Origin of the sequence: Bradyrhizobium sp. McL0615 (assembly GCF_049993905.1) — a bacterium.
Lineage (GTDB): Bacteria > Pseudomonadota > Alphaproteobacteria > Rhizobiales > Xanthobacteraceae > Bradyrhizobium.
In genome coordinates, this window is sequence record NZ_CP188254.1 from 6,465,527 (window position 1) to 6,517,709 (window position 52,183).

Consider the following 52,183-nt stretch of genomic DNA (forward strand, 5'->3'; position numbering starts at 1 on the left):
GTCTCCTCGGGGCTCATCAGAGGCTCAAAAATAATGCCGCAAAGTAAGCCGAATGGGCCGCCACACAAGACCGCTCACCGCATGTCTCGCATCACATAACCTCCGCGGTTATTGTGGCGGCGGCCAGGGCTGCCTAGAAATCCCGCATCGATCCAACCGCGGAGCCCCGCAATGACCGCCATTTTCAGGCCGGAAGGCCCCCTGTTTCGCGCCACCGAGCATGCCGGCGGGCCCTGGTCGCCGGAGATGCTGCAGGGCAGCGCGACCACGGCGCTGATGACCCGCGAGGTCGAGCGGCTGGCTGATGCGTCCGGTTTTGCGGTGCGCCGGCTCACCTTCGATCTGTGGCGGCCGGCCGGCTTGCGCGCTTTCGGCCTCGTAACCGACATGCTGCGCGACGGCCGCAAGGCCAAGACCCTGCAGGTGCGGCTGGTGGACGGCGACGTCGAGATCGGCCGCTGCACGGCGCTCTTGACCGCGCAAGGCGGGGAGTCCCCCGCCGATCCCTTTTCAAGGCAAGCAGGCGATGACGCACCTCCGGAGACGGGCTCGCCACCGCCGGCCTTCGCACAAAAGTGGAGCCGCTATTTCCAGAACGTGTCGGTGCGGCTGATCGAAGGCGCACTGGAGAAGCCGGGTCCCGCGGCTGCGTGGATGCGGCTCGACGTGCCCATGGTCGAGGGCGAGACCAACACGCCGCTGTTGCAGGCCGTGCAGGCGGCGGATTTTGCGAGCGGCGTCGGACAGATCGTCGACATGCGCGAATGGACCTTCATCAATCCCGAGATCAGCCTCTATTTCTTCCGCCCACCTGAGGACGAATGGATCCTGATCCGCTCGCGCACCCGCGCCGGCGCCAATGGCGCGGGACTGACCATGGCAAGCCTGAGCGATCGCAAGGGCGCGTTTGCCGAGGTGCTGCAGGCGATGACCTTCGAACGGCGCACGGCGCAGGCTCAGGCGTCCTGAGCCACCGAACCCGCAAATACGGAGCCGTCGACCGGCGTCCGCTTGGGTGCATTCCGGAATCAAGTCGGCCTCGCTACCGGCAGGTTTTGGTAAACGCGCTCCGAACACCTGACTACCGCTGACTCGTGTGCGCCGGCGTATGTTGCGATCGCGGAAGCTCCTTGGCGGTTCCAGAATTAACCTGCATCGCGGACATAAAGCTTAACTAACAAGCTTACCGAGGAGATCCTGTTGCTCGATTTCCCAGAGCAACTAACCGTTTCGGCTGCATTGTAAAAGTTTTTATCATCTGCTCACAAGGAGCATTGCCATGGTGCAGTCGCAGTCAACAAAACCGCCGATTTTCGATGTGATCGATATCGAGCGCGAGATCGAGGAAGAATTTCGAAAACAGCCGTCGGGTCGCGAACCCCCGCCGGCCGATTTCGCGCCGCCTTCCGTAAGCGCGCCGGAATTGTCGATGCCTGACTATGTCGAGCATCGCGCCGGAGCCACCGAGATCGGCAAGCTGTCGGCGGAAGCGGTTGTCCGCGAATATGAAGCCGCGGCGAAGGATATCGAGGACCTGGGTGTTGAGCTGGTCGGGCACGTCAAGCAATGCGAAGCCATGAGCCGCGAGGCGCTCAATGTGATCGAGGAGCTGAAGGAAACCGCAGCGCGATACCGCGAGGAGGCCAAGCGCGTCTTCCTTCATATTGAGAACTGCTCGTTGGTGACTGCGCAAGTACGCAGAACGTGCGCCGAGATGCGAGAAAAGATCGCAGTTACGGCCAGACTTGAAACCAAAGCCAAAGAGAAGTGAACTCGCGCATATCCAGGCCCGTCCGGTTGGCGGGTAACCTCGGAAGCGGGTACCGCGCGCAACACGCCGTGCGCCACTCGGTCAGCGTGCTAGTTCTGCAAGCAGTGCTTCCGATCCTTCGTCGGCCGGCATGAACATCTCCACGCGCAATTCCTGCAACGTAACGTCCTGCGGCGTGCCGAGCGTCAGCACCGCGCCGATCAGTCCGATGCTGATGTCGCCCTTTCTCAGGCGCACCTCGCATAACGGGCCCGGCGGGTCGGTTTCGTTGAGCTGGGGCGTCGGGATATCGGGCAGTTTCAATAGTTCGCGCCATGTCGATTGCAGCGCCAGGTCGAGCGGCGCGGCCATTGCCTCGTGACGGGCGCGCGCCAGCAGCGCGGCGGCGACATCCGGCCAATCCACCACATAGGGCCGTAGTTCGTCGGGCGCGAGGAACATCCGCATGTGATTGAGCGGCCGGGTCATCCGCTCCTCGCCCAGCAGCATTGTCATCAGCCGGGTTGCCGCGCTGTTTGCCTGCATCACATTCCAGCGGCGGTCGGTGACGATGGCCGGAAACGGCTCGTGCCGCCTCAGCAGCAGGTCGATGGCGCGCCTGGCATCGGCGACTTCGGGCGCGGAGAGATCGCGCTCGCCATATTGCCGGGCGAACCCGCCCGCCTCCAGCAGCGCGTTGCGGTCGCGCAAGGAAAGACCGAGCGCCGACGCCAGTTGCAGCAGAATGTCGCGGCTGCCCACGGCTTTGCCGGTTTCGACATAACTCAGATGCTTGATCGAGATGCCGGCCTCGAACGCCAGGTCGGCCTGGCTCATGGCGCGGCGGATGCGCCAGCCGCGCAGGAGATCGCCGACGGGATTGGCGGGGAGCGACGCATGTTGGCGAGAGTCCATGCGCCGATTATGCGGAGGGCGCGGGCCGGTGTAAACTGCAAGGACAGTAGGATGAGTGGAGCGCAGCGAAACCCATCAGCGTCATCATTCGGTATTGATGGGTTTCGCTGCGCTCTACCCATCCTACGGACTACGTGAGAGCTGCCGCTATCTGTCGCATCCGCTCGGCGGTCAGATCATCGGCCGGGAAAAAGGTCTCCAGCGCCAGTTCCTGCAGCGTGATGTCGACCGGCGTGCCGAATACCATGGTGGTCGAGATGAAGCTCAGCACTTCGTCATTGCGGCGCAGCTTGAAGGGGATCGCGACATTGTCGGCTGAGACCGGGCCCGAACGCGCCGGCATCCGATAGGCTTTCAGCTCCTGATACAGCTTGAGCAGTTCGGGATCGGCCGTCGCCTCGCACTGCCGGTGCAGCCGCTCCAACAGATGCGCGCTCCATTCGGCAAGATTGACCGTGCGCGGCGCCAGTCCCTCGGGATGAAAGGCCACGCGCAGGATGTTGAAGGGCTGCCCGAGCAGATGCGGCGGCAAGCCTTCGAGCAGTGGCGCCACCATGCGGTTGGCTGTCACCAGATTCCAGTGACGGTCATAGGCCAGCGCCGGGTTCGGTTCGTGGGCCTTCAAAACGAGGTCGATCGCAGCCCGCGCCGATTTCAGCGCGGGATCGTCGAGCGAGCGTTGCGGAAACGCCGGGGCAAAGCCCGCGGCGACCAGGAGCATGTTGCGTTCACGCAAGGGAACCTCCAACCGTTCGGCGAGCTTGAGCACCATTTCGCGCGACGGCGCGGCGCGGCCCGTCTCCACAAAACTGAGATGGCGCGCTGATATTTCGGCATCTCCCGCCAGGTCGAGCTGGCTTAGATGGCGGCGCTGCCGCCATTCGCGCAGGTGATCGCCGATATGGACGGGCTGGGTTCGTTCGGCTCGCGCCGTGGCAGCATGTGCGTTCATGGTGGAAAACCTACCATGCGAATTTCACCCATTCCATTACGTCCGAGGTAATCGAAACGGGTCACGGGCTGGATCATCTTAGGCACCACAGGAGATGACCGATGCTGATGCTTACCCTCTTCCGCCTCGTCGCCGCCGTGATCCCGTGGACGGTCAATCTGACCACCTGGTTGCTGGCACGCTCGCTGAACATGCCGCAGCCGTTGGTGCACGACACCGGCGTCTTCGTGTTCGTACAGGTGCAGACGATCGAACACAGGGTTTTTGCGGCGCTCTGCCCGACGTGGCTGATGCGTCGGCTCCGGTCGCTGCTGCAGCGCTGATCCATCCCCGCCGAATCTACCCCAAGCAAAGGAGAATCGTCATGATCTATCCGTCCTCGTTTCTGAGCCGCGCCCTGCTTGCCGACGCCATCTTCAGCGGCGTATCTGCCGTCGGGCTTACTCTGGGCGCCAGCATGCTCGCGCCATTCCTCAATCTGTCGGAAGCATTGCTGCGTGAGACCGGGTTGTTCCTGATCGCCTATACCGCGTTGGTCGGCTGGCTGGCCACGCGGTCAACGGTGGCAAAGGCACTGGTGCTGCTCGTAATCGTGGGGAATGCCGCCTGGACGCTCGGCAGCATTGCACTGCTGTTCTCCGGCGCGGTGTCGCCGAACCTGCTGGGTCAAATCGTCGTCGTGGCCCAGGCGATTGCGACAGGCGTGTTTGCCGAGCTGCAATATATCGGCCTGCGCAAGAGCGGTGAGACGGTGGCGGCATAGGCCTCAGCCGTCATTGCCTGCGACAAACGCGAAGCGTTTGCGCAAGGGAGCAAGGCGACGAAGCAATCCATGCCTCAACAAGCGGAGACGTGGATTGCTTCGCGGAGCCTGTCATCGGGCGCGCATTCGCGCGACCCGGTGGCTCGCAATAACGGCGAATTCGGCTAGCTCAACAGCACGGCCGCGATCATCCCGGCAAAAGTCAGCATCAGGCCGATGACGAGCATCGGCACCAGGCTGCTGCCGGAATACGGATCGGCCTGCTCCTTGTTCGTCACGACATGTGCACGATAGGCCATTACTTTGCTCCTGCCTGGTTGTGTCGAAATCGTTCCCCGCTGCCGAGCATGACGCCGTGAGCGCCGGCAATGCTGAGTTCGAGACTTGCCGCGATGCGGCGCGCCCGTTCCACGAAATGCGCCTCCGCCTCGGGTGGACAGATCTCGCGGGCGGTCTGCTCGAACAGGTCGAGCCAGCGGTCGAAATGCCCGGCATCGACCGGCAGCGGCAGATGCTTGGCCATCGGCGTGCCGTGATAGCGACCGGTCATCAGCGCGACCGATGACCAGAACGCGCACATCTGCGCCAGATGCGGCTCCCAATCCTTGATCCTGACATCGAAGATCGGACCCAGCACCGCGTCGGCGCGCACCTTGGCGTAGAAGCCGTGCACCAGCCGCTCGATCATCGCCTCGTCGATACCCGTCCGCTGCATGATTTCGGCGGTCAACCGCTCCCGCCGCTCCGGTCCTGCCACAATCGCTTCCATTTTCTTCGGTTGCCTTACCGTTTGACCCTAAATAGGTATTTCAAATACCTATTTAGACGGCTATAGATGTTTTGCAAGCAGATATTTGAAAGAGCTCCCATGCGCCTGACATCGTTTACGGATTTTGCCTTGCGCGCCCTGATGCGGCTGGCCGGCGAGCCCGGCCGTTCGTTCGCGACCAACGAGATCGCGGCCGAGTTCGGCATTTCCCGCAATCATCTGGCCAAGGTGGTGCGCGACCTCGCCGATAGCGGTTTCATCTCGACCCAGCGCGGCGTCGGCGGTGGCTTCACGCTGGCCCGCCCTGCCCAGTCGATCACGATCGGCGAAGTGGTGCGCGCGCTGGAAGGACCGCCGCTGGTCGAATGTTTTCGCGAGGATGGCGGCAATTGCGTGCTACAGCCGCGCTGCCGGCTGAAGGCAAAACTCGCCGCCGCCCGCGAAGCCTTCATGCGTGAGCTCGACACCACGACGCTGGCCGAGTGTGCCTATCCCGCGCCGGCCAGACGAATCCCGGCGCCCGCATGACCGCCGCAACCAGGCATCAGGTGCAGTTCATGACACCGATCGAATTCGAGAATGGCGTTGTGCAGATCGACGCGGCCATCGTCGCCGAAGGCCTCGGCCTGGCGCCGTCTTTGCTGCAGGAAGAGATGCGCGCGGGCCGGATTACAAGCCTTGCCGAGCGCGGGGTCGATGCGGATAGCGGCAGGCACCGCCTCACCTTCTTCTCCGAACACCGGCGGTTTCGTATCGTGATCGACGAAACCGGCGCGATCCTTCAACGCTCGGCGGTCGACTTTGGCGATTCAGCGCTGCCGAAATCGGCGCACAAGGCCGGCGGATGAGACTTCAGGCAGCGGTGGGCTGAGCCTCAAGCGAGATAGCGGGCTGAGCATCTAGGATCGGCGCAGGCGCAGAAACTGGCGGCTTCCTGACGTTCGATTTTTTGCCGGCGACCCTGACACGACTGTTGCCGTTCAGATGCTTGCCGTTAAGGGACCGGTCGGTGGAATGGCCGTTCAGCTTGAGCTTCTTCTTCGACTTCCGCTCAGCCTTTTCTTTCAGCTTCGCTTTAGCCTCTGCCTTGGCCTTCGCGAGCTTTTCCGCCTTCTTCAGCGCCTTCCGCTCGGCCTTGGCCTTCAGGCGGGCCTTTTCCGCCCGCGCCTCGGCGCGCTGCTTCTTGCGCTTTTTCTCGCAAGCCACGCATTTGCAGCCGATCGGCTTCAGATAGGCTTTGAAATAATCGGTGCCGTAGTCGTAGTTAATCTCCTCGCCCGGCTCGATGTTCTTGATGGCGCGAATGAAGACCTTGCGCTTGCGCGGTTTGACGTCGGATTCCGCGTTCGGCTTGCAGGCGTGGTTGATGTAACGGGCTACGTTCTTGCGCACCGAACCGTCGATGGTCCAGCGGTCGTTCAGTTCGAACAGGTATTTGTTCTCGATCGCGTCGTCTTTTTTCTTCTTTGAATCCAGCAGCGGCCCAAAATAGCGGATGATTTTGGTGCCCTTCTTGATCGGCTTGGTGGCGAAGAGGCCAAGTCCGGTGCGGGAACGACCGACGCGATAGGGCTTATTCGAGGGAATCGAGGGCATGACGATTGGATGGCTACACGCTCGGGAAACGGAAGGAATTGCGAAGCCGCTCTTCTAGGACGATTCCGAGACAATGTCAGGTGTTTCGCACCTTTGCCATGAACCTTCCCCAGATTGCACACGTCTGACGTTGGGTTCCATGCAAGAGGTGCAAATGAAACGCGTTCCCCACCGGCAGCCCATCGTGCTGGCCGCCGTCGCGGCCCTGTTCGCGGCTGCATTTGGCCTGATTTCACCGGCCAGCGCCCAAACATTCAGCAGCAGCTACACATCATCGGCTGAGAAGGACTGCCGCACCATCGGCAAGCCCAAGGACGTCAGCACGAAGCAGGTTTGCCCCGGCAAATCGGGGCTGGTGGTGCTGATCAGCGAGGACGATCTGCGCCAAACCGTCTCGGTCGGGCCCAACCCTGCCGCCGCCGCCAAGGAGCCAGCCGCGGAAACCGGGTTTGCGCCGTTCAATTCAACCGGCCAGACCATCGAATGGCGGGCGGTGGACGGCAAACCGTTCGCGATCATTCAGCGCTGGCTGATCGCCGACAATGACGACCTGGACAAGGCCGGAAGCCCGACCTCGAAACCGGTGCTTGCGGTGACGAGGCTGCCGCCAGGGCCGGTCTGCCATGTCGCCTATATCGACGGCCAGGCCAACCGCAATCCCAACGAACTTGCCCGCCAGGCGGCGGACGAATTTGCGCGTGATTTCAAGTGCGGGAAGGACGAAGTGAAAGTGGTCGGCGAAAAGGGCGCGGCCGTGGGCCTTGCGAAGCGCTGATCTAGCCGCTATCCGGCGTGTTTTCGCCGTATTAACGTCAAAGCTACAGCCTTCAATGTTTGATATTCTCACGTCATGGTTTTAACGGCAGCCTCCCCGGAGCAACGATGCTAACGAGATTGATGGTTCTGCTCGTCGCCGGCACGGCCCTCGCCGGCTGCTGCGCCTCCGGCACCGGCTGCTCGACGACGCCAATGGCAGGCGCGCCGATCGCCTGGGATGGGTTGGGAGAACCGCCGACGGCAAATGACGTGCCGGGCGAAGAAAAACGGCCGGCAAAGCGAAAAACGGCCCGCAATCGCGAGATCATTCTCGGCCCGCTGAATGGCGCCCCGGCCCAATCGGACGCCAAGGCACAGTATGACGATTGGACGCGGCGGCCCAACGAAGACGCGGAAGCCGATGCAAGGCTCGCGCGGCAAACCAAGATTTGCAAGGGTTGCTGAAGTCAGCGTTTTGATTTGCGTTTGGGGCCGTCAGTTCTTTTGCTTGATCCGCCGATAGCGCTGCAACAGCCGTTCACCTTTGGCGGCGATGCGCCGCGCCGCTGCGACCGTTCGGGGAACTGGCTCACCCCAGGCGTGGGCTGACAGTGACAGCGCGTGCCGCGTCGGTCTTCCTCGACCATCCACCAGCGGAGGAAGCTTCTTGCGGCCATAGAATCTTACCGCCCAGCTGCCTTTGCGGCGCATGTCCTGCAGCGTCATGTCTGACAGCGCTTTTGTCACGCCCGGCTTGAGATGCGAGCCATCCCTGCGTGCAAATGCTGAGCGACCGGCAGCCGTCAGGCCGCCCTTCGGATCTTTCTCGCGGGCCTTGGCCGGCCGCTCGCGAGCGGCCTTTTTGGAAGCTTTCATTTTGGAAACTTTTTTTGTGGTGCGTTTGGCAGCGCGCTTGCGTCCGGTCTTGGTTGCCGGGCTCTTCTTTGCGGTTTTCTTTTTTGATGCTTTCGATGCCATGCGCATGTTGTCCACGAGATTGGGATACGGACGCCCGGCCCGACGCGCACGCGCCTTCGCAGTCGATTTCTGCGCGGACGTCAAATGTCTGGATTTCTTCCCCGCCCGTTTGCGCGGATTTGGACGTTTCCAGGGAGCGCGCGATGCTCTCGCCATGCAAGGTCAACGCCTGAGCCCGACGAGAGTTTCCCTTGGCTCGTTCAGCTCACGTCGGCGGTCGCTGCACCGTTGAACGCAGCATCGCATCCAGAAGCTGGTCGACGCCGGTGCCTTCGGGCAACCGGTGCAGGATGTCCCTCAGCCGCCCATCGAGCAGCAGCGTGGTGAAGCCGTGCACCAGCGACCACGCCCGGGCAATCGCCGCAGCCTGGTCGAGCGACAGCGCCTCCAGCGCCTCGCCGGTGAGTTTCTCGTTGCGGCCGGCGCCAACCGCGCTTGCCAATCCTGCGAAAGAGGCGGTCGCCGCCTCGTGCAGCGACGGCCGCGACATGTCGATCCGCTCGGTACGAAACATCAACCCGTACATTCCGGGACTCGCCTGCGCGTAGGCGACATAGGCCTTGGCGTTGGCCATCCCCTTCATCAGCGGATGCGTTTCGCTATTGCGAGCCACGATCATGGCCTCGTTGAAGCGGCGGAAGCCGATCGCCGCGAGCTCGCTGAGCAGCCCGGTGAGATCGCCGAAATGATGGGTCGGCGCGGCATGCGATACGCCGGCCTCGCGGGCCACCGCCCGCAGCGTCAGCCCGGCCAACCCGTCGCGTTCCAGCACCCGCTCGCCTGCGGCGAGCAAGGCGTCGTGCAGGTCGCCGTGATGATAGGGCGTCTCGCCTGCCGGACGGCGCCGACGGGGGGCCGGCCTTTCCGCTGCCGGTTTTGCTGGCCTACGCCTGGCGGCGGGACGAATCGTTCTGGTTTCTCGCGACGTTCTTGCCATGCGACTCCTTATAGCCGCAATTTTTACACTGTAAAGATTTTGCTTGACGGCCGGCTGCAACATCCCTACTGATATCTTTACGATGTAAAGATAGAACCGGAGGGAATTTAAGATGCTTGACCAGGTGAAGACCGAGGTGGCCCGGACCAATCTGGCGCCGATCCCGATGGAATGCGACGCGCCGCATCTCAAGGTGACCGGCGAATTGCCGCGCGAACTCAACGGTACGCTCTATCGCAACGGCCCCAACCCGCAATTCGATGCCCCCGGCGCGCACTGGTTCGTCGGCGACGGCATGCTGCACGCCTTCCATCTAGAGAACGGCCGCGCCAGCTATCGCAACCGCTGGGTCCGCACCCCGAAATGGCTGGCCGAGCACGATGCCGGCCGCGCGCTGTTCGGCGGCTTCGGCCGCAAGCTGCCGGGGACGCCGGCCTCGGTCACCGATGATGGCGGCGTCGCCAACACCAACATCATCTTCCATGGCGGCAAGCTGCTGGCGCTGGAGGAAGGCCATCTGCCGACCGAGATCGAGCCCGGCACGCTCAATCGCCTCGGCTATTGCGACTACAACGGCGCCATCAAGGGTCCGTTCACGGCGCATCCGAAGATCGATCCCGTGACCGGCGAGATGGTGTTCTTCGGCTACAACGCCGCGGGCCCCCTCACCCCCGCACTTTCCTTTGGAGCGGTCAACGCATCAGGCGTGGTGACGCGGTTCGATCGTTTCGAATCCCCCTATGCCAGCATGGTGCACGACTTCATCGTCACCGAAAATCACCTGCTGTTTCCGATCCTGCCCATCACCGGCAGCATGGAGCGGGCGATGCGCGGCAAGGCGCCCTATGCCTGGGAGCCCGAGAAGGGCGGCTATGTCGGCGTGATGAAGCGCAACGGCGCGGCAAAGGACATCGTCTGGTTCCGTGCCGAAAGCTGCTACGTCTTCCACGTCATGAATGCATGGGAGGAAGGCAACCGCATCATTGCCGACGTGATGCAGTTCGAGGAAGCGCCGCTGTTCAACCATCCCGACGGCTCGAAGACCGATCCGGCGAAATCGCGCGCGCGCTATTGCCGCTGGACCTTCGACCTCGCTGGCAATACCGACCGCTTCACCCAAACCTATCTCGACGATCTCACCGGCGAATTCCCCCGGATCGACGATCGCCGCGCGGGCTACGCAAACAGCCACGGCTGGTACGCCTGCGCCAATCCCGATCTGCCGATGTTCGGCGCGCTGGCCGGCATTGTGCATGTCGACGGCAAGGGCAAGCGGCTCGGCCATTATTTGCTACCCGCCGGCGACACGATTTCCGAGCCGGTGTTCGTCGAACGCGGCGCAGACGCCGCCGAGGGCGACGGCTGGCTGCTATCAGCGGTCTGGCGCGCGCAGGAGAACCGCAGCGATCTTGCTGTTTTCAACGCGCAGGACGTCGAATCAGGGCCCGTCGCGCTGGTGCATCTTGGCCATCGCGTACCCGACGGCTTCCACGGCAATTGGGTAAGCGGGGCGTAAGGCGTTCAACTATTGCGGTCGTCATTCCAGGATGGTCCGAAGGACCAGACCCGGAATCTCGAGATTCCGGGTTCGATGCTGACGCATCGCCCCGGAATGACGTCGTTGATACGAACTCCGGGGAGACACCCATGCACCTGCCCTCGATCACATCAGCCTATCTCGCCATTCTCGCCCTGCTTTACACCGTACTCGCCGTCCAGGTCGGCCGGCTGCGCCAGCGCGACCGTGCCTCGTTCGGCGACAACGGAAGCCTGCAACTGCGCAGCGCGATCCGCGCGCATGCCAACTTCATCGAATACGTGCCGATCATCACGCTGATGGTGGCGATGCTGGAAATGTCCGGCCTGACGGCGACGCGGGTGCATCTGTTGATGGGCGCGCTCCTGATCTCGCGGCTCCTGCACCCGCTCGGCATGTACGCCGCACCCAATACGCTGCAATTCCGCATCGGCCGGGTCGGCGGCATCACGATCACGTTCATCTTACTGATCGCCTGCGCCCTCATGATCCTGTCGCGGTCGCTTGGAATGACGGGTTAGCTGCCAGGCGAGCAGCACGAGAAATTCAAACCCGACCAGGGCTGTGACGACCAGCAGGCCTGAAAAGGCGGCGTCGGCGCTTCTCTCACGCAGGACATATCCAAGCGTAAGAAGAGGCCCGCTCCATATGATGCTCCCGATCAACGTGGCGCCCAGGAAGTTCACGATCGCAAGATTGAGCACCCCTGCCGGGATGGAGAGATAAACCCGCACCGCCGGAATGGTCTGGCCCACAACGGTGACCCAGAAATGATTGCGCCTGTAGGCCCCTGCCATCCGATGATAGAGGGCGGGCTTCAGGAATATGAACCGCCCGAACCGTTCAATCAGCGCTTCAATTCGCCTCGCCCCCAGGGCGAGGCCGAGCCCGTACCACGCAAGTGCACCTATCGTGGAGCCGGTCGCGGTGGCCGCGACGGTGACGACCAGTTGGCTCTCGCCTGATGCGGCCATTATGCCAAGCAGCACGAACACGACATAGGATGGCACCATCGGAAAGAATTTCTCGGCCAGCGCGACGGCTCCAATTCCGAGCGGCCCGGATCCGGCGAGCACGGTGATGAAGTCAGGAATGTCCATGCTAGACGGCATCGGGTTCGACCTGATCTGCGAGCCTGACGGGCTTGATGCGCGTGATGCGGTACACCGATGCGGGCGGGACGTTGAGTAGCACGCGGCCCATGCAATTCGCCTTCAGCCCGAGTTCATCGAGCTGCGCCTTCGAGACCGGGCACTGCATTCCATAGGTGAACTGATAGAATGAGCCCCCGTCGCGCAGCTTGCTGAAGGCCGCGGTGAGAATCGCGGTGACTTTCTTCGGCGAAAAATTGAGCAGCGGCAGCCCGCTGACCACGGCACCCAGCTTGTGCTCGAACAGATCGTGGGAAGCCATCCAGGCCGCATCCATCCAGAGCACGCGCGCCCTGGGAAATCGCGCCTGCAGCAGCCGCATGAAGTCCGAGCCGTATTCGATCAGCGTGAGGTCACTCTCGCGCACACCGCGCTCCAGCAGCGCTTCGGTGAAGACGCCGGTACCGGGACCCAATTCGAGCACCGCGCCGGAGGCAGCCGTGATCTCGCTGGTAATCAGACTGGCAAGGTTCGCCCCTGACGGCGCGATGGCGCCGACGCTGCGAGGGTTGCAGGCGAGCGCGCGAAAGAACAACAAGAGATTTTGTGCAGCCATGAGAGCAAGTCATCCATTCCATCAAGCCGCATCACCCGTTGATGTCGGTGTTGATGCGATATGGAGGATCGATGTTGCGCGAACATTGCGCGCCGTCGAAGCCTGCGGAAAATGTCGAGCCAGCTGTAAATGCGGGATACGATTCTACGACGTGCCGTGCGCCGGCTTGAACGCCATCCTGACGCAGGCGCCGCCGGTGGGTCCTTCCGATATCGCCACCGCGCCATCATGGCGCCGGACAATCTCTTGAACGAGATGGAGACCCAATCCTGCGCCGCGGCCGTGGCCTTGCGAGCGGTAAAACGGTTCGAATACGCGCTCGCGATCGCAAGCCTCTATGCCCGGACCGTCATCGGTCACCGATATCGTGGCGGGCGGCTCGACCCGTACCGCAATGGCACCTTTGCGGCCGCCATGCTGGATCGCATTCTGAATCAAATTGGTCAGCGCCCGCTCCAGAGCTCCGGCATCGCCTCGCACCACGCTATGCTCTACGTCGCTCTCGAAGGATATTTCATAGCCGGCGGCGATCGCCAGCGGCGCAAGTTCAGCGGCTATTTTTCGTCCGACGGCGACGATATCGACGGCAGAAAACCAGTCGGCCTGCTGGTTGATACGTTGCAGGTCCAGAAGCTGATCGGCCAGCGTCGATAAACGCGCAACGTCTTCGAGCACACGTCCCGCGCCGGGGCCGAGCGACAGCGATTCCAGCCGCGTCTGAAGGATCGCGATCGGCGTACGGAGTTCGTGCGCCGCGTCGACTAGAAACCGCTTGTGTCGCTCGTAGCCTTCATCAAGGCGGCTCAGCGCGTCATTGACCGCCGATACCAGCGGACCGATTTCGGAAGGCACGTCTTGCAGCGGCAGCCGCGCGCCGCGTCCGTCGATATCGATTTTTTCGGCTTGCGCCGCGGCGCGATCAAGGCCGGCAAGGGTTCGGCGAACCACCACGGGTGTCGCAACAAACGTGGTCAGCGTCATCAGCGCGACGATGGGCAGGAGAATACCCAGGAACAGCGTCAGGGCGGCATGGCCGATCCGCTGCCAGGATACCGCTCCGCCCTGCCCCGTCAGAATCTGGATGTTGCCGGCAGGCGTGTCGATCCACTTCATGCGGGCCGTGGGTCGCATCCCGTCAAGGATATTCCAGCCGAGCCGCGCCTGGCCGATCCCATCGAGCGCATCGCCGATACCAGCATATTCCAGCGGCACCCTGCCTTGTGAAACCGAATGTCCTTCGCGGTCCCTGATCTGAAACCAGAAATAGGGAGCCTGCGCCCGCCGCTTCGCGAGCACGGGCGTGTCGCGCACGGCGATGTCGCCGTTGCTGTCGCGGACAACGGCATCACGCAGCGCATCGATCGTGTCGTCTTCCGACTCCAGTGAAACCAGATGGCCGGAGCCCCAAAGCGCTGCGATGACGACCAGCACCAGGAGCGCCAGCATCGCCGCCTGCAAGCCGACCAGCCGGCACACCAGCCGCCATCGCAGGGAATGCGGTTGAACCCTTGTCATGGCGAATGCTTCAGCAGATAGCCGACGCCGCGAATGCCATGGATTTCAACTTCCGCTTCGGCCTCGGATAATTTCCGGCGCAGCCGCGAAACATGGGTATCCAGCGCGTTCGACTGGATCTCGTCATCGATGCTGTAGACCGCCTCCTCCAGGGACGAACGCGTGACCGTGCGGCCCATCCGGCGCAGCAGGGCTTCCAGCACCAGAAGTTCGCGGCGCGGCAGGTCGAGCGGCTGGCCGGCGACGCTGGCTTCGCGGTTGCCGAGATCGAACGACAGGCGGCCAAGCCGCATGGTTTCCGGCGGCAGGTCCGCCGGCCGGCGCAATACCGCGCGCAGCCGCGCCAGCAGTTCCTCGACAGCAAACGGCTTGCCGAGATAATCGTCGGCGCCGGTGTCCAACCCTGCAATGCGATCGGCCAGTTCGCCCCGTGCCGTGAGCACGATGACGGGAACGCCTGCTCCCCTGGCCCGCAGTTTGGGAATGAGCGTGAGCCCATCACCGTCAGGCAACTGGCGATCGAGCAGGATCGCCCCATAGTCATTGATGAAAACGGCTTCCTCGGCATCCGCCAGCGTCGAGATATGGTCAACGACCATATCGTAGTTCTTCAGGGCGACGGTGAGCGCCGCTGCCATCTCCGGCTCGTCCTCCACCAGCAGCACGCGCAATAGGCCAACCTCAGCGTTACGTCATTCGAGCGCCACCCTATTGGTGGAACATTGCGGCAAGGTTGCGGGGCATGGCTTGGGCAACGCAAATTCGCGGGCGCCGTGAGGGTTCACTTCACTCGATATAACCAGCTGAAATTGCTTCAAAATAATCGATGTACAACTTATTTTGACACTGTAAAGATTTCGCTTGACGACTCCGGCGCCTGCCCCTAGGGTATCTTTACGATGTAAAGATTAGCCCCGAGCGCCATGACCATCTTCCTGATCCTCGCCCCGTTCGGTTCGTTCGCACTGCTGATGCTGGTGACCTCGGCCGAAATCAGCCTGTTCGCATCGGCCGCGATCTGCCTCGCCGTCATCGGCTTTGACCTCTATCTCGGCCGCTCGATCAAGCTGCTCGGCGCGGGCTGCGTCGTCCTGTTCGCCGGGCTGGGCGCTTACGTTGCGCTGCTTGATCCCAACCTGAGCCATTCGGCCGTCAAGCTGACGGTCGATACCGGCGTGCTCGGGATATCGCTGGCGTCGCTCATCATTCGCAAGCCGTTCATTCTGCAATATGCGCTTGAGGCGGTCGACGCCGAGACGGCGAAGCTGCCCGGCTTTTTGAAGGCGACCTATATCATCACCTGGGCATGGACCGGCGCCTTCGTCCTGATGATCATCGGCAACGCACTTACGATCTATGTGCCGGGCTTGCCGCTATGGTCCAGCCTTGTAATCGCCTTCGCCGCCCGCAACAGTGCCGCCTATTTCACGGCATGGTATCCACAATATCGCAAGGCGAAGTATGGTGCCCCGCCGGCGAACGCCCTCCCCGGCACCAACTAAGTCAACGTTTCGACCCGCAACCACCTCCAGCAGAGAGCAAGCCGATGAAGGACGTATTCGCCAGACTGGGCGCCGATTTTTTCTCCACCATCCTGTTCATCGCGATCTATCTCGCCACCGACAACGTGCTGCTGGCGACTGGCGTTGCGATCGCCGGCGCGATCGCACAGGTGATCAACTCGCGCGTCAAGGGCAAGGAGCTCGGCTACATGACGTGGGCGAGTCTGGCGCTCGTCATCGTGCTCGGCAGCGCGACGCTGTTGACCCACGACCCGCGCTTCGTGCTGGCGAAGCCCGCGATCGGGCATTTTGCGATCGGCATCATCATGCTCAAGCGCGGCTGGATGCTGCGCTATATGCCGGCGATCGTCACACAGACCATTCCCGAATACGTCACCTTCGCGGGCTATGCCTGGGCCGCGCTGTGCTTCGTGCTCGGCGCCGGCACCATCGGCGTCGCCATGACCGGCGACATGAAGCTGTGGACGTTCTACGTGACCGTCGTGCTGGTCGGCGCCAAGATTGTCGCCTTCGCGATTCAATACGTCGCGTTTCGTGTTTTGGTCGGCAGCCGGATTCGCGCCGCCGCCCAGCGCGCTTGAACGAAACGCGTACCAAAACGCGTCAAAACGACGCTTGAGACGGTTGGGCTTGTGTGGCGAGATAGGCTATACCGCCGCACGCACTTAGCGGGATCTCGCAAGCCATTCTGGTTTGCCTGACAATATTGGGGAGACAGAAATGGCCGTGGACGGAAACTGGAATCTCACCATGAGCACGCCGATGGGCGAGCGCAAGGCCACGCTGACCCTGTTGGCCTCCGGCGGTACGCTGACGGGCACGCAGGGCGCCGACGGCAATTCCACCGAAATATTCGACGGCGCCATCAGCGGCGACGCAGTCAACTGGAAGGTCTCGATCACCAACCCGATGCCGTTGACCCTCGAGTTCATCGGCAAGGTCTCCGGCGACAACATGACCGGCGAAATGGGCATAGGCCCGATGGGCAGCTTCCCCTTCACGGGATCGCGGGCCTGAGCCCGATGGCGAGGAGGCCGCAGCGCCTCCTCGCTCCCTCACCGCGGCGCTAGAACCATATCTGCATCGTCAGGCCGTAAGCATCGCGAGGCGGCACCCCGTCCGGAACGCAGCCGGCGACATCGCGCGCGGCAATCGCCACGGCGCAGGCGTCAAGCACGTCGTCGGATTTGGCTCCGGTACCGATGCGCCCGCCGGCCAGCCACTTGTCGATATCGCCGATGCCTTGCCGCCTGAGCAGCTTGCGGCGAAGCTCGATCCCCGGCTCGGACTTTTTCGAAGGCAATGGCCTGCCTGCGTTCAGGCGCAGGAAAACCAGTTCGGGATGCGCCTCGCGAATATCGCGCGCGCGATTGGCGCGGACGAACGTATCGACCTCAATGATCTTCAGCCCGAGATGCCAGAGCTGGCGCGACACGCGCTTCTGACCACGGCGCAGGGCATCTCGATTTGCGGCGTCGGGATCTGAGAATTCCGCCCACAGCCAGCGCCGCGCACCGGTGAACACGCGTGACGAATGCGGCCGCAGCCTCTCGCGAGCCAACAGGTCGCAGGCCCGCTCGCCGTCATCGGTCATGCCGATGGGAATGTCGATCGCAGCGCGATCGAAGCCGATGGACAGCGCGCCGGCAACGTCGCTGCAGAAGCGTATCTCGTGAACGTCGCCGTCGAGGAGCACGGCGACCCAGCCCTTGCTGAACCCGTCGAGGCCGAGCGCTCTGCAGCCAGACCCTGCGCTCACTTCGGACGCGTCGGGACGATCGCGATTGGGATGAAGGTGTAGACCGCCTCACCGTGCTGGTCATAGAGGGTCCATCGAACGCGGGCGACACCCTGCGGCTTGGACCGTGAAGGCACCAGTTCGATGACCTCGCCTTCGAGGTGCAGCGTGTCGCCGGGCCGCACCGGCTTAAGCCAGCGCAGATCGTCGACGCCGGCGCCCAACAACGGATGCGGTCCGAACGGCCGGCATTCGGTGGCAAGTCGCATGGCAATCGCCGCCGTATGCCAGCCGGATGCGGCGAGCCCCTTGAAGACCGTCTTTCGGGCCGCCTCCTCGTCGAGATGAAACGGCTGCGGATCGTACTCCCTGGCGAAGCGGATGATGTCGTCTTTCGACACCGTCACCGCCGCGCTCTTGAAGCGCATGCCAATCTTCAGGTCGTCGAACCACTCGACCATGTTACCCCAGATTCAATTCCTTGAAGAAATCGTTGCCCTTGTCGTCGATGATGATGAAGGCCGGGAAATCCACCACCTCGATGCGCCAGATCGCTTCCATGCCGAGTTCGGGATATTCCACCACCTCGACCTTCTTGATGCAGTGCTCGGCGAGGTTTGCCGCAGCACCTCCGATCGAGCCGAGATAGAAGCCGCCGTGCTTCTTGCAGGCTTCGCGCACCGCGACCGCGCGGTTGCCCTTGGCCACCATCACCATCGATCCGCCCGCCGCCTGGAACTGGTCGACGAAGGAATCCATGCGACCCGCGGTGGTCGGGCCGAACGCGCCGGAGGCATAGCCGTCGGGCGTCTTGGCGGGACCGGCGTAATACACCGGATGGTTCTTGAAGTAATCCGGCAGCGGCTCACCCTTCTCCAGCCGCTCGCGCAGTTTGGCGTGGGCGGAGTCGCGGGCCACGATCATGGTGCCGGTCATCGAGACCCGCGTCTTGATGGGATATTGCGACAGCGTTGCCAGAATTTCCTTCATCGGCTGATTGAGGTCGATCTTGACGACCTCGCCGCCGAGCGACTGTTCGACCGCGGGCAGATACTGCGCCGGATTATGCTCGAGCTCCTCGAGATAGACGCCGTCTTTTGTAATCTTGCCGAGCACCTGGCGGTCCGCCGAGCAGGAGACGCCGAGCCCGATCGGCAGCGAGGCGCCGTGGCGCGGCATCCGGATCACGCGCACGTCGTGGCAGAAATACTTGCCGCCGAACTGCGCGCCGACGCCGAGCGACTGCGTCATCTTGAGAATTTCCTGCTCCATCTCCAGATCGCGGAACGCATTGCCGTCCGCCGACCCCTGGGTCGGCAGCGCATCGAGATAGCGCGCGGACGCCAGCTTCACCGTCTTCATGCAGAGCTCGGCAGAGGTGCCGCCGATCACGATGGCAAGGTGATACGGCGGGCACGCCGCGGTGCCGAGGGTGAGCACCTTCTCCTTCAGGAACGCCAGCAGGCGATCTTTCGTCAGCACCGAAGGCGTTGCCTGAAACAGAAAGCTCTTGTTGGCGGAGCCGCCGCCCTTGGCCATGAACATGAACTTGTAGGCATCATCGCCCTCGGCGTAGATCTCGCACTGCGCCGGCATGTTGTTGGCAGTGTTCTTCTCCTCATACATCGTCAAGGGAGCAACCTGCGAATAGCGCAGGTTACGGCGCAGATAGGCGTCGCGCGCGCCCTCCGAGAGCGCGGCCTCATCGTCACCGTCGGTGATGACGTTGCAGCCCTTCTTGCCCATGATGATCGCGGTGCCGGTGTCCTGGCACATCGGCAACACGCCGCCCGCCGCGATGTTGGCGTTCTTCAGGAAATCGAAAGCAACGAACTTGTCGTTGTCGCTGGCTTCCTTGTCATCCAGGATCGAGCGCAACTGCTTCAGGTGACCCGGCCGCAGATAGTGATTGATGTCGCCAAAGGCGGCTTCCGACAGCGCCCGCAGCGCCTCGCGCGAAACCACCAGCATGTCCTTGCCGAGCACCTTCTCGACCCGCACGCCCTCGGCCGTGATTTTCTTGTAGGGCGTGGTGTCGGACCCTAGCGGAAACAGCGGCGTATGCTTGTAGGGTGGAACGGGTTTTTGGTCGGGAAAAGCGGTCGGGGCGTTCATGGCATGATCTCGGGTTGGAAGCCGGCGGCGGACCAAAACGGTACTGCAGCAATAGACCCGTTCTAAGCATTTTTTGGACAAAAGGAAGCTTTGGGAGCTGGGCTGTTCTGCCCATTCCATATGAGGCGACCCTTCGTATGCTACCGGTTACCGCTCTCGCGGTCCTGCGCCCCGTGAAAAACAGCTGTTACGATAACTCGCTCCTGCTCCCGATCGACTTCGTACACCACAATATATGGCAGCCGCGGTACCACCCATTCGAACGTGTCGGGGTCGCGGCCAACATGGCCAATCATTGGAAACGAGATTAGCAGTTCTATGCTGCTGAACAGCCGGTCTGTCACTGTCCTCGCCGTCGCGGGACTATCCTGGGCAATCCAGCCAAAGATGTTTTCGAGATCGGCAATCGCCTGATCGTCGAAGACGAGTTTCATGGGTTGCTACGAGCCCAGCCGTCTGATGCGTTCCTGCGCTTCGGCATGCGACAGCAGTTTGCGGTTAGGATCGGTCCGACGGCGGCGAACCTCAGCCACTTGCGCATCGGTCAAACGCATGTCCCGCATATGCTTGACGTAGTCGAGCAACGCACCTGCCACGGCGTCTTGTTCGCCTTCCGGCAGTTGCTCGACCTGGCGCAAGGCTTGTTCGAGAAGCTTTGTCATGAAGGTAGTCTAGCACACCGTACTCAGGAAATCACTATACTCCCCTCGCGCCTCCGGGATCGGCGCCATGATCTATGCCCCCTGAACCCACCACCAAGATCAAGTTGACTTCCGCGCGCGCCCCTTGCAGGAAATCCGCGCGCGGGGTTCAATGGCGCAAAGGGGCATTCATCATGGCTTTGGGACCACAATTTCGCCGACCGACCTTGCTTGCCGCCACGCTGGCATTGCTCGCCACATTCAGCATTTCGCCGGCGCGCGCCGACCGCTGCGAGGATACCGCCAAGGAATTGAAGAACCAGATCGACGGCATCAAGATCAGCGTCAATACCGGCAACATGATCTACCTGACGCATCCAGCGGCGAAAGAGCTGTCGCTCGGCTGCCGCGGCCGCAATTATTCCGTCGAGCTCTACGCCAAGGCCGACCGCAAACCGAAGCCGCAATTCTTCGATCTGATCGCCTCGGCCGGCGCCATCATTTTCACGATTCCGAAGCCCGACGCATTGACCGGCACCTCGCGCTGCATCAAGCGCATGGGCTTGCTCCGCGGCGACAAGGTTTCGATGCGCTTCCGCCGCCTCAACATGGAATGCACGCGCACCAAGACCGAGGCCTCGATCGTGGTGACCCGCGGCAAGGACGAATAGGTGCCATAGCGTTTTCGAGCGAATTGGGCGCCGGTTCGCGTCAGGAAAACGCGTCGAAACAAGAATCCTGATCCGTCGCATTGTAACGATTCCGCGAGCCGCGCGTTCACCATCGGGCGGGATTGACGGCGCGGCGCCGGGATTGCCGCGCCGAATTCACCAATCGTTCGTTTCAAGCCGGCCAGTGTCGGGGGCAACCAAAAGGATGCTTCCGATGAATGTCTCTGCTGTTCCCGCCGCGGCGGTGGTCAAAGCGCCCGAAGCCCCCGTGTTCAAGGCTCCCGACAAGGCCCCCGACGTCCAGAACGGCGCTGCCGCCGACGGCACGCGCACGTCGAAGCCGCCGCAAGTAGCCCCGCTGCCGCCGGGTCAGGGAACGCGGATCGACCAGCTGGCGTAATGGTTGTCGTCCCAACCGGGACGAAACCAACGCCGCAAGTTTGCCGAAGAATCGCGCGATCATGCCGTCACGGGGGAATGGAACCCGCGCATGATCGCAAAGCTTTTACTGCAAAATACCATCTTCGTCGTGGCGCTTGGCGCCTTGCTATTTGCATCCGCCGGTACGCTGGACTGGCCGGCGGCGTGGGTGTTCCTGGTCGTCAGCGCCATCATCGGCCCTGCCTGCGGATTGTGGCTCGCAAAGACCGATCCCGCACTGCTCGCCGAGCGCCTGCGGCCGACGTTTCAGGCCGACCAGCCCGCCGCCGACAAGAAATTCATGCTGACGTTCGTCGTCGTGGCGCTGGTCTGGCTGGTCGCGATCGGGCTGGACCGGCGCGCGCACGCATCTGACGTTCCGCTTTCGCTGCAGGCGCTCGGGCTTGCAATGTATCTGCTCTCGACCGCCTTCATCATGTGGGTGTTTCGCGAAAATTCCTTTGCCGCGCCGGTCGTGAAGGTGCAGGCCGAACGCCATCATCGTGTCGTCTCGAGCGGCCCCTACGCCTTCGTCCGCCATCCGATGTACAGCGGCGTCATGCTGTTCTTTTTCGGCGTCCCGCTGCTGCTGGGATCGTGGTGGGGCCTGGCGATCGCGCCGGTGTTCGCCATTCTCTTCGCCATTCGCGCCCGCATCGAGGAGCGCGCCTTGGTCGAAGGACTGCCTGATTATGCTGACTACGCCGCGCGCGTGCGCTATCGTCTGGTTCCCGGACTTTGGTGACAGACAAGGCGGATCGAATGCCCGACAGCAAAACTTATACCGGCGGCTGCCATTGCGGCCAGGTGCGCTTCGAATGCACCAGCGACCTTTCGATGGTCACCGCCTGCAACTGCTCGATCTGCACCAAGAAGGGGCTGCATTTCACCTTCCTCGACCCGAAGAGCTTTCAGCTCCGCGCCGGCGAGGAAAACCTCAAGGAATATCTCTTCAACAAGCACGCGATCCACCACCAGCTCTGCGTCGATTGCGGCGTCGACGTCTTCGCGCGCGGCAAGAAGCCCGACGGCAGCGACGTGGTGGCGCTGAATGTGAGCTGCATCGACGGCATTGAGCTGTCGAAGCTGAAGATGACGCCGGTGGATGGCAAGAGCATGTGATCCATCGTCATTCCGGGGCGCGCATAGCGCGAACCACGATGTGCAAGTGCACATCGGAGAATCTCGAGATTCTCAGGTGCGCAATTGCGCACCATAGTTCGATGCTGACGCTTCGCCCCGGAATGACATGGCCTAATTATCCAGCACCTTGTACCTCCGAAAAATCCCCTCCTCGTTGAACGCGATCCGCCGGTCGCTGGCCAAATAGGTCTTGATGTTCGGGCGCGCCGCCACGCGGTCGCGCAGTTCGACGAGACCGGGAATTTTCCGCTCGAAAGCCTTCATGCGCTTCGGAAAGGCATAACGAAGTCCCTCGACGATCTGGAACAGCGACAGGTCGACGTAAGTGAGGCGGCGGCCGGTCACGTAGGTCCCGCCATTGGCCGCCAGCAGGTCCTCAAAATAGCCGAGATATTTCGGCACGCGCTCCTTCCAGAAATCTTCAGTGCGTTTCTTCGCCGGCGCCTTCTGATCCTCGTAGTACAGCGAGGGGCCGAGCGGGTGATGGGTGTCGTGAACTTCCAGCACCAGATCTGATATCGTGAGCTGCAACTGGTGCACCCAGAGTTTGCCGGCCTCCGACTTCGGCGCCAGCCCGTGGCGCGATCCGAGATAGAGCAGGATGTTGGCGGTCTGCCCGATCACGAGCTTTCCGTCTTTGAGGAACGGCGGCGCAAAGGGCGGCGTTCCCTTCCCCGCTTTCATCATGCGCGTCATCGCGGCCATGCCGTTGCCGCGGCGCGCGACGTCGGCATAGCGGGCGCCCGCCTCTTCCAGCGCGAGGCGGACGTATTCGCCGCGGCCTTGAATCATCGGCCAGTAATAAAGCTCGTAACGCATCGATGGCACCTCCGGCTGCCGGGTTGACCGATATAACAAATCATCCCGCGGCTGGTTCGTCACGCCAAACGCGGCCGTCCGCGCGACCGTGGCGCCATGAATGCATCGCGCCGATCTTTGCAGGGGCCGAATCTGTCCGAATGCGAGCGGGCGTGTTAGGCTGTTCCGGTTTGAAGCGTCGATTTTCTCAACACGACAGGAGAACAGGGATGGCGGACAACAAAAAGAAACGCGGCGGGGCCGATCGCGGGCTGATCGCGTTGAGCGAGCCTTACGAGGTCGCCTACTGGTCGAAGAAATTCAAGATCACGCCGGCGAAATTGAAAGCTGCCGTCCAGAAAGCGGGGCACTCCGCCAAAAAGGTGGAGGCCTATCTCAAGCTGCAGAAGCACAAGGCCGCCGACCGCGCACGGATCGCGATGAGCCAGCCCTACGAAGTCAGCTACTGGTCGAAGAAGTTCAAGGTCACCCCCGCCAGATTGAAGGCCGCCGTCGCCGCCGTTGGGCATTCGTCGAAGAACGTCGGCGCCTACCTCACCGGCAGCAAGAAGAAGGGCGCCAAGAAAAAACCGAAGAAAGCTTCGAAGAAAACTGTCAAGAAGACCACCAAGAAGCGCGCAAAGAAAAAGGCCGCCTGACGTCGGCCTTTTGCGTATGACTTCGCATCACCGAACGACGGATGGATCAATGCGTAGCCCGGGTAAAGCGAAATAAAACCCGGGCTACGGCAATCCGTCTTTTGCTCGTCAGTTCGCCGCGAAGCAATACAACAATCCGTCGCCGCCGGTGCTCTTCAGGTCGGCTTGCGAGCAGCCGCCATCCGGGCCGCGCGAGGAATGCGACGAGTTCCAGGATTTCGAGGCGTCGTCATCGCGCAGGCCGATGCGGTCGGAATGACCGACCATCGCCGCGCCTTGCGTCGAGCTCGTCCAGTTCTTGCAGGTGCGATCCTCGCCGGCCGCGAACGCTGACCCGTCGGGCTGCGATCCCGTCAGCACGTCGTGACGGTTGGGTGTATCGCCGCGGCCGTTGATGACCTCGCCCTCCTCGCTCAGCGCGCTCTGCTTGGTGAGGCCGTTGGCGCCGTGCAGATCGGCGACGTCCTTGGCGACCACCGCGCCCTTGGCATTCTTCCACGGCCCCTTGCCGATGCGATCGCGCGCATTGACGGCGGGCGCGCCATCAGCGGCCTGCGTCGAGAGGTAGGCGCGCCAGGTCTTGCCGCCCGCTCCGGCCGCCTGCGCCAATGTCTGGCAGTGATTGTCGGCCCCGGCGAGCCCGCCGAGATTGCCGCCATTGCCGATGCCGTTGCTGGTCAGGAAGAAACTGGTGTCTGCGGATTGCGCCTTCGCGGGCGCGCTTGCGGTCGCCGATATGGCCGCGACGGCGAAGCATGCCGGCAAAATGATTCGAACGAAGCTGTTCATCGAAGTCCTCCCTGTTGTTTTTGGTTCGTTGTCATCAACACATCGTGGCCGCCATTATTCCGGCGCGCCCGCAAAACGCGAAGCAAAGCAGTCCATCCCGCAAAGAAAAAGGCGCCGCGGAACGAACCGCAGCGCCTTCCTCGTCGTGCCTAGGCGATCAGCTGGTCTGCTGGATCGCCGAGAGTTCCCAATTGGCGCCGCGCCGGCGGGCGAAGGTCCACACTTCGGTGGCTTCGGTCGGCGTTTCGCTGCCCGAGACCAGACGGCCGGTGGTGCGCTCGATGGTCTTGTCGACCAGCGAGAACCGCATCGCCACGCTGGCGAAATCGGTTTCGCCTTCGCGCCAGGCTTCGGCGAGATCGCCCTGCAGCAGCTTGACGTCGGTCACCTTGTTGACGTCGTTGTTGGCCTTGTTCTCCTCGAGATCCTTGGAGAAATAGGACACCATCTCGGGCGTCGCCAGCGTGTGCAGTTTGGCGACGTCCTCGTTCGACCATGCGGCCTGGACCTCACCGAGCAGACGCTCGAAGGCTTCATAGTCAGCCGGCTGGATTTCCAGCGGCGGCTGGTTCGATCCCAGTCCAAAGCCGCTCAGTCCGGAGCGGAAGCTGGTCTGGCCACCGGGGCCCTCAGCGGCAGGAGCAGGTCCCGTCGCGTAGGCGGAGGCCGGCGTGTGGCGGCGCTGCCACCACGACATGGCCAGCCGCACCACGATGATGATCAGGCCGACCTGCAGCAGCAGGCCGATGATCGACGACAGGCCGCCGAGGCCGGAGAACAGGCCGCCGCCGAACAGCATGCCGAGCAGGCCTGCGCCGAGGAAGCCCGCAGCGAGGCCACCGAGCATGCCCATGCCGGGCCGGTTGAAGAAGCCGCCCTTGCTGGCCGCGCCGGCAGCCGCCGGGGCGCCCATTCCGGGGCTGCCCGGCTGGGTGAAGGTACGGTTCATCGGCTGCGCCGCGCCGGGCGCCGTAGTAGTGCTCGGGGGCGCCGAAAAGGTTCGCGATCCCCGCGAGCCGGAACTGCCGCCACCGCCGACGCGGGCGTCAGCCGCCGAAATCGCGATCGCCAACGGGAGCGCCACGGACAGGACAATGGCCAGTGCCCGAATAATTCCGCGCGTGCCTTGCGAGAAATTCATGTCTTTTTCCTCAGTCCCCAGGATTGGGAAGCGCCCCTAACATGGGCACAGCTGCCTAAAAGTGAAGCCAATATCGGGAACCGCGGCTGCGGCCCTCAGTCGCGGGGACGTGACGATTTGGCAGGGGGTTAGCAGCAATTAAGGGGTATGGCGAGCGCCTTAACCCGGCGCCCCCGGCAGCACATCTGCCGGTCCATGGGCGCCGGAAATGCGGTTCCACCGCTCACGACGCCGTCATGGTCTCCTTGACCTTCTCGACCAGGGCGCTGAGCGCAAACGGCTTCGGCAGGAAGGCGAATTGTTCGTTTTCCGGCAGGCTCTTGTCGAAGGCTTCTTCGGCATAACCTGAGACGAAGATGATCTTCAGGTTGGGATTGCGCTTGCGCATTTCGCGCAGCAGCGTCGGGCCGTCCATTTCCGGCATCACGACGTCGGAGACGACGAGATCCACCGCGCCGTCCTTTTCGTCCAGCGCCTCCATTGCCTCGATGCCGTTGGCAGCCTCGATCACGCTGTAGCCGCGCGAGCGGAGGCCGCGCGCATTCAGTGACCGCAAGCCGTCCTCGTCCTCCACCAAGAGGATGGTGCCCTGCCCGGTCAGGTCGGGCCGCGGCTTCGGCGGCTCGGTCGCAGCGTCCTTGGCCGCGCCATTCGCCCCCTGTGCTTCGGGCTGGGTGTCCAGTTCGACACGATGCCGCGGCAGGAAGATGCGGAACGAGGTGCCCTCGCCGGGCACGGAATCCACATAGACGAAGCCGCCGGTCTGCTTGACGATGCCATAGACCGTCGACAGACCAAGCCCGGTGCCCTTGCCGACCTCCTTGGTCGAGAAGAACGGTTCGAAAATCTTGTCGACGATATCGGCCGGGATTCCGGTGCCGGTATCGGAAATGTCGATCCGCACGTAGTCGGCCGCCGGCATGCCCTTGTGGGTGAGCTGGGCGGCTTCATCCACCGTCACATTGGCGGTCCGCACCGTCAGCTTGCCGCCATCGGGCATGGCGTCGCGCGCGTTGACCGCAAGATTGACGACCACCTGCTCGAATTGCGAGACGTCGACCTTGACCGGCCAGAGGTCGCGGCCGTGCACGAGGTCGAGCTTGACCTTCTCCCCGATCAGCCGCCGCAGCAGCATGGTGAGGTCGGACAATGCGTCGCCGAGGGCGAGCACCTGCGGCCGCAGCGTCTGGCGGCGCGAGAACGCGAGCAGTTGCCGCACCAGCGTCGCGGCGCGGGTGGCGTTCTGCTTGATCTGCATGATGTCCTGGAACGACGGATCGGTCGGCTTGTGCGCGTTCAGCAGGAAGTCGTTCGCCATCATGATGGCCGAGAGCACGTTGTTGAAGTCGTGCGCGATGCCGCCGGCGAGCTGGCCGACCATGTCCATCTTCTGCGACTGGTTGATCTGGTTTTCCAGCGTACGCCGCTCGGTGGTCTCCAGGAGATAAACGATGGCGGCTTCGGTGTCGCGCTCGTCCTCCTCGACCGCGGTGACGAAGAACTGCCCCCAGCGCTCCTTGGCGCCGTCGAGCATGGCTTCCACCGGTGCGATGTCGCCCTGCCCTTCGGCCGCCTGGTTGATCGCCGCAATCAACAGTCCGCGGTCGCGTGCGTTCACGGTACGGAAGATGGACTTGTTCGCCGCGCCGTCCGGGCTGAGGCCCTGCGCCAGCTTGGCGAAGCGGGCATTGGCGCGGACGACGGCGCCGCCGCGGTCCACCGTCGCAATCGCCATCGGCGTATGGTCGAAGAACCGCATGAAGCGGACTTCGGCGGCGCGTTCGGGATCGGAATGCTCGTCACGCGTCCGGCTGATCACGAGCGTGCGCGACGAACCCGGCGAGCCGTCGGCGCCGAAGGCGAGCTTGTGGTAGAGCCGCACCGGCATGGTCCTGCCGCCACGCATGCGCAGGTCGATGTCGAACACTTCGGTCTTGACCTCGCCGGGCACCGCCACGATCGAGGTCAACAGTGCTGCGCCATCGCCGGAGACGACATCAGCGAGCTTCAGCCCGCCCGAACCGATCTCGGCGAGATCGTAATCGAGCCAGTTCGCCAGCGTGGCGTTGACATAGATGACGTCGCCGGCCGGACTGACCGAGAAGAAGCCGCATGGCGCGTGGTCGAGATATTCGATCGCGTGCTGCAGCTCCCGAAACACGTCTTCCTGGCGCTCGCGATCCCGCGTGATATCGGCGATCGACCACACCGCGTATTTTGCTTCGCGCTTGCTCTGGCCGAGCGGACGAACCCGCATCCGCAACCAGCGTCCCTGCGCACCGTCAGAGCCGGCGATGCGGACCTCCTCCTGCTGCCGCTTGCCTTCGCGAGCGGCCTTGAGCAGGCGGAACACGGCTTCGGAGACGTCCGGGTTACCGATGAAAACGCGCTCGATCGGGCGCACGTCCTGCGGGCTCGCCGCGCCCGTCAGCGCCAGATAGGCGGCGTTCGAATAGACGACATGGCCCTTCGGGTCGGTCACGGCCAAGCCGTCATAGGCCTGATCGGCGATGCGGCCCATCACGGGATCATCGGCGGCGCGATCGGTGAAGCGGATGATCCCGGCGGCAAAGGCGAACAGGTTGAACAGGCCGATCATGGCGAGCAGCGCCAGCACGCCGAGGATATAGGGCTGGGCCTGGGCCCGTCCGATGGTCATCAGCGCCACCGCCACGGCAACGATGCCGGCAGCCACCAGCAGCACCAACACGATGCTACCGCTCCGCCGCGCCGGTTCGGTGGCCGCAAAGGGCTCGGTCGGCGGATGGCTGTGAGTTTCGGCGGTCATATGAAGCGGCGCTGCCCTTCGGCGAGGAGGTCTCGCGCCGGTCGTTGTCGGCCGGTCGCGGGTAACCCCGCGCTCAGCTGGCGCATCTCCTGAGTGCCTGAATCGGACCCGCAAGCGCAAGCCCATCAGGCGGCTATTTGACAGATTGAAGGCATTTCAAGGGGATTTCCAGCGGTTCCTTTCACATTCTCCGCCCGGCAAGCCCCTTCTTCAGGCCCATGACGTAGCCGATGATCTCGGCGACCGCCTGATAGTGCTCGACCGGAATCTCCTCGTCGATATCGACGGTGGCATAGAGCGCGCGCGCCAGCGGCACGTTCTCCACGATCGGAATGTCGTGCTTCTTGGCGATTTCCCTGATCTTGAGCGCGATGTTGTCGGCGCCCTTGGCGACGCAGATCGGCGCCGGCATGCCGCGATCGTAGGACAGCGCCACCGAATAGTGGGTCGGGTTGGTGATGATCACGCTGGCCTTGGGAACGGCGGACATCATGCGCTTCTTCATGCGCTGCTGGCGCAACTGCCGGATCTTGCCCTTGATGTGGGGGTCGCCTTCGGACTGCTTGAACTCGTCCTTGATCTCCTGCAGCGACATCTTCTGCCGCTGGTACCATTGCCGGTACTGGAAGAAGTAGTCGGCGATCGCGACCGCGGCCAACATCGCCACCACCGCGCCCATCAGTTGCAATGTCAGATTGGTGGTGACGCCGAGGATCGCCGAAGGATCGAACATCAGGAACGATTCCAGGCGATGGCGCTCGGGCCACAGCACCGCCATCATGACGGCGCCGAGCGCGATCAGCTTGAACAGGCCCTTGGCGAAATTCGCCACCGCCTGCTTGCCGAAGATGCGTTTCAGTCCGGCGCCGGGCGATACCTTGCTGAATTTCGGCTTCAGCGATTCCGACGACCAAACCAGGCGGTGCTGGATCATGTTGCCGGCAATCGCGGCGAGCGCCAGCATCAGCAGCGGCACGCCGATGGCGCCGAGCACGGCATAGGCCAGCGTGTTGCCGAGCGCGAGCAGCGCCGCGCCATCGGCGCGAAGCTGGCCCGCATTGGCGATCAAGGCGCGCAGCGGCGTCAGGATGCCGCCGCCGACCGATCCCGAAAAGGTCGATAATATCAGCGTGCCGCCCGCGATGATGAACCAGGTATTGACCTCCTGGCTCTTGGCGACGTCCCCTTTTTCAAGCGCCTCGTCGAGGCGCTTTTGCGTAGGGTCTTCTGTTTTGTCGTCGGTATCGTCGGCCATCGCGGCGCTCTAGCACTTTGCCTTGAGAATGATCTTCCCGGAACGCTTTTCCGGATCATGTTCTATTTCAGCGGCGTCAACTCATGCATCACGCCGATGAAGTAGTTGAGATAGGTCGCCATCATTCCGGTGAGGACGAAGGCGAAGATCAGGAAGCCCACCATGATCGACAGCGGCACGCCGACGAAATAGACCTGCATCGCCGGCATCAGCCGCGCCAGCACGCCAAGGCCGATATTGAAGACGAGGCCGAACACCAGAAATGGCGCCGAAAGCTGCATGCCGATCTTGAAGGCGGCGGCAAACGCCCGCGTGGCAAGCGCCGCGACGTCGCCGCTCGGCAGCAACTCGCCGGGCGAGAAAATCCGGTAGCTCTCGTTCAGCGCCGCGATGACGAGGTGATGACTGTCGGTTGCAAACAACAGCGTCATGCCCAGGAGGGTAAGGAAGTTGCCGATCAAGAGGCCCTGTTGCCCCTGGGTCGGATCGACGGCGGTGACGAAGCCGAGGCCGAGCTGCTGGGCGATCACCGAACCCGCCACCGCCAGCGCCGACAGCGTGACGCGCGCGGTGGCGCCGAGCACGATGCCGATGACGACCTCGTGCACCATCAACACGCCCAGCGAGCTCATCGAGGTCAGGTCGATTTGATAGGCGGCGCGGTGCAGCGGCAGGATGATCAGCGTCAGCAGAAGCGCGATCGCAAGCTTGATGCGCACCGGGATGTTGGTCTCGCCAAGTCCCGGCAAAAGCATCACCATGGCGCCCACGCGGGCAAACACCAGCATGAAGGTGGCGGCAAGGGCCGGCAGCAGCGATATGTCGACGCGCATTCATCTACAATGCATCAACCGCCTATGATTCGCGACGATATCCGCATCATGTGACTGTGCAGCGAATCCGCCATGAACGGCAGCGCCAGCAATAATGTCACGAAGATCGCGAGAATCTTCGGCACGAAGATCAGCGTCTGTTCCTGGATCTGGGTCAGCGCCTGGAACAGCGACACCACGACGCCGACCACGAGCCCGATCACCATCAAGGGCGACGACACCACCACGATGGTCCAGATCGCATCACGCGCGACGTCGAGGGTTTCAGCACCGGTCATTTCAATTTCCCTTTTTATCCCCTCATGGTGAGGAGGCGCGAAGCGCCGTATCGAACCATGAGGCCCGTGGCCCATCCTTCGAGACGCCGGCTGCGCCGGCTCCTCAGGATGAGGACCGATCAGATCGGCATCTTCATGATGTCTTCGTAGGACTGGATCACCCGGTCGCGCACCGACACCAGCGTCGAGACCGCGACGTCGGTCTCGGCTACCGCCGTCACCACGTCCATGACGTTGGCCTTGCCCGAACTCATCGCCATGGTCTGGGCATCGGATTTCTTGCCGGCATCCAGCACGCTGCCCACCGCGTCCTTGAGCAGCGCGCTGAAGGACGGGCCGCCGGCGGCCGAGCCGCCCTTCTCGGCGCCACCGGATTCCATGATGCGCGAAAGCGCGGCGTAGGCGTTTGCTGCGACGGTCGGTGAAGCCATGATTTATGGTTCCTGTTCAGGCCTTGAGAATGTCGAGTGTGCGTTGGATCATGCGGCGCGTGGCGCTGATGATGTTGAGATTGGCTTCATAGGACCGCTGCGCCTCGCGCATGTCGGTCATTTCGACCAGTGGATTGACGTTCGGATATTTGACGTTGCCGGCCGCGTCCGCCGCCGGATTGCTCGGTTCATGCTTGACGCGAAACGCCGACTGGTCGGGTCGGATCTTGCCGAGCGTCACCACCTTGGCGTCCAGCGTGCGGTCGAGCGCGGACGAAAATGTCGGCACCTTGCGGCGATACGGGTTGCCGCCGGCGGTCGGCGAGGTGGAGTCCGCATTGGCGATGTTTTCCGATATTATCCGCATGCGCCCTGCCTGCGCGCGCAGGCCTGACGTCGCAATGCTCATCGAGCGGGCGAAATCGCTTCCATCATCTGCCATGATCCGGTTCTCCTAATCGCGGCGCGTCAGCGCTTTCCAATGGCGGTCTTGAGAAGTCCGAGGCTGCGGCTGTAGAGCGAAGTCGCCGCGGCGTAATCCATCTGGTTGGCCGAAACCTTCAGCATCTGGTCTTCCAGATTGACCGAATTGCCGGCCGGCTTGGTCAAAAAGCCGTTCTTGCCGCCATCTCCCCTGAAGCTCTCCCCGCCGCCGGAGACGCTGATATGGGTGGCGCTGGTGCGCATCATGCCAAGCGAGCCCATCGCGCCGCCGACGTTCGCGCCGTTGTTGTCGAACTTCGGCTCGACCAGGTCGGTCGGCCTGAAATTCGGGGTATTGGCGTTGGAGACGTTTTCGGCGAGCACGCGCTGGCGTTCCTGGTGCCACTGCATCTTGGTGCGCAGTGCCGACAGGATCGGAAGATCGTTGATGGCCATCGCAGGCGGCTCCCCGTTAACCTCTGGCAGACGCCGCGAGGTAGGCAGAATTTGCCCGGTGTATGGTTAACGGCTGGTTAAAATTGCGTTCCGCCGCCGTCGACATCAGCCGATGGCCGCCGACAGCGGCAAAACGAGCGCATTTTCGCCACGAAAACTGCGTTAACCAGCAGCAGCCAACGCGGCATGGGGCGCTCAGAAGTCGTTTTGGCTCAAACGATTCTTGGTCTATTAATTAACCGGACGGCGGCGTTCGCCGCGGGGAATTAAGGAATAAGGCTGATCTCGGGCGTGATTCGCCGGCTGCGGATCGCTTCGGAGCATGGTCAGGATGGCGGGAATCGTGTTCCCGGGAACATGCTCGGACAGCAAGACCTAAGACCGCACTCGTCGAAGCCAGCAATCCAAGAGAACGGCCCGTGGCCGGGGACTAAAGAATGCAGACACTGACATTCCTCTTCGCATTCATCGCCGTTCTGGCGCTGATCGGCGTGGCCGCATGGCTGGTTCGCCGTTTCGCCAACAACCGCCTCGGCGCCAACACCCAGCGCGGACGGATGCCGCGGCTCGCCGTGATCGATGCCGCCGCCGTGGACGGCCGCCGGCGCCTGGTGCTGGTACGGCGCGACAATGTCGAGCATCTGCTGATGATCGGCGGACCGAGCGATATCGTGGTCGAACCCAACATCGTGCGCGCGATGCCCAACCGCGAACAGATGGCGCCGCGTCCGGCGGTCGGCGAACAGCCGCCGCGGATCGCGCCGCTGCCCGATATTGCCTGGAACGACGAGGCGGCAAAATCCGATTCGCGATCGACCGACGATCATCATGTCGAACCGCAAATGCCGGAGCCTCCGCCGCGCCCCGCACGGCCAACCTTCGCCGACGACAACCGCCGCCCGGTGCCGCCGATGCCGGAACGACGCAGCGATCCATTGACGGGCTTTGCACCGGAAGCAATCAACGGCCGCCCTGAACAGGCCCCGCCACGTCTCGGCCGCAACGAGCCGCTGATGCCACGGCCGCAGCGCGAGTTGCCCAAGGTTCCGCCGGTCCGTGAAGCACCACCGATCCGCGACGTACTGCCTGGCCGCGAGGCGCCGCCAATCCGTGAGACGCCGCCTGGCCGTGACACTCCGCCAGTTCGCGAGACGCCGGCGGCCCGCGCGCCTGAACGCGCAGCGGCACCGCCACCTCCCCCTCCTCCGCCGGCGCCCACGCCGTCGAGTGCCGACCAGAATCTGGCCGAAATGGCGCAGCGGCTCGAAGCCGCCCTGCGCCGGCCGGCTGAGCCGGTGGCGCCGCCGGTTGCGCCGGAAACGCCGGCCGCGCGTCCCGCCCGCAGCGAGACGCCCCCTCCCGCGCCCGCTCCGCAGAAGAGCGGCTTCGAAAATCTCGAAGACGAGATGGCGTCCTTGCTGGGCCGTCCGAAGAACCCTTCGTGAAGCCGCCGGCTTCTCCGCGTAGAGTATTATTTTTCCTAATCCTGACCGCCGCCGGATCCCTCGCCGATCCGGCGCTGGCGCAGGATATCAGCATCAATCTCGGCCAGGGCGGCGGCGGGGTCACCGAGCGCGCGATCCAGCTGATCGCGCTGTTGACGGTGCTATCGATCGCGCCGTCGATCCTGATCATGATGACGTCGTTCACGCGGATCGTCGTCGTACTGTCGCTGCTGCGCACCGCACTGGGCACCGCGACCGCCCCGCCCAACTCGGTGATCATTGCGCTGGCGATGTTCCTGACCGCGTTCGTGATGGGCCCCGTCCTGCAGCGGTCCTATGACGACGGCATCAAGCCCCTAGTCGCCAACCAGATCGGGGTCGAGGAAGCGCTGCAAAAGGCCTCCGTGCCGCTGCGCGGCTTCATGCAGAAGAACGTTCGCGAAAAGGATCTGAAGCTGTTCGTCGACCTCTCCGGCGAGCCACCGCCGGCGACGCCGGATGACCTGTCGCTGCGGATTCTGGTGCCGGCCTTCATGATCTCCGAACTGAAACGGGCCTTCGAAATCGGTTTCCTGCTGTTCCTCCCCTTCCTGATCATCGATCTCGTCGTCGCATCGGTCCTGATGTCGATGGGTATGATGATGCTGCCACCGGTTGTGGTGTCGCTGCCGTTCAAGTTGATCTTTTTCGTGCTGGTCGACGGCTGGTCGCTGGTGGCGGGGAGCCTGGTCCAGAGCTACGGCGGCAGTTAGCGGCCGGTTCCTAAAGGTTCCAGGGCCAAATAGGTCAACATTAGTTACGTATTTGCTGCGGACTTTCCTGGCGAGTTTAAGGTCAGATTAGTTCCTTCGTGCACAATGGATGCCAGGGAAACACCGAATTTCGTAGCAAACGCATCACCGGGTTGAACGATGGCAGGCCAGTCGATCGGCGATATGGACGTCGAATACGCCACGACGATTGCCGACCGTGCTATGCGATTGATGTCGCAGCAGTCGGTACCTCCGACCCCGACCAATTTCGCGGTCTGGTTCGAATATTCCCTGGGCAATTCGCTGGCCCTGCGAAAGACCATCGATATCCTGATCGCGGGCAAGCGCAAATTCGACCCGGCGATCAACCACGAACTTTACATTACCTATGTGACGCCGCAGTCCGGCGTCGACCCGCTCAGCGACCTTCCCGATCAATTGAGCGGCCTGATCGCCACTGCCCAGCAGTTCCTGAATACCGCCGTCACCGACCACCAGACCCACATCAAGGCGCTCGGCGAAGTATCGTCCGAAGCTGCCGGATCCAGCGATCCCCGGTCGATCATTGCGAAACTGGTTGATGAATTGTCAAAGGCGACGTCGCGCGCAGCGACCCTGGAGGCAAATTTCGCCGCCACCTCTGAGGAACTGGACAACATCCGCGACTCGCTGAAGGCGGCCGAGCAACGTTCCAACACCGACGCGCTGACCGGGCTCGCCAACCGTCACTCGATGGATGAATTCCTCCGCCTCGCCCAGATCGCGGCAATGGAAAAGGACGAGGCGCTCAGCGTCTTCCTGATCGACATCGATCATTTCAAGAAATTCAACGACGATTATGGCCATCAGGTCGGCGATCAGGTGCTTCGGCTGGTGGCCAAGGTGCTGCAGGAAGGTGTTCGCGAAGTCGATCTCGCAGCCCGCTACGGCGGCGAGGAATTGATCGCGGTGCTTCCTGGAGCGGATCTCGAAGCCTGCACGGCCGCCGCGGAGCGCATTCGCAGCCGCATAGCCGAAGCGAAGTTGACCCGCCGCGCAACCGGCAAGGAAATCGGCAGCATCACGGTTTCGATCGGAGTCGCGCAATTCCGCCTTGCCGAATCCGCGGACGCCATGATCGAGCGCTGCGACCGCGGGCTCTATCAAGCCAAGCGGCTCGGCCGCAACCGCACGGTGACGGAAACTGAACTCCAGCCCGAGGCCAGCGTGGCCTAGCGGGATCGTTCCAACTACGTCCCCATTGAATCCGGTCCGATTCACCTCCAGGCCTGCCCTGTTTGGGAAGAAGAAATTGCCGCCTCCCGCGCCGGCGCGGAACTATTGCCGCAATCCCGGCTTATCGCAGACGCCCTACAGCCGGGAGTATTCCATGAAAATCGCAGGGATGATTATGGTCGCCACCGCGGCCCTCAGCATCGTCGGCTCGTCGGCGTTTGCCCAGCAAATGCGGACGGGAATGGTGACAAAAATAGATCGGATCAGCGGCACCATCTCGATCAAGGATATGCCGGATGGCACCACCGGCGCGAACGACGGCGCCGCGACCGAAGACTTCAAGGTTCAGGACGGCGCGCGGCTGAACGCTCTACATGCCGGCGACAGGGTTACTTTCGCCCTGAGCGACGCAGCGGGGACCAAGACCATCACGAAGATCGACAGGACGGACGCGGTCACGAAGATCGACAAGAAGTGAGACATTGCCGGAGCGACATCCAATTCCGTGATGTACTGCTTCGGCCAGGAGAGACGAGCGAGGCCCGGAGTGTCCCAAGCAAGATGATGTTTCTGCGAAACGTCATTTTACTTGGGGAGTCCGGGTCTCGTAACCGGAACTGCCCTTTCCGGATGGAGCCGCTCGGTACGGAATGCACTGCAGGCTAACCGGGCCGGCTTGCTTCGATCTGCCGCAAATTTTATTGTCGAAGACACGGCATTGGGGTTCTTACGGACTAGCGCCGCGGCGCCCGCTCGAGCGAAGCGCGAATTTCAGCGGCCGCCTCGTCGCAGTACTCGTTCAATTTCTGGAATCGTTGCTGCAACGCCCTGAGCTTCACGGCGCGTTTCGCCGGCCCGTCCCGATCAATATTAAATCTGTCGGCCGGCGATGGACGGGACGGCGCAGCCTCCAAGGCCGCCAGCAACGCTTGCATCGATGGGTCGTGACCGTTGGTGGAAGACATTTCTGCACGCCTTACAAATTGGAATCCGGCCGGAATAGATCCGGTGGAATTGCCGTGTGGCCACGCGCTGGCGTTGTGAGTTTGCCTGGTGCTGTGTGTTGTTTGGATGCCCGGCCGGGGTCGATTTGGTGGCAAAAGATGGACGCCCGCCGCGAATGCGCCGGCTTCCTAGTAGTCTTACGGACCTCCATTTCCACGATTAAGATGCAATCTATCGCCAACCTCCCGTGGTGCTTTCCTTTGTTGTTTAGTGATTGTTCGATATGTCCGTACCGCATTCAGAGACCTGTATGCCGCCGCGCTGCGAAAGTTGCGGCGTGGGCACGGTCAGGATCGGAAAGCTGCCCCGAATTGGACTGCGCCCGCTCGTCTACGTTTACAAGTGCGACGCCTGCAACCGGATCACGTCGGTCGAGCCGGAGCGCCAGGAAGAAGCAGCCCGCCGCCGCCCAGGGTTGGCGCGCCGGCCGCGGCGTTAGTCAGGATAGATCGCATTTAAAGGTGCCCGCGACAGCCTGGGTTTCTTCCCGGCCCTCGCGCATGTAAAGCTTCGGCCAAACTTCTCTTAAAGAAGAGGCAGGGGCATGTCCGAGGACTTCATCGACGAACTGCGCAACGCGCTCGACAAGGGTGCGGTGCTGTCAGGCTCTGACATCGATGCGCGCTATCATCACGATCTCGCCGGCAATCCAGCGCCAAAACCCCGCGCGGTCATCCGCCCGAGAACAACGGAGGATGTCTCCGCGCTGCTGCGGCTCTGTCATCGCGAAGGCGTGCCTGTTACGACGCAGGGCGGCATGACCGGGCTGGTGCGCGCTGCGTTACCGAACGCCAACGAAATCGTGCTGTCGATGGAGCGCATGAACAACGTTGAAGAGGTCGATGCCTCCGCAGGCGTCGCCATCGCGCAGGCCGGCACGCCGCTGCAAAAGCTCCAGGAGCGGGTCGAGCAGGATGACCTGATGTTTCCGCTCGACCTCGGCGCGCGCGGCAGCTGCACCATCGGCGGCAACATCTCGACCAATGCCGGCGGCAACCGCGTCATCCGGTACGGCATGACACGTGACCTGATCCTCGGCCTCGAAGTCGTCACCGCCGACGGCACCGTGCTGAAGGGCTTGCGCAAATACATCAAGAACAACACCGGCATTGACCTCAAGCAGCTTTTCATCGGCAGCGAAGGCATCCTCGGCGTCGTGACGCGCGCCGCGCTGCGCGTCTTTCCTGCACCGGCGGAGCGGCAGGTGGCGCTGTGCGCCCTGCCCTCGTTCGGGCAGGTCACGGCTTTCCTGAGGATGGCGCGGCAAAGTCTCGGCGGCGAATTGACCGCATTCGAGGCGATGTGGAATGCCTACTACCGCCTCACCGTCGAGCGCGTGAAGGGCGTGGCCGGGCCGTTGCCGACTCACCATCCGTTCTACGTTCTGCTGGAAGCTTCGGGCAGCGACCCCGAGCGTATCCATGCCGACCTCGAGAAACTGCTAGAGACCGCGATGGGCGACAACCTGATCCTCGACGCCACGCTCTCGACCTCGCATGCATCCGTCGCCGCGATCTGGCGTATCCGCGATTCCAGCGTCGAACTGGGCCGCAGCTTCCCTTACGCCGCGCGGATGGGCTTCGATGTCAGTCTCGCCGTCGACCGGATGGAGGAATATGCGGATACGCTTGATGCGCGAGTCAAGGCGATCGATCCGCAAGCCTTCACGGTCGTGATGGGACACGTCGGCGACGGCAATTTGCATCCCAGCCTGTATCACGAGCATACGCCCGACAAGCACGATGAGTTCGAGAAGCTGGTCTACGACCTCACGGGCGAATTCGGCGGCTCGATTTCGGCCGAACACGGTATCGGCATCCTGAAGCGGCCCTATCTGAAAATGAGTCGCACCGAAGAGGAGATCGAAACGATGCGCACGCTCAAGCGCGCGCTCGACCCGAAGAACATTTTGAACCCGGGACGAATCTTCACGATGTGAGGACGTCCTCGGCGGTCAGGTCGAGCCGGACGCTGGCAACTGCCCCTCACTCCGTAAAATCATACTGCTTGCAGAGGTGATCGCCGATCTGCACCAGCATGGCGACGCATTCGGGATAGCCCGGCTTGGCGATCGTGGCGTCGTCGGCCTTGGCGCGGAATTCCCAGCTATCGCCGTCGGGGATCACCGAGATTACAATGCCGTCGGGACAATCGGCGTGGACCTTCAATTCGGCGCGCGCCATCGCAATGAGTTCGGCTTCGGTTTTGGCGGGCTTGCTCATCGTGACGGCGTCCTCCGGCTGGTCGTTTGCCTGCAGGTTGCCGCTTTGACACGCATCTGTCGAGGGCAATCGCGGTGCAGCGCGTTATTGCGTCGCGCTTGTAGACCTCGTTTCGGCAATGACCCGCAGCGAAACGGTGTTGTCCGCACCCGGCTCCGAGCCGGTCGCGAGCCGCTCGGCTGGCGATGGCGGCGACTTCTGAACGTGCTTGGTGAATATCCGGATGATGCGGCCTTTGACGACGGGCACTTTGTCGAACATATCGGATGCAATACCTTCGATGGCATCCCGCAACGCCAGGAATTGCGCCTGCCTGGCCATGCTTTCCGTTCCCTTGGTGCCGGCCAGTTCGTCCATCGCGGCATCGCTGATCTGGCACTCGACCGTATCGGCGGCGTTCAGCATGGTGAACCTGAACGCCAGGCGTTCGTTGTCGTGGCCAATAATTCGGTCCCGGGTCAGCGGCATCGGTGGGCCAGTTTTGGATAGCTAGCGAGAGACGATAACAGACAGCGCCAAGGTGACGCTGGCGTCGTGCCTAATGCGTCAACTGGTCAAAAATTGGCCGAACCTGCGGCCAAATCCGCTACTTCACCGGCTTCTTCAGATCGATGTGCCTGATGGCTGTTATCGCGGGCAAGGCGCCGGTATGGACCGGCTCGGCGCCGGACGTTTCGGGCGACAGCGGCGCGCGGGCGGTGGCATCCGGGAAGCGGAGCTTCATTTCGCGGATGAAGCCGTCGAGCGTGTCGACGCTGGCGGCCATCTTGGCGATCAGGGCGAATTCGGCGCTGTTGGAGGCGGCCGGCTTGCTCGCGGTGTCGAACGCCAACCGGTCGGCCTCGCCGGTCATCAGCGGTGCGTATTTCTCGCGGAATCGTCCCAGGCCGATCGCGTCCCCGGCCAGCGCATAGCCAACTACCGCGCGGATCACGTCGCTCTTCTCGGCCGCGTTCAAGGGTTTGAAATCCCGCCAGCGGTCGGCGTAGTACAGTTCGATCTGTTCGGAAGCCTCCCGCCACTGCCGCGACGCCCAATAGATGTCGGAGCGCAGCCGGACCGCCTCGCGGCCGGTGAGGTTGGAGATGATATCGAGCGCGAGATCGTGGCGACCGATGTCGCTCTGGGCGCGTCCCTCGAGGAGCAAACGCTGCTGCCGCAGTTCGCCGGAGAGATCGGAGATTCGGGTCAGGCGCAGCGCCGCGATTGCCCGGTCCGGCTTGCGGTTGGTCAGGTAGACCATGGCAAGGCGTGCCGCCACCTGCGCGCGGGCGGCTCCCTCCAGCCGCTTGTCGACCTGATACTGCAGCAGTTCGGCGGCCTGGTCGAGCAGGTCGATTGCGGCGAGCCGATCCGCGAGGCGCCGGATCATCTCGTCGCCGCGCCGGCCGATCGGGGTCAATTCGCGAAACTCGTAGAACATCGCGAGGGCGTCGACCGGCTTCATGTCGTCGCCCTTCGAGCCGAGATAGATCTCCGAAAACAACGCGGCCGCGGCGTCCTGGCTCTGTCGCGACAGTTCGGAATTTGGCTGCATTCTCGTCGCGGTCTTGGCCGCGGCGAGCGCGTCGGCGTAGCGGTCGGTTTCGGCGTAGACCTGGGTCAGCTTGTTCAGTGTCTTCAGTTCGATGGCGTCGCCGCGCCAGGTGACCGCCAATGTCTCCAGTTCGCGCGTGAGATCGGCCTGCCCCATTTCGCCGCGCCTGCTGCGCAGCAGGGCCTCCAGCAGCCTCGCCTCGGCCGATGCCTGCCGGTCGCCGGATTGCCCGGCGTAGCGGTAGGCGTCGAGCGCGTCCTTGTCGTGCCCCAGCGCCTCGGCGAGCCGCCCGCGCAGCACCGCGATCTCGGGCTTCATCTCGTTGGGAATGCCGATCACCTCGAGTTCGCTGCGCCGCCGCGAGGCCCCGGCATAATCCTTCACTTCCAGCGAGGCCCGCATCGCATCCGTGGTGACGATGCGCTGCAGCTCCAGCGGCAGCGCGGCGATCGAGAATTCGGCGTTCTTGAACTTTTCGCGCGCATCCGCCCATTTCTCCTGACGGGCGAACGCCAGCCCTTTCCACAATTGGGAATCGTGGCCGTTGCCGATCGCAGGACTTGTGAGAACCTTGAGCGCCCGCTCGGGATGACCGATCAGAATGCTGGCGACCGCATTCACCATCAGCACGGCGGCATCCTCGTTGCCCTGATTGGTGTCGGAGATGATGAGGTTGGTCACCCCCCTCGCCTCCTGATACATCCCGCGCGACATGTAGAAATTGGCAAGCTCGAGCCGGGCCTGCGCTTTTTGTTCAGGTCCCGCGACAGCCGCGGCCTTGATCAACGCATCCATCCTGGGGAAAAACTTCTCTTCCCGGTTCTTGCGCCATTCGTTGACGTCGAACAGCGGTCTCGCAGCCGCGGTGGCGCGTTCGGCCGCGACGTCGGCGGACGACAGCGTCAATCCGCCGGGCCGTCCAAGCATCACCTTGTCGGCGCCGACTTCGGCTTTGATGTCGTCGGAGTTCGGATGCACCACCACGCCGTGCACGGATTCCAGCAGCGACAGTTCGACGAAATCCTGCCGCTTGATGAGGCCGCGGGTCGGCGGCGGCGCGGTGACGACCAGCAGCGTATCGCCGGCGTCGGGATCGACCAGCCGGTGCATCGCGCCCGGATTGGCCAACGGCACGGTAACATTGGCGAGCGCGGGATCGGTGATGTTCCGCAGCACCATCAACGGCAGCGGCACTGCCTGGCCACGGTCGGCGAAGGTCAGCGTCCACTCGGCACCGTTGGCGCGGCCTTCGCTTTCGAACGAAGGGATCTGCGGGCGGTTGAGACGGAGGCGAATGGCCTGGCCCTTTTCGAGCGGCAGCAAGCTGACGTCGCCGATGACGACGCCGCCCTTGGCGCGGATCGGCTCGATATCGATCGGTTTGGCATGGTCGAACACCAGCCACACCGTATCGGCGCGGCGGAACAACGCAGCCGGGGTCGGCGCGGCAAAAGAGAACGTCACGCGAAGGCCGTCGCTGTCACGCCTTGCCTCGACGGTGGCGCCCTTGTCCTTGGCGGCGCTTTCCGGCGGCGGAGCGGATGCCACCGGCGCTGGCTGCTTCGCCGGCTCCGCGGGAGGTGGAGCCTGCATGGGGGCCGCGGCCTTCGGCGGCTCCACAGCCTGGACCTGTTCGGCAGGCTGCTTCGCCTTCGCGGCTTCCGCCGGCGGCGATGTTGTTTCCGGTGCGGTTGCCACCCTCTCGGCCACGGGAGCCGCGTCCTTGGCCGGCGTCACTTTTTCGACGGCAGGCATTTTTTCGACGGCAGGCGTTGCGGCCTCGGCCACGGCCGGCGCTTCGGCAAGTTGGGCTGGCTTGATCTCGATCCTGGCCTGCTCGGCAATCATCTCCGAGGTAACAGGGGGAATCTCCGCCGGTTGCTGGGGCGGCGATTCCTTTGGGGTGTTGTCGCGCGAAATCCGCGAGGCAGACCCGGGCTTGGCCGGTGCAGCCGGCTTGGCCGCGGCCTGCGGCTCCGGCACAGCGGGCTTTTCCGCCTGCTGGAAGGCGACGTCGATCACATAGTTCTTTTCCTCACGGAAAGAATGAACGTCGACCTCACCGATCAGCGCGATGTCGACGGCGGAGGAGTCAATGTCGGCGCGCTGGCTGATCGAGGCGATGTTCGGCGGCGCCGCCACCTTGGCATCCGCCAGGTCGAAATTGAGTACGCTGTTGAACTGCAGCGTCAGCTTCTGGTCGTTCAGCACCGAGGACACGTTGACGCCGTCGGGCATCTCGAACACGAAGCGGACAAAGGTCGGCTGCACCGAAGCGCGGACCCGCACCGGCGGCCGCTTCTTCGCGGCATTGACCGCCATCTGCGCGCGCAGCGCCCGTTCGGCGGCCCGCGCCCGCTCCGCCAACTCGCGCACGACCGCCGCGGGAAGCGCAGGCGGCGGACCGGTCCAGCTATCGGGCAGGAAGTCGACGAAGATCCGCTCCCCCGCCGTCATGGTGTTGACGGTCGCCCGTCGCGACAGCGACAGCCGGATCGCCGTGCCGTCGGGATCGCGCCGCGCCGAGCCGACATAATCGGGAACGGCGTCCGACAATTTGTCGACGGGAATATCCACCGGGCGCTTGAAGTGGATGATGATGATCGAACCCGCCGTCGAAACGTCGGATTCGACGTCCTCGGCCAGTTTCAGCACCAGCCGGGCGAAGCCGCCGCTGGACGTGAAGGATGCTTCGCCCCGGACCGGATCGTCGGCGCGACAGGGCTGCGAAACGGCGAGGCCGGCGAGCAGCAGGACACCGGCAGACAGCCGGCCGAGGCATAGCCGGGCCGCCCGCGCCAAAGCGCAGCCCTGCGACCCAGTTCCAGCGGCAGCCCTTTGCCCCATCCAGGAAATCTCGCGGCCTCAATGAATTCTGCGGCGAAGCGTGCTCGCCTGCGGATTTGAATCTTGGATTGGCCGGCTTAAGGTTTTGTTAACGCCAACTCATTGATTTCGCTGGAGGGGCCGACGGACGCCCGTTGCCGCGCCCGGGGACCGGAATGTGACCCTCGGCCCACAAAAACCCAGCGGCTGGCGGCCGCACCAGGGCCGACCCGCATGATCGGGAATCAATATCGCAAAACCAGTGGAACCAACCCCAGCCGTCCTGTTTTAGGAGAAGCATGGACCCGGGATGCGGGCCGGCAATCGATCAACCTCCCGGGCCTGCCAACCTGCCTCAGGCAGCCAATTCGGAGTGCGTGAAATGGCAACCCAGATCGTGATGGATCGTACCGGTGACACCCGCCATACATTCGACATCCAGGATCGCGTGGAGGTCGAAAAGGCCGAGCGGCGGTTCAAGGAATTGACCGGCGCAGGCTTTACGGCGGCGGTCCGATCGGGGCCCGGCGAGCAACGGGTTATCCGCTCCTTCGATCCGACGGCGGAGGAAACGCTGTTTTATCCGCGTCTCGTTGGCGGCTGACGGCGGTGACCCAGCAGATCGTCCTGGCGATATGCTCGTTCGCCATGGCTCTGTTTGGCACGCTGCTGCTTTCGGCGCTTTCACTGGTCGTGGCGCGATCTGGTTCCTGCGCCAGAACGTTCCGCTTTGAGACCGAGGCGCGAGCGCTGACCCTGTTGAAGGAGTGGCTCTCGCCGAAGCAGCGCGCGTGTTACGAGCGATTCCGATATTTCGACGTCGTCGGCAGCGATACCGGGACGCGCTATCGGATACACCATGGCACCCAGACGAACATCGAGGAACTCAGCACCACGGGCCACCATGTCTGCAAATGGTGCTTCGTTCCGGATGGCGACCTCGTCGCAGGCGATGTCATGTTGGCGCAGAAGATCGCCCTGGAAACCAACGAACGCGGTGCGCTCACCGTAGCTCATCGCTCGTTCGTTTCGAACGGGCCGCGGAGATTCTGAGCGGTGCGCCCCCTTTACCGGGGGCGTTCCTTCGTCACGTCAATCAGGGCTTTTGCTGCAGGATCTTGCCTTCGATCTTCGGCAGCTCTGCGGTAGACGTCGATTTATCGGTGCCGGCGCGGCGGGCCAATTCGACCGTCAGCCGCTCGGCCGCTTCCGGCTGCATCAGGCCCAGAATATCCGACATCTTGCGCGGCGCGATCTGCGAGGCGATGTCGTAGAGCACGGACATTTCCAGCCGGTCGAACACCTTGGCGGCGTCTTTCGGCTTCATGCCCTCATACATCGTGACGATGCTCTTGAAGCGCGCGGCATCCTGCTCCGCCTTTTGGCCTGTCGCGGTCGAGATCTTGGCCTCGGTGGCTTTTGCCTCCTCGACGCGGCCCTCGATGCGCTTTTCGGCGGACTTCAAAAGGCTTTCTCGAATTTCGATTTCACGCGCGCGCTGCTCCAGTTCCAGGCGCCGCGCCTGCAGCCGTTCCAGGATGGCGCGCTCCGAGGGCGACACCGATTGCGGGTTCTGGTCGGGAAACACCACGACGCCGTCTGGCTTCGGCGCGTCAGCGGCGGGGACGGCCGGCTTCGGCTCTTCCTTTTTCTCTTCCTTCTTGACCGAACCGGTGATGTCGGCCGGATCGGCGTTGGCGGTGGTCGGATAGCCGAAATTATCCTGCGCCCATGAACGCTTGGCCGGCTGGCTAACCTGATAGTCGAACACGTATCCGCCATCGATCACGAGGCCGGCGATCTTAAGCACGGCGAGGCCGAAGATCGCGACCAGCACGACCGGAATGACGCGGATGTCACGAAACGACTTCATGCGGCGAGGCCACTGGCCCTTCTGCGTTCGGAGAATGCTTCAGCCGCCGCGGCAACCGCCTTGGCGGTGGAGACCTTGGGTGCTGCCGGTGCTGCGGGTTCGGCCTCCTGCGAGGGCCGCGCCGCGATCGCGATCTTGGACAGCCGGCGAATGACGCCGTCGCCTTCGGCGAGCATGCTCTTCAGATGCCCCGCCATCTGCGTCGCCGCCGTCAACTGGCTGCCGAGATTCTCGTTGACGTCGCGCACGGTGTGCTTGAGGCCGCCGATCGCCCGCTCCGCGATTTCGGTCGCGGTGATCAGTTCGGCGATCGTGGCCTTCAGCGAATGCTCGTCCGCCTTCAGCCGCTTCAGCCGCTTGTTGAGCACCATGCAATAGCCGATCGTGAGCATCAGCAGCACCGCCACCAGACTCTCGATTACGACGCCAAGGGAATGACTCATTGTGCCTCCATCAACTTGGTTTGTTCGTCGGCCTTCTCGAACATCGCGAAGGTGGTATTGGGTTTACGAAGCTGCTTGGTGACGCGAATGGCGACGCGGTCGCCGACCCGGCCCATGCGACCTTCGGTCAAAAGAACGTTGCCGCAGCGGACCTGCACCAGCGCTTCGGGACGCATTTCCAGCGGCAGGGTGTCGCCCACCTTCAGCATCATCAGCTGCTTGAGCGGAATGTCGGCTTCGTACAGCACCGCATCGACCGAAATCTGGGCCTGCGCCACCTCGGTCGCGAAATGGCCTTCCCAGATCGGATCACGGCCGAATTTTTCGCCCATGAACATCTGGAGCAGAACCGGGCGGATCGGCTCGATGGTGGCGTAAGGCAGCAGCAGTTCGATGTTGCCGCCGCGGTCTTCCATGTCGATGCGCAGGCGCACCAGGATCGCGGCGTTGGCGGGCCTGGAGATCGCGGCGAAGCGCGGATTGGTTTCCAGCCGGTCGATCGAGAACGTCACCGGCGACAGCGGCCGGAACGCCTGTTCGGCGTCGGCCAGCACCACCTCGACCAGCCGCTTGACCAGGTTGGTTTCGATCGTGGTGTAGGGCCGGCCCTCGATGCGCAGCGAGGTCTGGCCCCGGCGGCCGCCGAGCAGCACGTCGATGATCGAATAGATCAGGCTGGAATCGACCGTCGCAAGGCCGAAATTTTCCCACTCCTCGGCCTTGAACACGCTGAGCACGGCCGGCAGCGGAATTGAATTCATGTAGTCGCCGAAGCGGACCGAGGTGATGCGATCGAGCGAGACTTCGACGTTATCAGAGGTGAAGTTGCGCAGGCTGGTGGTCATCAGCCGCACCAGGCGGTCGAACACGATTTCGAGCATCGGCAGGCGTTCGTAGGACACCATCGCGGAATCGATGATGGCGCGAATGCCGGAATTATCGTCGAGATTGACGTCGCCGACGGCGAAGCCGAGCAGATTGTCGATTTCTTCCTGCGACAGAACGCGTTCGCCGGAGTTCTTGTTGCCGAACTCGCGGCCGCCGTCCTCGACCATGGCCGCCCATTGCAGCGCCATGCTCTCGGAGAGTTCGTTGGCGGCAGCTTCTTCCGCTGCCGCCGACGGATCCTCGGAATCGAGCGAAGCCTCCCATTGGGCGGCAATCGCGTCCTGGTCCATCTGGTCCTGGTTGCCGGCCATGATGCTAGATCCGTCCCGTCACTGCACGACAATCTCTTTGAACAGCACGGCGCTCACCTGCTGTGGCGCCACCGCGTTGTTGACCCGCTTGGTCAGTTCTTCCTTGAGGCGAAACAGCCCGGCCGAACCATTGATGTCGGAGGGACGCAGTTCACGCAGATAGGTCTGGAACAGGTCGGTGACGCGCGGCAGGTTCGGTTTGATCGCCTCGCTCTCCTTGGCATCCTTGATCTCGAGCACGACCTTGACGCGGAGATATTGCACCCGCTCGCCGGGCGCCCCGACCAGGTTGACCATCATATCGGGGACTTCGACAAAGGACGGCGGCTTTGGCGGCGGCGCTTCGGCGTGCTTCTCTTCGCCATGGCCGCGCAACAGGAAGAACGCGCCGGCGCCGGCGCCGAGGATTGCGACGAAGCCAGCGACCGCAATGATCAGCTTGAGCTTGCCCTTTTTCGACGATTCGGCTTCTGCGCCGTCCGCGCCTTCCGCCTGCTCGTTCTCAGCCATTGCCCCGCCCGCTTCCATCTGGAACGAACGCGGTTGCCACCAGCCTGGGTAAGGATGCCCCCACAACGCGAAACAAAAGCCGCCAGCGCACACGCGCTCTCTACAAGTGCAACGCTAGGGTAATAATGGTTAACGGAACCTTTCCGTTGGCGTTCAAGTAGGAAAAATCTGCCGGGCAAACATGGTCAACAAGACCTTTCTGCCGCCCGCTCGACGCCCCGCAAAACACCTAACCCCTTTGAAATTCAGCATTTCCGCAACTGGCACGGCTTTCGCTGAGTAGCTGGCGTGACCTGCCGGCTTGGGAGAGCCCAAAGGTTTACGACGGGATCCGGACCACGGGCTTGGGAGAGCCAGTTTTCGGATCGATCAAGGGGAGAACCACCGATGGAGAATATGCTTCTCGTCGGACTTTCGCGGCAGATGACGCTGGAACGGCAGTTGGACGTCGTTGCCAACAACGTTGCCAACATCAACACGACCGGCTTCAAGGCCGACCGGTCGCTGTTCGAGGAATATCTGCGCTCGCCGGCGCATGAAGACAATTTCGTGCCGTCCGACCGCCGCGTCTCCTTTGTGCACGACCGCGCCACCTTCCACGACTTCGCACCCGGCCCCTCCGAGCAGACCAAGAACCCGCTCGACGTGGCGATCGACGGCGGTGGCTTCCTGGTGGTCCAGACGGCCGCGGGCGAGCGCTACACCCGGGACGGCGGCCTGCAGGTCAACAACCAGGGCCAGCTCGTGACCGCGAGCGGCGATACGGTGCTGGGCAACTCCGGCCCGATCGTGTTCCAGCCGACCGACAAGGCGATCAACATCGCAGCCGACGGCAACATCACGGTGCTCGAAGGCACCGGCCGCACCGACTCGGTCCGCGGCAAGCTGCGGCTGGCCTCCTTTGCCGACGCGCAGAAGTTGGTGAAGGAAGGCGGCAACCTCTACTCCGCCGGCCAGGGCATCGCCGCCCAGCCCGACACCACCTCACGCGTCCGCGCAGGCTTTATCGAGAAGTCGAACGTCAATTCCGTCCACGAAATGAGCCGCATGATCGAGATCACGCGCACCTACACACAGATCTCGGCGATGCTGCAGCAGCAGCACGACCTGCATCGAACCGCAGTCGATAAACTCGCCGACGTTCCGGCATAACGCTTAAGGAATAGATCGATGCGCGCCCTTTATACAGCAGCGACCGGCATGGCGGCACAGGAACTCAACGTTCAGGTGATCTCCAACAACATCGCCAACATGCGCACCACCGGCTACAAGAAGCAGCGGGCGGCGTTTCAGGATTTGATCTACGACCATGTGCGCCGCGTCGGCGCGCAGGCTTCCGACCAGGGCACCATCCTGCCGGTCGGTGTCGACATCGGCGGCGGCGTCAAGACCGTCGGCACGCCGCGCCTGATGAGCCAGGGCACGCTGTCGCCGACCGGCAACGACCTCGACGTCGCGATCCGCGGCGAAGGCTTCTTCAAGATCCAGGTCCCCGACGGCACCTATGCCTACACCCGCGACGGCTCGTTCATGATGGACGCACAGGGCCGCGTCGTCACCGCGCAGGGCAATCCGGTGCAGCCGACGATCACGATCCCGCAAAACTCCTCGCAGATCGCCATCAACGCGCAGGGCCAGGTCACCGTGATGGTGCCCGGCTCGACCACGCCGACCCAGGTCGGCCAGATCGGCCTGACGCGCTTCATCAACAAGGCCGGCCTCAATCCGATCGGCGACAATCTGTTCACGGACACGCCGGCTTCGGGCACGCCGCAGGACGGCGTCGCCAACACCGACGGTTTTGGCGACATGCAGCAGAGCAATCTCGAACAGGCCAACGTCGAGGTGGTGACCGAAATCTCCGACCTGATCGCCGCCCAGCGTGCCTATGAGATGAACGCCAAGATCGTCAGCGCGGCCGACCAGATGCTGCAATCCACCTCCAACATGTTCCGCTGAGGACTGGTCATGATCGCCCGCACCCTCCTCCTCGCCACCGCCCTGATCACCGTATCGCACGCGGCCGCGATTGCGCAGACCCAGGAAACCTTCGCGAGCCGAAACGTGATTGCCGCGCCCGTGCTGCGCGCCAATGTGCAGGTGTCCGGCGATCTGGTACGGATCGGCGATGTCATCGACAATGCCGGCAGCGCCGGACAAATCGCTATCTACCGTGCGCCGGATCTGGGCACCACGGGCTCGCTGCCGGTGGCGCAGGTGCTCAACACCCTGCGCGCCCATCAAGTGATCGGCGTCGATACAAGCGGCCTCAAGGAAATTTCGGTGACGCGTCTGGCCCGCTCGCTGGAAGGCAAGGACATCGAACTGCAGATCGCCCGCGCGCTGGAGCGCCGCAACGGCCTCGGCGACGCCGCCAATCTGTCGCTGACCTTCGACCGCGACCCCGGCGACGTCAGGCTGGACGCCGGCTTCACCGGCGCCATGCAGGCAACGATCGTGCGCTACGACAACCGCAACGGCCGTTTCGACGTCACCTTTGAAATCGGCAATGATAACGGCGCCGCCGCGGCCAAGCTGCGTTTCGCCGGCACGGCGATCGAGACCGTCGAAGCTGCGGTGCTGGGGCGCAATGTCGAGCGCAACGAGGTCTTGAAATCATCCGACGTAATGGTCGAGCGCCGCCCGAAAGCGGAAGTCGGCGCGGACCCCGCCGCGCGCGACCGCGCGGTGGGCATGCAGGCCCGCCGCCAGCTCCGCGCCGGCCAGGCGATCAAGACCGCCGATCTCGTCAAGCCCGACCTGGTGCAGCGCGACCAGAACGTCATCCTGATCTACGAGGCGCCGGGAATCTACCTCACCATGCGCGGCAAGGCGTTGGAGGGCGGCACCGAGGGTGACGTCGTCAACGTCATGAACCTGCAGTCGAAGCGCACGCTGTCCGGCACCGTGACGGGCCGCGGCCAGGTTTCGATCACGCCGGTGGCGTCTCGCCCGTCGCAGACCAGCGATGCCACCTCCTCGCTCGGCGCAACACAACCCGCGCCCGTTGCCGTCGCTACCGTCAGTTCGCCAGTCGCTCCAAAAGCCGAGTAATGTAAATGTCAGTCATCCGTCTCAACCGCATCATTCTCACGGGCGCCATGCTGTCGCTGGCCGCCCTGGCCAGCGGTTGTTCCTCGATCGACCGCCTGTCGCAGATCGGCGAAAAGCCGAAGCTGACCGAGATCGAAAACCCGACCACCCAGCCCGGCTACAAGCCGGTGCAGATGCCGATGCCGAAGCCGGAGCAGGCTTCCTACAATGCCAACTCGCTGTGGCGGAACGGCTCTCGCGCCTTCTTTAAGGATCAACGCGCGGCGCGGATCGGCGACCTGCTGACGGTGACCGTCAACATCACCGACAAGGCCAACATCGCCAACGAGACCCAGCGCAGCCGCGCGAGCAAGGAAGATTCGGGGATCACCGATTTCATCGGATCCAAGACGATCACCCAGGCAAACAAGATCCTGCCTGGCCGCATCCTGACCACGGACTCGACGTCGTCGAGCGACGGCAAGGGTTCGGTCACCCGCCAGGAAGCCTTGCAGACCAACGTCGCGGCCGTGGTCACGCAGGTTTTGCCGAACGGCAATCTCGTTGTCGAAGGCAAGCAGGAAATCCGCGTCAACTTCGAAATTCGCGAACTGATCGTCGCCGGCATCGTCCGTCCCGAGGACATCCAGAGCGACAACACCATCGATTCCTCGAAGATCGCACAGGCCCGCATCGCCTATGGCGGCCGCGGCCAGATCACCGACGTGCAGCAACCCCGCTACGGCCAGCAGGTAATGGACGTGCTGCTGCCGTTCTAGCCAATTCAGAGCTCCCACATCTCGTTGCGAACCTAGGCGCGACGGAGATGTTCTACCCGGCCTCCGTCAGCTCCCCTGGCGGAGGCCGTGGTCGTTTCGCGATCGCCCATCAGGTCCGGCGGCTTCTGGCCATCAGGGCGAAAACCACGGCAAGCGCCGACGTTGCCGTGTACATCGTAAACGCGTTCAGATAGCCGATCATCATCGCCTGGCGCAGGATTTCCTTCGCCACCCGCGCCAGTCCCGGCACCGTGTCGAAATTCCAGGCCCCGGTCATGCCCGGCACCGTCAGCGCGCGGTTGTAGGGCGTGATCAACTCGGTCATGCGGCTGTAATTGGCGCCTGACGTGCGCACGATCTCGGCAATCGACAACGAGATGAAGAAGCTCGAGCCGATATTGCGCAAGAGGTGAAAGACGGCCGAGGCCTCGGCGTAATGTTTAGCGTCCAGCGTGCCGAACGCCACCGCCGTGATCGGCACCCAGACGATACCGACCGCAAAGCCCTGGACGACGCTATTGATAACAAGCACTTCCATGGTGACGTTGAGATCGAAGGTCAGCATCCACAGCCCGGCCACGGTTTGCAGGCCGAAGCCGAAGGCCATGCTGATGCGCGGATCGATCCGGCTCATGAAGCCGGCGGTCATGAACCCGACCAGCATTCCGACACCCCGGCATCCGATCACCTGCCCGACCAGCGCATCGGGAAAGCCGGCCTGCTGCTGCAGCAACGGCGGCAGCAGCACCATCGGCGTGAAATTCAACATGCCGTAGATCGTCACCAGCGCCAGCCCGATCGCATAGTTGCGGTCGGCGAGCAGCTTCAGATTCAGGAACGGCTCGCGCGCGCTCAGGCTGTGCACCATGAAAATGTAGAATGCGAGGCCCGCGATCAGGCATTCGACGATGATCTCCATCGAATCGAACCAGTCCAGCCGCACGCCGCGCGCCAGCACCAGTTGCACGGCGGCGAGCGCGGTCGCGAGCGCGATGAAGCCGGTCCAGTCGAAGCGCACTTTTGTAAGGTTATTGTCCGGCGGCAGCGTCCAGCGCATGCCGATGGTG

Annotated in this window: 65 protein-coding genes (1 of these 65 only partly in view); 30 read left to right on the top strand and 35 right to left on the bottom strand. The window is 63.1% G+C overall.

The window, feature by feature from the left end:
* The first annotated feature begins 171 nt into the window (after positions 1–171).
* Both ACPPVP_RS31250 and ACPPVP_RS31255 read left to right on the top strand, forming a co-directional pair.
* Complete coding sequence (locus ACPPVP_RS31250; protein ID WP_426527439.1) at positions 172–969, top strand: thioesterase family protein; 798 nt, start codon at positions 172–174, stop codon at positions 967–969.
* A gap of 460 nt (positions 970–1,429) precedes the next feature.
* Complete coding sequence (locus tag ACPPVP_RS31255) at positions 1,430–1,771, top strand: hypothetical protein (RefSeq protein WP_426527440.1); 342 nt, start codon at positions 1,430–1,432, stop codon at positions 1,769–1,771.
* A gap of 81 nt (positions 1,772–1,852) precedes the next feature.
* Here ACPPVP_RS31255 and ACPPVP_RS31260 read toward each other — a convergent pair whose 3' ends face one another.
* Both ACPPVP_RS31260 and ACPPVP_RS31265 read right to left on the bottom strand, forming a co-directional pair.
* On the bottom strand, positions 1,853–2,665 hold the full coding sequence (locus ACPPVP_RS31260; protein ID WP_426527441.1) for a helix-turn-helix domain-containing protein: 813 nt from the start codon (positions 2,663–2,665) through the stop codon (positions 1,853–1,855).
* A gap of 130 nt (positions 2,666–2,795) precedes the next feature.
* The gene (locus tag ACPPVP_RS31265) at positions 2,796–3,617 is read right to left on the bottom strand and encodes a helix-turn-helix domain-containing protein (protein WP_426527442.1); all 822 of its coding nucleotides are present in this window, start codon (positions 3,615–3,617) and stop codon (positions 2,796–2,798) included.
* A 101-nt stretch (positions 3,618–3,718) separates the two neighbouring features.
* On the opposite strand from ACPPVP_RS31265, the gene ACPPVP_RS31270 reads away from it, so the two are divergent.
* Both ACPPVP_RS31270 and ACPPVP_RS31275 read left to right on the top strand, forming a co-directional pair.
* Positions 3,719–3,940 carry a hypothetical protein gene (locus tag ACPPVP_RS31270; RefSeq protein WP_426527443.1) on the top strand — a complete coding sequence of 74 codons (222 nt, stop codon included), beginning with the start codon at positions 3,719–3,721 and terminating at the stop codon, positions 3,938–3,940.
* A 41-nt stretch (positions 3,941–3,981) separates the two neighbouring features.
* Complete coding sequence (locus tag ACPPVP_RS31275) at positions 3,982–4,380, top strand: hypothetical protein (protein ID WP_426527444.1); 399 nt, start codon at positions 3,982–3,984, stop codon at positions 4,378–4,380.
* A 164-nt stretch (positions 4,381–4,544) separates the two neighbouring features.
* Here the strand turns inward: ACPPVP_RS31275 and ACPPVP_RS31280 are convergent, their stop codons facing one another.
* Both ACPPVP_RS31280 and ACPPVP_RS31285 read right to left on the bottom strand, forming a co-directional pair.
* Entirely contained in the window at positions 4,545–4,679 is a 135-nt protein-coding gene (locus ACPPVP_RS31280) for a hypothetical protein (protein WP_426527445.1), read from the bottom strand.
* Positions 4,679–5,149, bottom strand: a complete 471-nt coding sequence (locus ACPPVP_RS31285) for a group III truncated hemoglobin (RefSeq protein ID WP_426527446.1) — start codon at positions 5,147–5,149, stop codon at positions 4,679–4,681. Before ACPPVP_RS31285 ends, ACPPVP_RS31280 begins: the two co-directional genes overlap by 1 nt.
* Before the next feature lie 99 nt (positions 5,150–5,248).
* Between ACPPVP_RS31285 and ACPPVP_RS31290 the strand changes: the two genes are divergently transcribed.
* On the top strand, positions 5,249–5,677 hold the full coding sequence (locus ACPPVP_RS31290; RefSeq protein ID WP_426527447.1) for an RrF2 family transcriptional regulator: 429 nt from the start codon (positions 5,249–5,251) through the stop codon (positions 5,675–5,677).
* The gene (locus tag ACPPVP_RS31295) at positions 5,674–5,997 is read left to right on the top strand and encodes a DUF6522 family protein (protein WP_426527448.1); all 324 of its coding nucleotides are present in this window, start codon (positions 5,674–5,676) and stop codon (positions 5,995–5,997) included. Before ACPPVP_RS31290 ends, ACPPVP_RS31295 begins: the two co-directional genes overlap by 4 nt.
* Positions 5,998–6,001: 4 nt before the next feature.
* Here the strand turns inward: ACPPVP_RS31295 and ACPPVP_RS31300 are convergent, their stop codons facing one another.
* Positions 6,002–6,745, bottom strand: a complete 744-nt coding sequence (locus tag ACPPVP_RS31300; protein ID WP_426527449.1) for an SET domain-containing protein — start codon at positions 6,743–6,745, stop codon at positions 6,002–6,004.
* 154 nt (positions 6,746–6,899) lie between these two features.
* Between ACPPVP_RS31300 and ACPPVP_RS31305 the strand changes: the two genes are divergently transcribed.
* Together ACPPVP_RS31305 and ACPPVP_RS31310 are read left to right on the top strand one after the other, a co-directional pair.
* Positions 6,900–7,520 carry a hypothetical protein gene (locus tag ACPPVP_RS31305; RefSeq protein WP_426527450.1) on the top strand — a complete coding sequence of 207 codons (621 nt, stop codon included), beginning with the start codon at positions 6,900–6,902 and terminating at the stop codon, positions 7,518–7,520.
* 107 nt (positions 7,521–7,627) lie between these two features.
* The gene (locus ACPPVP_RS31310; RefSeq protein WP_426527451.1) at positions 7,628–7,966 is read left to right on the top strand and encodes a hypothetical protein; all 339 of its coding nucleotides are present in this window, start codon (positions 7,628–7,630) and stop codon (positions 7,964–7,966) included.
* A 30-nt stretch (positions 7,967–7,996) separates the two neighbouring features.
* On the opposite strand, the gene ACPPVP_RS31315 is transcribed toward ACPPVP_RS31310, so the two are convergent.
* The gene (locus tag ACPPVP_RS31315; RefSeq protein WP_426527452.1) at positions 7,997–8,377 is read right to left on the bottom strand and encodes a DUF6321 domain-containing protein; all 381 of its coding nucleotides are present in this window, start codon (positions 8,375–8,377) and stop codon (positions 7,997–7,999) included.
* Here ACPPVP_RS31315 and ACPPVP_RS31320 point away from each other — a divergent pair.
* Positions 8,364–8,711: a hypothetical protein gene (locus tag ACPPVP_RS31320; protein WP_426527453.1), complete on the top strand. Its 348-nt coding sequence runs from the start codon at positions 8,364–8,366 to the stop codon at positions 8,709–8,711. The two genes, ACPPVP_RS31315 and ACPPVP_RS31320, sit on opposite strands and share 14 nt — an antisense overlap.
* Here ACPPVP_RS31320 and ACPPVP_RS31325 read toward each other — a convergent pair.
* Positions 8,685–9,416 carry a TetR/AcrR family transcriptional regulator gene (locus ACPPVP_RS31325; RefSeq protein ID WP_426527454.1) on the bottom strand — a complete coding sequence of 244 codons (732 nt, stop codon included), beginning with the start codon at positions 9,414–9,416 and terminating at the stop codon, positions 8,685–8,687. The two genes, ACPPVP_RS31320 and ACPPVP_RS31325, sit on opposite strands and share 27 nt — an antisense overlap.
* A 112-nt stretch (positions 9,417–9,528) precedes the next feature.
* Between ACPPVP_RS31325 and ACPPVP_RS31330 the strand changes: the two genes are divergently transcribed.
* Both ACPPVP_RS31330 and ACPPVP_RS31335 read left to right on the top strand, forming a co-directional pair.
* Positions 9,529–10,932 carry a carotenoid oxygenase family protein gene (locus ACPPVP_RS31330; RefSeq protein ID WP_426527455.1) on the top strand — a complete coding sequence of 468 codons (1,404 nt, stop codon included), beginning with the start codon at positions 9,529–9,531 and terminating at the stop codon, positions 10,930–10,932.
* Between the two features lie 131 nt (positions 10,933–11,063).
* Positions 11,064–11,474, top strand: a complete 411-nt coding sequence (locus tag ACPPVP_RS31335) for an MAPEG family protein (protein ID WP_426527456.1) — start codon at positions 11,064–11,066, stop codon at positions 11,472–11,474.
* On the opposite strand, the gene ACPPVP_RS31340 is transcribed toward ACPPVP_RS31335, so the two are convergent.
* The 4 genes from ACPPVP_RS31340 to ACPPVP_RS31355 all read right to left on the bottom strand — a co-directional run bounded on the left by ACPPVP_RS31340 (position 11,418) and on the right by ACPPVP_RS31355 (position 14,846).
* A complete protein-coding gene (locus ACPPVP_RS31340; RefSeq protein WP_426527457.1) occupies positions 11,418–12,053 on the bottom strand; it encodes a DedA family protein in 636 nt (211 codons plus the stop codon). The two genes, ACPPVP_RS31335 and ACPPVP_RS31340, sit on opposite strands and share 57 nt — an antisense overlap.
* 1 nt (position 12,054) lies before the next feature.
* Positions 12,055–12,660 (bottom strand): class I SAM-dependent methyltransferase, encoded by a 606-nt coding sequence (locus ACPPVP_RS31345; protein ID WP_426527458.1) that lies wholly within the window; start codon positions 12,658–12,660, stop codon positions 12,055–12,057.
* A gap of 144 nt (positions 12,661–12,804) precedes the next feature.
* The gene (locus ACPPVP_RS31350) at positions 12,805–14,175 is read right to left on the bottom strand and encodes a sensor histidine kinase (RefSeq protein ID WP_426527459.1); all 1,371 of its coding nucleotides are present in this window, start codon (positions 14,173–14,175) and stop codon (positions 12,805–12,807) included.
* Positions 14,172–14,846 (bottom strand): response regulator transcription factor, encoded by a 675-nt coding sequence (locus ACPPVP_RS31355; RefSeq protein ID WP_426527460.1) that lies wholly within the window; start codon positions 14,844–14,846, stop codon positions 14,172–14,174. The genes ACPPVP_RS31350 and ACPPVP_RS31355 overlap by 4 nt, the downstream gene beginning before the upstream one ends.
* Before the next feature lie 252 nt (positions 14,847–15,098).
* On the opposite strand from ACPPVP_RS31355, the gene ACPPVP_RS31360 reads away from it, so the two are divergent.
* The 3 genes from ACPPVP_RS31360 to ACPPVP_RS31370 all read left to right on the top strand — a co-directional run bounded on the left by ACPPVP_RS31360 (position 15,099) and on the right by ACPPVP_RS31370 (position 16,715).
* Positions 15,099–15,677 (top strand): hypothetical protein, encoded by a 579-nt coding sequence (locus tag ACPPVP_RS31360; protein ID WP_426527461.1) that lies wholly within the window; start codon positions 15,099–15,101, stop codon positions 15,675–15,677.
* Between the two features lie 44 nt (positions 15,678–15,721).
* Complete coding sequence (locus ACPPVP_RS31365) at positions 15,722–16,279, top strand: inner membrane-spanning protein YciB (protein ID WP_426527462.1); 558 nt, start codon at positions 15,722–15,724, stop codon at positions 16,277–16,279.
* A gap of 139 nt (positions 16,280–16,418) precedes the next feature.
* The gene (locus ACPPVP_RS31370; protein WP_426527463.1) at positions 16,419–16,715 is read left to right on the top strand and encodes a hypothetical protein; all 297 of its coding nucleotides are present in this window, start codon (positions 16,419–16,421) and stop codon (positions 16,713–16,715) included.
* 49 nt (positions 16,716–16,764) lie between these two features.
* Here ACPPVP_RS31370 and ACPPVP_RS31375 read toward each other — a convergent pair whose 3' ends face one another.
* From ACPPVP_RS31375 to ACPPVP_RS31395, 5 genes are all read right to left on the bottom strand, one after another.
* Positions 16,765–17,457: a DUF429 domain-containing protein gene (locus tag ACPPVP_RS31375; RefSeq protein ID WP_426527464.1), complete on the bottom strand. Its 693-nt coding sequence runs from the start codon at positions 17,455–17,457 to the stop codon at positions 16,765–16,767.
* Complete coding sequence (locus tag ACPPVP_RS31380) at positions 17,454–17,897, bottom strand: MaoC family dehydratase (RefSeq protein WP_426527465.1); 444 nt, start codon at positions 17,895–17,897, stop codon at positions 17,454–17,456. The genes ACPPVP_RS31375 and ACPPVP_RS31380 overlap by 4 nt, the downstream gene beginning before the upstream one ends.
* 1 nt (position 17,898) lies before the next feature.
* Positions 17,899–19,551, bottom strand: a complete 1,653-nt coding sequence (locus ACPPVP_RS31385; protein ID WP_426527466.1) for a fumarate hydratase — start codon at positions 19,549–19,551, stop codon at positions 17,899–17,901.
* Positions 19,552–19,691: 140 nt separating this feature from the next.
* A complete protein-coding gene (locus ACPPVP_RS31390) occupies positions 19,692–19,985 on the bottom strand; it encodes a type II toxin-antitoxin system RelE/ParE family toxin (protein ID WP_426527467.1) in 294 nt (97 codons plus the stop codon).
* A 6-nt stretch (positions 19,986–19,991) separates the two neighbouring features.
* Positions 19,992–20,213 carry a hypothetical protein gene (locus ACPPVP_RS31395; RefSeq protein WP_426527468.1) on the bottom strand — a complete coding sequence of 74 codons (222 nt, stop codon included), beginning with the start codon at positions 20,211–20,213 and terminating at the stop codon, positions 19,992–19,994.
* Between the two features lie 173 nt (positions 20,214–20,386).
* On the opposite strand from ACPPVP_RS31395, the gene ACPPVP_RS31400 reads away from it, so the two are divergent.
* The 4 genes from ACPPVP_RS31400 (at position 20,387) to ACPPVP_RS31415 (ending at position 22,405) form a co-directional block, all read left to right on the top strand.
* Positions 20,387–20,863 (top strand): hypothetical protein, encoded by a 477-nt coding sequence (locus ACPPVP_RS31400; protein WP_426527469.1) that lies wholly within the window; start codon positions 20,387–20,389, stop codon positions 20,861–20,863.
* A gap of 214 nt (positions 20,864–21,077) precedes the next feature.
* Complete coding sequence (locus ACPPVP_RS31405; protein WP_426527470.1) at positions 21,078–21,263, top strand: hypothetical protein; 186 nt, start codon at positions 21,078–21,080, stop codon at positions 21,261–21,263.
* Positions 21,264–21,353: 90 nt separating this feature from the next.
* On the top strand, positions 21,354–22,028 hold the full coding sequence (locus tag ACPPVP_RS31410) for a methyltransferase family protein (protein WP_426527471.1): 675 nt from the start codon (positions 21,354–21,356) through the stop codon (positions 22,026–22,028).
* Between the two features lie 17 nt (positions 22,029–22,045).
* Complete coding sequence (locus ACPPVP_RS31415) at positions 22,046–22,405, top strand: GFA family protein (RefSeq protein ID WP_426527472.1); 360 nt, start codon at positions 22,046–22,048, stop codon at positions 22,403–22,405.
* A gap of 132 nt (positions 22,406–22,537) precedes the next feature.
* Here ACPPVP_RS31415 and ACPPVP_RS31420 read toward each other — a convergent pair whose 3' ends face one another.
* Positions 22,538–23,245: a glutathione S-transferase gene (locus tag ACPPVP_RS31420; protein ID WP_426527473.1), complete on the bottom strand. Its 708-nt coding sequence runs from the start codon at positions 23,243–23,245 to the stop codon at positions 22,538–22,540.
* A gap of 209 nt (positions 23,246–23,454) precedes the next feature.
* On the opposite strand from ACPPVP_RS31420, the gene ACPPVP_RS31425 reads away from it, so the two are divergent.
* Positions 23,455–23,883 carry a DUF3606 domain-containing protein gene (locus ACPPVP_RS31425; protein ID WP_426527474.1) on the top strand — a complete coding sequence of 143 codons (429 nt, stop codon included), beginning with the start codon at positions 23,455–23,457 and terminating at the stop codon, positions 23,881–23,883.
* Between the two features lie 108 nt (positions 23,884–23,991).
* On the opposite strand, the gene ACPPVP_RS31430 is transcribed toward ACPPVP_RS31425, so the two are convergent.
* From ACPPVP_RS31430 to flgB, 9 genes are all read right to left on the bottom strand, one after another.
* On the bottom strand, positions 23,992–24,672 hold the full coding sequence (locus ACPPVP_RS31430) for a lectin (protein WP_426527475.1): 681 nt from the start codon (positions 24,670–24,672) through the stop codon (positions 23,992–23,994).
* Between the two features lie 157 nt (positions 24,673–24,829).
* Positions 24,830–25,813, bottom strand: a complete 984-nt coding sequence (locus ACPPVP_RS31435) for a Tim44 domain-containing protein (RefSeq protein ID WP_426527476.1) — start codon at positions 25,811–25,813, stop codon at positions 24,830–24,832.
* Positions 25,814–26,036: 223 nt separating this feature from the next.
* A complete protein-coding gene (cckA, locus tag ACPPVP_RS31440; protein ID WP_426527477.1) occupies positions 26,037–28,601 on the bottom strand; it encodes a cell cycle histidine kinase CckA in 2,565 nt (854 codons plus the stop codon).
* A gap of 181 nt (positions 28,602–28,782) precedes the next feature.
* Positions 28,783–29,856, bottom strand: a complete 1,074-nt coding sequence (gene flhB / locus ACPPVP_RS31445) for a flagellar biosynthesis protein FlhB (protein ID WP_426527478.1) — start codon at positions 29,854–29,856, stop codon at positions 28,783–28,785.
* 62 nt (positions 29,857–29,918) lie between these two features.
* Positions 29,919–30,689: a flagellar biosynthetic protein FliR gene (gene fliR / locus ACPPVP_RS31450; RefSeq protein ID WP_426527479.1), complete on the bottom strand. Its 771-nt coding sequence runs from the start codon at positions 30,687–30,689 to the stop codon at positions 29,919–29,921.
* 14 nt (positions 30,690–30,703) lie between these two features.
* A complete protein-coding gene (gene fliQ, locus ACPPVP_RS31455; RefSeq protein ID WP_025588824.1) occupies positions 30,704–30,967 on the bottom strand; it encodes a flagellar biosynthesis protein FliQ in 264 nt (87 codons plus the stop codon).
* Between the two features lie 119 nt (positions 30,968–31,086).
* The gene (gene fliE, locus ACPPVP_RS31460; protein ID WP_426527480.1) at positions 31,087–31,398 is read right to left on the bottom strand and encodes a flagellar hook-basal body complex protein FliE; all 312 of its coding nucleotides are present in this window, start codon (positions 31,396–31,398) and stop codon (positions 31,087–31,089) included.
* 16 nt (positions 31,399–31,414) lie between these two features.
* A complete protein-coding gene (gene flgC / locus ACPPVP_RS31465; protein ID WP_426527481.1) occupies positions 31,415–31,840 on the bottom strand; it encodes a flagellar basal body rod protein FlgC in 426 nt (141 codons plus the stop codon).
* 26 nt (positions 31,841–31,866) lie between these two features.
* On the bottom strand, positions 31,867–32,277 hold the full coding sequence (gene flgB / locus ACPPVP_RS31470) for a flagellar basal body rod protein FlgB (protein WP_426527482.1): 411 nt from the start codon (positions 32,275–32,277) through the stop codon (positions 31,867–31,869).
* Positions 32,278–32,714: 437 nt separating this feature from the next.
* On the opposite strand from flgB, the gene ACPPVP_RS31475 reads away from it, so the two are divergent.
* The 4 genes from ACPPVP_RS31475 (at position 32,715) to ACPPVP_RS31490 (ending at position 36,167) form a co-directional block, all read left to right on the top strand.
* Positions 32,715–33,722: a flagellar biosynthetic protein FliO gene (locus ACPPVP_RS31475; protein WP_426527483.1), complete on the top strand. Its 1,008-nt coding sequence runs from the start codon at positions 32,715–32,717 to the stop codon at positions 33,720–33,722.
* Complete coding sequence (gene fliP / locus ACPPVP_RS31480; protein ID WP_426527484.1) at positions 33,719–34,474, top strand: flagellar type III secretion system pore protein FliP; 756 nt, start codon at positions 33,719–33,721, stop codon at positions 34,472–34,474. The genes ACPPVP_RS31475 and fliP overlap by 4 nt, the downstream gene beginning before the upstream one ends.
* Before the next feature lie 231 nt (positions 34,475–34,705).
* Positions 34,706–35,689: a GGDEF domain-containing protein gene (locus tag ACPPVP_RS31485; RefSeq protein ID WP_426538171.1), complete on the top strand. Its 984-nt coding sequence runs from the start codon at positions 34,706–34,708 to the stop codon at positions 35,687–35,689.
* A gap of 154 nt (positions 35,690–35,843) precedes the next feature.
* Positions 35,844–36,167 (top strand): copper-binding protein, encoded by a 324-nt coding sequence (locus ACPPVP_RS31490; protein ID WP_426527485.1) that lies wholly within the window; start codon positions 35,844–35,846, stop codon positions 36,165–36,167.
* 256 nt (positions 36,168–36,423) lie between these two features.
* Here ACPPVP_RS31490 and ACPPVP_RS31495 read toward each other — a convergent pair whose 3' ends face one another.
* Positions 36,424–36,654, bottom strand: coding sequence for a hypothetical protein (locus ACPPVP_RS31495; protein WP_426527486.1), 231 nt, complete (start codon positions 36,652–36,654; stop codon positions 36,424–36,426).
* Positions 36,655–37,238: 584 nt separating this feature from the next.
* Between ACPPVP_RS31495 and ACPPVP_RS31500 the strand changes: the two genes are divergently transcribed.
* Positions 37,239–38,633: an FAD-binding oxidoreductase gene (locus ACPPVP_RS31500; protein ID WP_426527487.1), complete on the top strand. Its 1,395-nt coding sequence runs from the start codon at positions 37,239–37,241 to the stop codon at positions 38,631–38,633.
* Between the two features lie 46 nt (positions 38,634–38,679).
* Here ACPPVP_RS31500 and ACPPVP_RS31505 read toward each other — a convergent pair whose 3' ends face one another.
* The 3 genes from ACPPVP_RS31505 to ACPPVP_RS31515 all read right to left on the bottom strand — a co-directional run bounded on the left by ACPPVP_RS31505 (position 38,680) and on the right by ACPPVP_RS31515 (position 43,300).
* Entirely contained in the window at positions 38,680–38,916 is a 237-nt protein-coding gene (locus ACPPVP_RS31505) for a hypothetical protein (RefSeq protein ID WP_426527488.1), read from the bottom strand.
* Positions 38,917–39,000: 84 nt separating this feature from the next.
* On the bottom strand, positions 39,001–39,384 hold the full coding sequence (locus tag ACPPVP_RS31510) for a DUF1488 family protein (RefSeq protein WP_426527489.1): 384 nt from the start codon (positions 39,382–39,384) through the stop codon (positions 39,001–39,003).
* A 118-nt stretch (positions 39,385–39,502) separates the two neighbouring features.
* Positions 39,503–43,300: a tetratricopeptide repeat protein gene (locus ACPPVP_RS31515; RefSeq protein WP_426527490.1), complete on the bottom strand. Its 3,798-nt coding sequence runs from the start codon at positions 43,298–43,300 to the stop codon at positions 39,503–39,505.
* Between the two features lie 361 nt (positions 43,301–43,661).
* On the opposite strand from ACPPVP_RS31515, the gene ACPPVP_RS31520 reads away from it, so the two are divergent.
* Both ACPPVP_RS31520 and ACPPVP_RS31525 read left to right on the top strand, forming a co-directional pair.
* On the top strand, positions 43,662–43,883 hold the full coding sequence (locus ACPPVP_RS31520) for a hypothetical protein (protein WP_426527491.1): 222 nt from the start codon (positions 43,662–43,664) through the stop codon (positions 43,881–43,883).
* A gap of 5 nt (positions 43,884–43,888) precedes the next feature.
* A complete protein-coding gene (locus ACPPVP_RS31525) occupies positions 43,889–44,332 on the top strand; it encodes a hypothetical protein (RefSeq protein ID WP_426527492.1) in 444 nt (147 codons plus the stop codon).
* Positions 44,333–44,375: 43 nt separating this feature from the next.
* Here ACPPVP_RS31525 and ACPPVP_RS31530 read toward each other — a convergent pair whose 3' ends face one another.
* The 4 genes from ACPPVP_RS31530 to fliL are packed head-to-tail and all read right to left on the bottom strand — an operon-like array spanning position 44,376 to position 47,304.
* Positions 44,376–45,152 (bottom strand): MotE family protein, encoded by a 777-nt coding sequence (locus ACPPVP_RS31530; RefSeq protein ID WP_426527493.1) that lies wholly within the window; start codon positions 45,150–45,152, stop codon positions 44,376–44,378.
* Positions 45,149–45,595, bottom strand: a complete 447-nt coding sequence (locus tag ACPPVP_RS31535) for a DUF6468 domain-containing protein (protein WP_426527494.1) — start codon at positions 45,593–45,595, stop codon at positions 45,149–45,151. The genes ACPPVP_RS31530 and ACPPVP_RS31535 overlap by 4 nt, the downstream gene beginning before the upstream one ends.
* Positions 45,592–46,794, bottom strand: coding sequence for a flagellar motor switch protein FliM (fliM, locus tag ACPPVP_RS31540; protein ID WP_426527495.1), 1,203 nt, complete (start codon positions 46,792–46,794; stop codon positions 45,592–45,594). Before fliM ends, ACPPVP_RS31535 begins: the two co-directional genes overlap by 4 nt.
* Positions 46,795–46,812: 18 nt before the next feature.
* Entirely contained in the window at positions 46,813–47,304 is a 492-nt protein-coding gene (fliL, locus tag ACPPVP_RS31545; protein ID WP_426527496.1) for a flagellar basal body-associated protein FliL, read from the bottom strand.
* A gap of 387 nt (positions 47,305–47,691) precedes the next feature.
* Here fliL and flgF point away from each other — a divergent pair, with 387 nt between their 5' ends.
* From flgF to flgH, 4 genes are read left to right on the top strand one after another with little or no spacing between them, the layout of a single operon-like run.
* A complete protein-coding gene (gene flgF / locus ACPPVP_RS31550) occupies positions 47,692–48,456 on the top strand; it encodes a flagellar basal-body rod protein FlgF (RefSeq protein ID WP_426527497.1) in 765 nt (254 codons plus the stop codon).
* Between the two features lie 18 nt (positions 48,457–48,474).
* Complete coding sequence (gene flgG, locus ACPPVP_RS31555; RefSeq protein WP_426527498.1) at positions 48,475–49,263, top strand: flagellar basal-body rod protein FlgG; 789 nt, start codon at positions 48,475–48,477, stop codon at positions 49,261–49,263.
* 9 nt (positions 49,264–49,272) lie between these two features.
* Positions 49,273–50,358, top strand: a complete 1,086-nt coding sequence (flgA, locus tag ACPPVP_RS31560; protein WP_426527499.1) for a flagellar basal body P-ring formation chaperone FlgA — start codon at positions 49,273–49,275, stop codon at positions 50,356–50,358.
* Positions 50,359–50,363: 5 nt separating this feature from the next.
* Positions 50,364–51,116 (top strand): flagellar basal body L-ring protein FlgH, encoded by a 753-nt coding sequence (flgH, locus tag ACPPVP_RS31565; RefSeq protein WP_426527500.1) that lies wholly within the window; start codon positions 50,364–50,366, stop codon positions 51,114–51,116.
* Positions 51,117–51,225: 109 nt separating this feature from the next.
* On the opposite strand, the gene ACPPVP_RS31570 is transcribed toward flgH, so the two are convergent.
* Positions 51,226–52,183: the 3' portion of a DHA2 family efflux MFS transporter permease subunit gene (locus tag ACPPVP_RS31570; protein WP_426527501.1), read on the bottom strand. Its footprint extends 566 nt past the window's final position; 958 of the gene's 1,524 nt are visible here — the last part of the coding sequence; the start codon falls outside the window, past its right edge — the gene reads right to left on this strand; its stop codon occupies positions 51,226–51,228.

What these genes read in the sequence shown, in the direction of transcription:
- ACPPVP_RS31250 (WP_426527439.1), top strand. Translation starts at nt 172, where the DNA reads ATGACCGCCATTTTCAGGCCGGAAGGCCCCCTGTTTCGCGCCACCGAG.
- ACPPVP_RS31255 (WP_426527440.1), top strand. Translation starts at nt 1,430, where the DNA reads ATGCCTGACTATGTCGAGCATCGCGCCGGAGCCACCGAGATCGGCAAG.
- ACPPVP_RS31260 (WP_426527441.1), bottom strand. Translation starts at nt 2,665, where the DNA reads ATGGACTCTCGCCAACATGCGTCGCTCCCCGCCAATCCCGTCGGCGAT.
- ACPPVP_RS31265 (WP_426527442.1), bottom strand. Translation starts at nt 3,617, where the DNA reads ATGAACGCACATGCTGCCACGGCGCGAGCCGAACGAACCCAGCCCGTC.
- ACPPVP_RS31270 (WP_426527443.1), top strand. Translation starts at nt 3,719, where the DNA reads ATGCTGATGCTTACCCTCTTCCGCCTCGTCGCCGCCGTGATCCCGTGG.
- ACPPVP_RS31275 (WP_426527444.1), top strand. Translation starts at nt 3,982, where the DNA reads ATGATCTATCCGTCCTCGTTTCTGAGCCGCGCCCTGCTTGCCGACGCC.
- ACPPVP_RS31280 (WP_426527445.1), bottom strand. Translation starts at nt 4,679, where the DNA reads ATGGCCTATCGTGCACATGTCGTGACGAACAAGGAGCAGGCCGATCCG.
- ACPPVP_RS31285 (WP_426527446.1), bottom strand. Translation starts at nt 5,149, where the DNA reads ATGGAAGCGATTGTGGCAGGACCGGAGCGGCGGGAGCGGTTGACCGCC.
- ACPPVP_RS31290 (WP_426527447.1), top strand. Translation starts at nt 5,249, where the DNA reads ATGCGCCTGACATCGTTTACGGATTTTGCCTTGCGCGCCCTGATGCGG.
- ACPPVP_RS31295 (WP_426527448.1), top strand. Translation starts at nt 5,674, where the DNA reads ATGACCGCCGCAACCAGGCATCAGGTGCAGTTCATGACACCGATCGAA.
- ACPPVP_RS31300 (WP_426527449.1), bottom strand. Translation starts at nt 6,745, where the DNA reads ATGCCCTCGATTCCCTCGAATAAGCCCTATCGCGTCGGTCGTTCCCGC.
- ACPPVP_RS31305 (WP_426527450.1), top strand. Translation starts at nt 6,900, where the DNA reads ATGAAACGCGTTCCCCACCGGCAGCCCATCGTGCTGGCCGCCGTCGCG.
- ACPPVP_RS31310 (WP_426527451.1), top strand. Translation starts at nt 7,628, where the DNA reads ATGCTAACGAGATTGATGGTTCTGCTCGTCGCCGGCACGGCCCTCGCC.
- ACPPVP_RS31315 (WP_426527452.1), bottom strand. Translation starts at nt 8,377, where the DNA reads ATGAAAGCTTCCAAAAAGGCCGCTCGCGAGCGGCCGGCCAAGGCCCGC.
- ACPPVP_RS31325 (WP_426527454.1), bottom strand. Translation starts at nt 9,416, where the DNA reads ATGGCAAGAACGTCGCGAGAAACCAGAACGATTCGTCCCGCCGCCAGG.
- ACPPVP_RS31330 (WP_426527455.1), top strand. Translation starts at nt 9,529, where the DNA reads ATGCTTGACCAGGTGAAGACCGAGGTGGCCCGGACCAATCTGGCGCCG.
- ACPPVP_RS31335 (WP_426527456.1), top strand. Translation starts at nt 11,064, where the DNA reads ATGCACCTGCCCTCGATCACATCAGCCTATCTCGCCATTCTCGCCCTG.
- ACPPVP_RS31340 (WP_426527457.1), bottom strand. Translation starts at nt 12,053, where the DNA reads ATGGACATTCCTGACTTCATCACCGTGCTCGCCGGATCCGGGCCGCTC.
- ACPPVP_RS31345 (WP_426527458.1), bottom strand. Translation starts at nt 12,660, where the DNA reads ATGGCTGCACAAAATCTCTTGTTGTTCTTTCGCGCGCTCGCCTGCAAC.
- ACPPVP_RS31350 (WP_426527459.1), bottom strand. Translation starts at nt 14,175, where the DNA reads ATGACAAGGGTTCAACCGCATTCCCTGCGATGGCGGCTGGTGTGCCGG.
- ACPPVP_RS31360 (WP_426527461.1), top strand. Translation starts at nt 15,099, where the DNA reads ATGACCATCTTCCTGATCCTCGCCCCGTTCGGTTCGTTCGCACTGCTG.
- ACPPVP_RS31365 (WP_426527462.1), top strand. Translation starts at nt 15,722, where the DNA reads ATGAAGGACGTATTCGCCAGACTGGGCGCCGATTTTTTCTCCACCATC.
- ACPPVP_RS31370 (WP_426527463.1), top strand. Translation starts at nt 16,419, where the DNA reads ATGGCCGTGGACGGAAACTGGAATCTCACCATGAGCACGCCGATGGGC.
- ACPPVP_RS31380 (WP_426527465.1), bottom strand. Translation starts at nt 17,897, where the DNA reads ATGGTCGAGTGGTTCGACGACCTGAAGATTGGCATGCGCTTCAAGAGC.
- ACPPVP_RS31385 (WP_426527466.1), bottom strand. Translation starts at nt 19,551, where the DNA reads ATGAACGCCCCGACCGCTTTTCCCGACCAAAAACCCGTTCCACCCTAC.
- ACPPVP_RS31390 (WP_426527467.1), bottom strand. Translation starts at nt 19,985, where the DNA reads ATGAAACTCGTCTTCGACGATCAGGCGATTGCCGATCTCGAAAACATC.
- ACPPVP_RS31395 (WP_426527468.1), bottom strand. Translation starts at nt 20,213, where the DNA reads ATGACAAAGCTTCTCGAACAAGCCTTGCGCCAGGTCGAGCAACTGCCG.
- ACPPVP_RS31400 (WP_426527469.1), top strand. Translation starts at nt 20,387, where the DNA reads ATGGCTTTGGGACCACAATTTCGCCGACCGACCTTGCTTGCCGCCACG.
- ACPPVP_RS31405 (WP_426527470.1), top strand. Translation starts at nt 21,078, where the DNA reads ATGAATGTCTCTGCTGTTCCCGCCGCGGCGGTGGTCAAAGCGCCCGAA.
- ACPPVP_RS31410 (WP_426527471.1), top strand. Translation starts at nt 21,354, where the DNA reads ATGATCGCAAAGCTTTTACTGCAAAATACCATCTTCGTCGTGGCGCTT.
- ACPPVP_RS31415 (WP_426527472.1), top strand. Translation starts at nt 22,046, where the DNA reads ATGCCCGACAGCAAAACTTATACCGGCGGCTGCCATTGCGGCCAGGTG.
- ACPPVP_RS31420 (WP_426527473.1), bottom strand. Translation starts at nt 23,245, where the DNA reads ATGCGTTACGAGCTTTATTACTGGCCGATGATTCAAGGCCGCGGCGAA.
- ACPPVP_RS31425 (WP_426527474.1), top strand. Translation starts at nt 23,455, where the DNA reads ATGGCGGACAACAAAAAGAAACGCGGCGGGGCCGATCGCGGGCTGATC.
- ACPPVP_RS31430 (WP_426527475.1), bottom strand. Translation starts at nt 24,672, where the DNA reads ATGAACAGCTTCGTTCGAATCATTTTGCCGGCATGCTTCGCCGTCGCG.
- ACPPVP_RS31435 (WP_426527476.1), bottom strand. Translation starts at nt 25,813, where the DNA reads ATGAATTTCTCGCAAGGCACGCGCGGAATTATTCGGGCACTGGCCATT.
- cckA (WP_426527477.1), bottom strand. Translation starts at nt 28,601, where the DNA reads ATGACCGCCGAAACTCACAGCCATCCGCCGACCGAGCCCTTTGCGGCC.
- flhB (WP_426527478.1), bottom strand. Translation starts at nt 29,856, where the DNA reads ATGGCCGACGATACCGACGACAAAACAGAAGACCCTACGCAAAAGCGC.
- fliR (WP_426527479.1), bottom strand. Translation starts at nt 30,689, where the DNA reads ATGCGCGTCGACATATCGCTGCTGCCGGCCCTTGCCGCCACCTTCATG.
- fliQ (WP_025588824.1), bottom strand. Translation starts at nt 30,967, where the DNA reads ATGACCGGTGCTGAAACCCTCGACGTCGCGCGTGATGCGATCTGGACC.
- fliE (WP_426527480.1), bottom strand. Translation starts at nt 31,398, where the DNA reads ATGGCTTCACCGACCGTCGCAGCAAACGCCTACGCCGCGCTTTCGCGC.
- flgC (WP_426527481.1), bottom strand. Translation starts at nt 31,840, where the DNA reads ATGGCAGATGATGGAAGCGATTTCGCCCGCTCGATGAGCATTGCGACG.
- flgB (WP_426527482.1), bottom strand. Translation starts at nt 32,277, where the DNA reads ATGGCCATCAACGATCTTCCGATCCTGTCGGCACTGCGCACCAAGATG.
- ACPPVP_RS31475 (WP_426527483.1), top strand. Translation starts at nt 32,715, where the DNA reads ATGCAGACACTGACATTCCTCTTCGCATTCATCGCCGTTCTGGCGCTG.
- ACPPVP_RS31485 (WP_426538171.1), top strand. Translation starts at nt 34,706, where the DNA reads ATGTCGCAGCAGTCGGTACCTCCGACCCCGACCAATTTCGCGGTCTGG.
- ACPPVP_RS31490 (WP_426527485.1), top strand. Translation starts at nt 35,844, where the DNA reads ATGAAAATCGCAGGGATGATTATGGTCGCCACCGCGGCCCTCAGCATC.
- ACPPVP_RS31495 (WP_426527486.1), bottom strand. Translation starts at nt 36,654, where the DNA reads ATGTCTTCCACCAACGGTCACGACCCATCGATGCAAGCGTTGCTGGCG.
- ACPPVP_RS31500 (WP_426527487.1), top strand. Translation starts at nt 37,239, where the DNA reads ATGTCCGAGGACTTCATCGACGAACTGCGCAACGCGCTCGACAAGGGT.
- ACPPVP_RS31505 (WP_426527488.1), bottom strand. Translation starts at nt 38,916, where the DNA reads ATGAGCAAGCCCGCCAAAACCGAAGCCGAACTCATTGCGATGGCGCGC.
- ACPPVP_RS31510 (WP_426527489.1), bottom strand. Translation starts at nt 39,384, where the DNA reads ATGCCGCTGACCCGGGACCGAATTATTGGCCACGACAACGAACGCCTG.
- ACPPVP_RS31515 (WP_426527490.1), bottom strand. Translation starts at nt 43,300, where the DNA reads ATGGGGCAAAGGGCTGCCGCTGGAACTGGGTCGCAGGGCTGCGCTTTG.
- ACPPVP_RS31520 (WP_426527491.1), top strand. Translation starts at nt 43,662, where the DNA reads ATGGCAACCCAGATCGTGATGGATCGTACCGGTGACACCCGCCATACA.
- ACPPVP_RS31530 (WP_426527493.1), bottom strand. Translation starts at nt 45,152, where the DNA reads ATGAAGTCGTTTCGTGACATCCGCGTCATTCCGGTCGTGCTGGTCGCG.
- ACPPVP_RS31535 (WP_426527494.1), bottom strand. Translation starts at nt 45,595, where the DNA reads ATGAGTCATTCCCTTGGCGTCGTAATCGAGAGTCTGGTGGCGGTGCTG.
- fliM (WP_426527495.1), bottom strand. Translation starts at nt 46,794, where the DNA reads ATGGCCGGCAACCAGGACCAGATGGACCAGGACGCGATTGCCGCCCAA.
- fliL (WP_426527496.1), bottom strand. Translation starts at nt 47,304, where the DNA reads ATGGCTGAGAACGAGCAGGCGGAAGGCGCGGACGGCGCAGAAGCCGAA.
- flgF (WP_426527497.1), top strand. Translation starts at nt 47,692, where the DNA reads ATGGAGAATATGCTTCTCGTCGGACTTTCGCGGCAGATGACGCTGGAA.
- flgG (WP_426527498.1), top strand. Translation starts at nt 48,475, where the DNA reads ATGCGCGCCCTTTATACAGCAGCGACCGGCATGGCGGCACAGGAACTC.
- flgA (WP_426527499.1), top strand. Translation starts at nt 49,273, where the DNA reads ATGATCGCCCGCACCCTCCTCCTCGCCACCGCCCTGATCACCGTATCG.
- flgH (WP_426527500.1), top strand. Translation starts at nt 50,364, where the DNA reads ATGTCAGTCATCCGTCTCAACCGCATCATTCTCACGGGCGCCATGCTG.